This is a genomic window from Streptomyces sp. NPDC054975 (genome assembly GCF_053609105.1).
Genome location: NZ_JBSGWV010000001.1, coordinates 432,932 through 489,677, shown reverse-complemented (window position 1 = coordinate 489,677; position 56,746 = coordinate 432,932). Strand labels below are relative to the sequence as shown.

General features: G+C 72.6%; 48 protein-coding genes and 2 tRNA genes (2 of these 50 cut by a window edge). 22 read left to right on the top strand and 28 right to left on the bottom strand.

Translation table 11 applies throughout. The features are described from left to right. A protein-coding gene (locus ACWF79_RS02245; protein WP_453726139.1) for an STM4015 family protein crosses the window boundary here: on the bottom strand, positions 1 to 208 show its 5' portion. The gene continues 755 nt to the left of window position 1, outside the view; only the first 208 of its 963 coding nucleotides appear in the window; it begins with the start codon at positions 206 to 208; its stop codon lies beyond the left edge, outside the window. Positions 209 to 373: 165 nt separating this feature from the next. On the opposite strand from ACWF79_RS02245, the gene ACWF79_RS02240 reads away from it, so the two are divergent. From ACWF79_RS02240 to ACWF79_RS02230, 3 genes are all read left to right on the top strand, one after another. After that, positions 374 to 700 carry a hypothetical protein gene (locus ACWF79_RS02240; RefSeq protein ID WP_453726138.1) on the top strand — a complete coding sequence of 109 codons (327 nt, stop codon included), beginning with the start codon at positions 374 to 376 and terminating at the stop codon, positions 698 to 700. Positions 701 to 713: 13 nt separating this feature from the next. Then, positions 714 to 1,811 carry a DUF6745 domain-containing protein gene (locus ACWF79_RS02235; protein ID WP_453726137.1) on the top strand — a complete coding sequence of 366 codons (1,098 nt, stop codon included), beginning with the start codon at positions 714 to 716 and terminating at the stop codon, positions 1,809 to 1,811. Positions 1,812 to 1,983: 172 nt separating this feature from the next. Continuing rightward, entirely contained in the window at positions 1,984 to 2,709 is a 726-nt protein-coding gene (locus ACWF79_RS02230) for an SIMPL domain-containing protein (RefSeq protein WP_453726136.1), read from the top strand. 28 nt (positions 2,710 to 2,737) lie between these two features. On the opposite strand, the gene ACWF79_RS02225 is transcribed toward ACWF79_RS02230, so the two are convergent. Continuing rightward, entirely contained in the window at positions 2,738 to 3,364 is a 627-nt protein-coding gene (locus ACWF79_RS02225) for a TetR/AcrR family transcriptional regulator (RefSeq protein WP_453726135.1), read from the bottom strand. 83 nt (positions 3,365 to 3,447) lie between these two features. Continuing rightward, positions 3,448 to 4,626 carry a Glu/Leu/Phe/Val dehydrogenase dimerization domain-containing protein gene (locus ACWF79_RS02220; protein ID WP_453726134.1) on the bottom strand — a complete coding sequence of 393 codons (1,179 nt, stop codon included), beginning with the start codon at positions 4,624 to 4,626 and terminating at the stop codon, positions 3,448 to 3,450. Between the two features lie 123 nt (positions 4,627 to 4,749). Here ACWF79_RS02220 and ACWF79_RS02215 point away from each other — a divergent pair, with 123 nt between their 5' ends. The 7 genes from ACWF79_RS02215 to ACWF79_RS02185 all read left to right on the top strand — a co-directional run bounded on the left by ACWF79_RS02215 (position 4,750) and on the right by ACWF79_RS02185 (position 11,122). Further along, positions 4,750 to 5,949, top strand: coding sequence for an MBL fold metallo-hydrolase (locus tag ACWF79_RS02215; RefSeq protein WP_453726133.1), 1,200 nt, complete (start codon positions 4,750 to 4,752; stop codon positions 5,947 to 5,949). A gap of 424 nt (positions 5,950 to 6,373) precedes the next feature. Continuing rightward, positions 6,374 to 6,886, top strand: a complete 513-nt coding sequence (locus ACWF79_RS02210) for a thermonuclease family protein (RefSeq protein ID WP_453726132.1) — start codon at positions 6,374 to 6,376, stop codon at positions 6,884 to 6,886. A 438-nt stretch (positions 6,887 to 7,324) separates the two neighbouring features. After that, the gene (locus ACWF79_RS02205; RefSeq protein ID WP_453726131.1) at positions 7,325 to 9,139 is read left to right on the top strand and encodes an ATP-binding protein; all 1,815 of its coding nucleotides are present in this window, start codon (positions 7,325 to 7,327) and stop codon (positions 9,137 to 9,139) included. 7 nt (positions 9,140 to 9,146) lie between these two features. Continuing rightward, positions 9,147 to 9,581, top strand: coding sequence for a roadblock/LC7 domain-containing protein (locus ACWF79_RS02200; RefSeq protein WP_453726130.1), 435 nt, complete (start codon positions 9,147 to 9,149; stop codon positions 9,579 to 9,581). A 2-nt stretch (positions 9,582 to 9,583) separates the two neighbouring features. Beyond that, positions 9,584 to 9,955, top strand: a complete 372-nt coding sequence (locus tag ACWF79_RS02195; protein ID WP_453726129.1) for a DUF742 domain-containing protein — start codon at positions 9,584 to 9,586, stop codon at positions 9,953 to 9,955. Beyond that, positions 9,933 to 10,556: a GTP-binding protein gene (locus ACWF79_RS02190; protein WP_453726128.1), complete on the top strand. Its 624-nt coding sequence runs from the start codon at positions 9,933 to 9,935 to the stop codon at positions 10,554 to 10,556. Before ACWF79_RS02195 ends, ACWF79_RS02190 begins: the two co-directional genes overlap by 23 nt. Further along, positions 10,553 to 11,122: a GAF domain-containing protein gene (locus tag ACWF79_RS02185; RefSeq protein WP_453726127.1), complete on the top strand. Its 570-nt coding sequence runs from the start codon at positions 10,553 to 10,555 to the stop codon at positions 11,120 to 11,122. Before ACWF79_RS02190 ends, ACWF79_RS02185 begins: the two co-directional genes overlap by 4 nt. Positions 11,123 to 11,203: 81 nt before the next feature. Here the strand turns inward: ACWF79_RS02185 and ACWF79_RS02180 are convergent, their stop codons facing one another. Beyond that, positions 11,204 to 12,403 (bottom strand): acyl-CoA dehydrogenase family protein, encoded by a 1,200-nt coding sequence (locus ACWF79_RS02180; protein ID WP_453726126.1) that lies wholly within the window; start codon positions 12,401 to 12,403, stop codon positions 11,204 to 11,206. A gap of 524 nt (positions 12,404 to 12,927) precedes the next feature. Between ACWF79_RS02180 and ACWF79_RS02175 the strand changes: the two genes are divergently transcribed. Then, positions 12,928 to 13,001 (top strand) — tRNA-Pro (locus ACWF79_RS02175). Between the two features lie 86 nt (positions 13,002 to 13,087). Here ACWF79_RS02175 and ACWF79_RS02170 read toward each other — a convergent pair. The 8 genes from ACWF79_RS02170 to ACWF79_RS02135 all read right to left on the bottom strand — a co-directional run bounded on the left by ACWF79_RS02170 (position 13,088) and on the right by ACWF79_RS02135 (position 23,099). After that, the gene (locus ACWF79_RS02170; protein ID WP_453726125.1) at positions 13,088 to 14,566 is read right to left on the bottom strand and encodes a glutamate--cysteine ligase; all 1,479 of its coding nucleotides are present in this window, start codon (positions 14,564 to 14,566) and stop codon (positions 13,088 to 13,090) included. Positions 14,567 to 14,666: 100 nt separating this feature from the next. After that, positions 14,667 to 15,590, bottom strand: a complete 924-nt coding sequence (locus tag ACWF79_RS02165) for an RNA polymerase sigma-70 factor (RefSeq protein WP_453726124.1) — start codon at positions 15,588 to 15,590, stop codon at positions 14,667 to 14,669. 42 nt (positions 15,591 to 15,632) lie between these two features. Beyond that, positions 15,633 to 16,106 carry a carboxymuconolactone decarboxylase family protein gene (locus tag ACWF79_RS02160; protein ID WP_453726123.1) on the bottom strand — a complete coding sequence of 158 codons (474 nt, stop codon included), beginning with the start codon at positions 16,104 to 16,106 and terminating at the stop codon, positions 15,633 to 15,635. Between the two features lie 102 nt (positions 16,107 to 16,208). Beyond that, positions 16,209 to 17,207: a methylmalonyl Co-A mutase-associated GTPase MeaB gene (meaB, locus tag ACWF79_RS02155; RefSeq protein WP_453726122.1), complete on the bottom strand. Its 999-nt coding sequence runs from the start codon at positions 17,205 to 17,207 to the stop codon at positions 16,209 to 16,211. After that, the gene (scpA, locus tag ACWF79_RS02150; protein ID WP_453726121.1) at positions 17,204 to 19,378 is read right to left on the bottom strand and encodes a methylmalonyl-CoA mutase; all 2,175 of its coding nucleotides are present in this window, start codon (positions 19,376 to 19,378) and stop codon (positions 17,204 to 17,206) included. Before scpA ends, meaB begins: the two co-directional genes overlap by 4 nt. Further along, complete coding sequence (locus ACWF79_RS02145; RefSeq protein ID WP_453726120.1) at positions 19,378 to 21,186, bottom strand: methylmalonyl-CoA mutase family protein; 1,809 nt, start codon at positions 21,184 to 21,186, stop codon at positions 19,378 to 19,380. Before ACWF79_RS02145 ends, scpA begins: the two co-directional genes overlap by 1 nt. 183 nt (positions 21,187 to 21,369) lie before the next feature. After that, positions 21,370 to 22,623 carry a cation:proton antiporter gene (locus tag ACWF79_RS02140; RefSeq protein WP_453726119.1) on the bottom strand — a complete coding sequence of 418 codons (1,254 nt, stop codon included), beginning with the start codon at positions 22,621 to 22,623 and terminating at the stop codon, positions 21,370 to 21,372. A gap of 5 nt (positions 22,624 to 22,628) precedes the next feature. Next, positions 22,629 to 23,099 carry a cation:proton antiporter regulatory subunit gene (locus tag ACWF79_RS02135; RefSeq protein ID WP_453726118.1) on the bottom strand — a complete coding sequence of 157 codons (471 nt, stop codon included), beginning with the start codon at positions 23,097 to 23,099 and terminating at the stop codon, positions 22,629 to 22,631. Positions 23,100 to 23,316: 217 nt separating this feature from the next. Between ACWF79_RS02135 and ACWF79_RS02130 the strand changes: the two genes are divergently transcribed. Next, the gene (locus tag ACWF79_RS02130) at positions 23,317 to 23,721 is read left to right on the top strand and encodes a nuclear transport factor 2 family protein (protein WP_453726117.1); all 405 of its coding nucleotides are present in this window, start codon (positions 23,317 to 23,319) and stop codon (positions 23,719 to 23,721) included. Positions 23,722 to 23,724: 3 nt separating this feature from the next. Here the strand turns inward: ACWF79_RS02130 and ACWF79_RS02125 are convergent, their stop codons facing one another. The 5 genes from ACWF79_RS02125 to ACWF79_RS02105 form a co-directional block, all read right to left on the bottom strand. Continuing rightward, on the bottom strand, positions 23,725 to 24,681 hold the full coding sequence (locus tag ACWF79_RS02125) for a LysR family transcriptional regulator (RefSeq protein ID WP_453726116.1): 957 nt from the start codon (positions 24,679 to 24,681) through the stop codon (positions 23,725 to 23,727). A 51-nt stretch (positions 24,682 to 24,732) separates the two neighbouring features. Next, entirely contained in the window at positions 24,733 to 25,428 is a 696-nt protein-coding gene (locus ACWF79_RS02120) for a type 1 glutamine amidotransferase domain-containing protein (RefSeq protein ID WP_453726115.1), read from the bottom strand. 230 nt (positions 25,429 to 25,658) lie between these two features. Further along, positions 25,659 to 26,729 (bottom strand): trypsin-like serine peptidase, encoded by a 1,071-nt coding sequence (locus tag ACWF79_RS02115; protein ID WP_453726114.1) that lies wholly within the window; start codon positions 26,727 to 26,729, stop codon positions 25,659 to 25,661. 55 nt (positions 26,730 to 26,784) lie between these two features. Continuing rightward, positions 26,785 to 32,193 carry a trypsin-like peptidase domain-containing protein gene (locus ACWF79_RS02110; protein WP_453726113.1) on the bottom strand — a complete coding sequence of 1,803 codons (5,409 nt, stop codon included), beginning with the start codon at positions 32,191 to 32,193 and terminating at the stop codon, positions 26,785 to 26,787. 124 nt (positions 32,194 to 32,317) lie between these two features. Beyond that, complete coding sequence (locus ACWF79_RS02105; protein ID WP_453726112.1) at positions 32,318 to 33,214, bottom strand: DNA/RNA non-specific endonuclease; 897 nt, start codon at positions 33,212 to 33,214, stop codon at positions 32,318 to 32,320. Positions 33,215 to 33,319: 105 nt separating this feature from the next. Between ACWF79_RS02105 and ACWF79_RS02100 the strand changes: the two genes are divergently transcribed. Further along, a complete protein-coding gene (locus tag ACWF79_RS02100) occupies positions 33,320 to 34,132 on the top strand; it encodes a caspase family protein (RefSeq protein ID WP_453726111.1) in 813 nt (270 codons plus the stop codon). Between the two features lie 40 nt (positions 34,133 to 34,172). Here the strand turns inward: ACWF79_RS02100 and ACWF79_RS02095 are convergent, their stop codons facing one another. The 8 genes from ACWF79_RS02095 to ACWF79_RS02060 form a co-directional block, all read right to left on the bottom strand. Next, the gene (locus ACWF79_RS02095; protein ID WP_453726171.1) at positions 34,173 to 37,010 is read right to left on the bottom strand and encodes an AAA family ATPase; all 2,838 of its coding nucleotides are present in this window, start codon (positions 37,008 to 37,010) and stop codon (positions 34,173 to 34,175) included. A 251-nt stretch (positions 37,011 to 37,261) separates the two neighbouring features. After that, positions 37,262 to 38,959, bottom strand: coding sequence for a S8 family peptidase (locus tag ACWF79_RS02090; RefSeq protein ID WP_453726170.1), 1,698 nt, complete (start codon positions 38,957 to 38,959; stop codon positions 37,262 to 37,264). A 595-nt stretch (positions 38,960 to 39,554) separates the two neighbouring features. Continuing rightward, on the bottom strand, positions 39,555 to 40,466 hold the full coding sequence (locus ACWF79_RS02085) for a GNAT family N-acetyltransferase (RefSeq protein ID WP_453726110.1): 912 nt from the start codon (positions 40,464 to 40,466) through the stop codon (positions 39,555 to 39,557). A 239-nt stretch (positions 40,467 to 40,705) separates the two neighbouring features. Next, positions 40,706 to 41,614 (bottom strand): hypothetical protein, encoded by a 909-nt coding sequence (locus ACWF79_RS02080; RefSeq protein ID WP_453726109.1) that lies wholly within the window; start codon positions 41,612 to 41,614, stop codon positions 40,706 to 40,708. Then, positions 41,611 to 42,618, bottom strand: a complete 1,008-nt coding sequence (locus ACWF79_RS02075; protein WP_453726108.1) for an SPFH domain-containing protein — start codon at positions 42,616 to 42,618, stop codon at positions 41,611 to 41,613. The genes ACWF79_RS02080 and ACWF79_RS02075 overlap by 4 nt, the downstream gene beginning before the upstream one ends. Positions 42,619 to 42,670: 52 nt before the next feature. Then, positions 42,671 to 43,330, bottom strand: a complete 660-nt coding sequence (locus tag ACWF79_RS02070; RefSeq protein ID WP_453726107.1) for a MerR family transcriptional regulator — start codon at positions 43,328 to 43,330, stop codon at positions 42,671 to 42,673. Between the two features lie 117 nt (positions 43,331 to 43,447). Beyond that, a complete protein-coding gene (locus ACWF79_RS02065) occupies positions 43,448 to 44,515 on the bottom strand; it encodes a DMT family transporter (protein ID WP_453726106.1) in 1,068 nt (355 codons plus the stop codon). Beyond that, the gene (locus ACWF79_RS02060; RefSeq protein ID WP_453726105.1) at positions 44,512 to 45,318 is read right to left on the bottom strand and encodes a phosphatase PAP2 family protein; all 807 of its coding nucleotides are present in this window, start codon (positions 45,316 to 45,318) and stop codon (positions 44,512 to 44,514) included. Before ACWF79_RS02060 ends, ACWF79_RS02065 begins: the two co-directional genes overlap by 4 nt. A 146-nt stretch (positions 45,319 to 45,464) precedes the next feature. Between ACWF79_RS02060 and ACWF79_RS02055 the strand changes: the two genes are divergently transcribed. From ACWF79_RS02055 to ACWF79_RS02045, 3 genes are all read left to right on the top strand, one after another. Continuing rightward, positions 45,465 to 46,082: a TetR/AcrR family transcriptional regulator gene (locus tag ACWF79_RS02055; protein WP_453726104.1), complete on the top strand. Its 618-nt coding sequence runs from the start codon at positions 45,465 to 45,467 to the stop codon at positions 46,080 to 46,082. A gap of 29 nt (positions 46,083 to 46,111) precedes the next feature. Then, entirely contained in the window at positions 46,112 to 46,498 is a 387-nt protein-coding gene (locus tag ACWF79_RS02050; RefSeq protein WP_453726103.1) for a DUF488 domain-containing protein, read from the top strand. A 118-nt stretch (positions 46,499 to 46,616) separates the two neighbouring features. Next, on the top strand, positions 46,617 to 47,960 hold the full coding sequence (locus tag ACWF79_RS02045) for a cytochrome P450 (RefSeq protein ID WP_453726102.1): 1,344 nt from the start codon (positions 46,617 to 46,619) through the stop codon (positions 47,958 to 47,960). A 76-nt stretch (positions 47,961 to 48,036) separates the two neighbouring features. Here the strand turns inward: ACWF79_RS02045 and ACWF79_RS02040 are convergent, their stop codons facing one another. Continuing rightward, the gene (locus ACWF79_RS02040) at positions 48,037 to 48,498 is read right to left on the bottom strand and encodes a DUF309 domain-containing protein (RefSeq protein ID WP_453726169.1); all 462 of its coding nucleotides are present in this window, start codon (positions 48,496 to 48,498) and stop codon (positions 48,037 to 48,039) included. Between the two features lie 148 nt (positions 48,499 to 48,646). On the opposite strand from ACWF79_RS02040, the gene ACWF79_RS02035 reads away from it, so the two are divergent. Next, positions 48,647 to 48,720: transfer RNA gene (locus ACWF79_RS02035), tRNA-Pro, on the top strand. A gap of 106 nt (positions 48,721 to 48,826) precedes the next feature. On the opposite strand, the gene ACWF79_RS02030 is transcribed toward ACWF79_RS02035, so the two are convergent. Next, the gene (locus ACWF79_RS02030; protein WP_453726101.1) at positions 48,827 to 50,173 is read right to left on the bottom strand and encodes a pyridoxal phosphate-dependent decarboxylase family protein; all 1,347 of its coding nucleotides are present in this window, start codon (positions 50,171 to 50,173) and stop codon (positions 48,827 to 48,829) included. Between the two features lie 280 nt (positions 50,174 to 50,453). Here ACWF79_RS02030 and ACWF79_RS02025 point away from each other — a divergent pair, with 280 nt between their 5' ends. Together ACWF79_RS02025 and ACWF79_RS02020 are read left to right on the top strand one after the other, a co-directional pair. After that, on the top strand, positions 50,454 to 51,197 hold the full coding sequence (locus tag ACWF79_RS02025) for an aspartate/glutamate racemase family protein (protein WP_453726100.1): 744 nt from the start codon (positions 50,454 to 50,456) through the stop codon (positions 51,195 to 51,197). 69 nt (positions 51,198 to 51,266) lie between these two features. Continuing rightward, positions 51,267 to 52,952, top strand: a complete 1,686-nt coding sequence (locus tag ACWF79_RS02020) for a PucR family transcriptional regulator (RefSeq protein ID WP_453726099.1) — start codon at positions 51,267 to 51,269, stop codon at positions 52,950 to 52,952. Positions 52,953 to 52,964: 12 nt separating this feature from the next. On the opposite strand, the gene ACWF79_RS02015 is transcribed toward ACWF79_RS02020, so the two are convergent. After that, positions 52,965 to 53,552, bottom strand: coding sequence for an isochorismatase family protein (locus ACWF79_RS02015; protein ID WP_453726098.1), 588 nt, complete (start codon positions 53,550 to 53,552; stop codon positions 52,965 to 52,967). Positions 53,553 to 53,747: 195 nt separating this feature from the next. Here ACWF79_RS02015 and ACWF79_RS02010 point away from each other — a divergent pair, with 195 nt between their 5' ends. The 3 genes in view from ACWF79_RS02010 to ACWF79_RS02000 are tightly spaced (at most 21 nt apart) and all read left to right on the top strand, a layout consistent with a single transcriptional unit that may run on beyond the window. Continuing rightward, positions 53,748 to 55,073 carry a serine hydrolase domain-containing protein gene (locus ACWF79_RS02010; RefSeq protein WP_453726097.1) on the top strand — a complete coding sequence of 442 codons (1,326 nt, stop codon included), beginning with the start codon at positions 53,748 to 53,750 and terminating at the stop codon, positions 55,071 to 55,073. A gap of 21 nt (positions 55,074 to 55,094) precedes the next feature. Next, positions 55,095 to 56,054: a serine hydrolase gene (locus ACWF79_RS02005; protein WP_453726096.1), complete on the top strand. Its 960-nt coding sequence runs from the start codon at positions 55,095 to 55,097 to the stop codon at positions 56,052 to 56,054. After that, on the top strand, positions 56,051 to 56,746 hold the 5' portion of the coding sequence (locus ACWF79_RS02000; RefSeq protein WP_453726095.1) for a serine hydrolase. It continues 222 nt past the right edge of the window; 696 of the gene's 918 nt are visible here — the first part of the coding sequence; it begins with the start codon at positions 56,051 to 56,053; the stop codon falls past the right edge of the window. Before ACWF79_RS02005 ends, ACWF79_RS02000 begins: the two co-directional genes overlap by 4 nt.

Here is a 56,746-nt window from a genome sequence, read left to right as displayed (position 1 = left end):
CGAGCGCGCGGACCCGACGGGTGTCGACGCCCGAGAGGAACCGGGCGAAGACCTGCTCCCACTGCTCGTCGTCCGGTCCGCAGTACGTCGGGCCGGAGACCCGCCAGGCCACGGAGGCCGGGTCCGGCAGTTCGACGACGGCGTCCGGGTCCGGGAAGTCGAACACGGGCAGGCCGTGGAACTCCTGCATATCTCCCGAGATGGTCATGAGTGCTCCAGACACCGGACGGCGTTGATCGGCTGACGCGAGAAGTTGTACCAAGCCGCACCGACAACGCCGTGCGCCGGGGCGGTCGGAGGCCGTTGTCAGTGGCTGCCTCTAGCGTCGAATACGTGGTCGACACAGACCGTGCCCACCACGGAGGGGAGAGCCATGTACCGGCAGGGAGACGTGCTGATCGTGCCCGTCACGGAGACGGCGGTGCCCGCGCACGCCAAGGACGCGGAGGGGGAGCCGAGGGATGCGCGGGGCCGGCTGGTCCTCGCGCTCGGCGAGGTCACCGGGCACGCCCACGCGATCCCGGGGCCGGGGCGACTGGTGCGCGAGCCCGGGCCGTTCGGGCCGTTCCTGCTCGAACTGCCCACGGGCGGACGCGTGGTGCACGAGGAGCACGCCCCGATCCCGCTGCCGAAGGGCTGGTACCGCGTGGTGCGGCAGCGGGAGTACACACCGGGCGCGTACCGGATCGTCGCGGACTGACAGGGGGAGAGACATGAACGGGACAGTGATGACCATGGACAGATGGCGGGCCGTCGCGGCCGCCACCGGGGCGGCCGACCGAGCGGCGGCGGAGGCGGGAGTACGGCTCGCCTACGCCACGGCCGGGCTCGCGGCGCCGGAGCGGATCGTCTGGGCGGCCTCACCCCGGGCGGCGGTCGGGCTCGTGCGGGAGCTGACCGATGCGGGACGTTCGGTACGGGACGAGGTCCGCACCCGACCCTGGGCGGAGGAGCGCCGCCGGGTCCATGACGAGTTGGGCCCCCAGGGCTGGACGGCGCTGTGGTCGAGCACCGGGGCGCCGCTCTGGGACACCACGCGGGCGCTCGCCGACCGGATACGGGCCGCCGTCGTCACCGACCTCGCACCGGCGCCGGCCGTCGCATCGGCCGTGGCATCCGCCGGGACTTCGGCCGAGGCACCCGAGGGCGCGCCCGCCGACGTGCCGGACGCGGCCCGGGAGGAGGCCGCCGCCGTGCGCCTGATCCTGCTCGACGCGGTCCTCGGCCAGCACGACGCGGCCTGGCTCGCGGCCTTCGACGGCCGGGGCGAGCGCCTCGCCGGGCTCGCGGCGGTCGCCGAGAACGCGGGCTGGTGGTGGCCGTACGAAAAGGTCGCCGTCGTGTGCGAACGACCCGTCGAGCTGCACCGGGACGAGGCCGGCCGCCTGGACCGGGGCGACGGCCCGGCGCTCGCCTACGGCGACGGCTTCGCGCTGCACGCCTGGCGGGGCATGGCCGTGCCGGCGGAGTTCCTCGCCGAGCTCGGCGGGCTCACCCCGGAGCGCATACGCGCCGAGGAGAACGCCGAACTGCGCCGCGTGATGCTGGAGTTCTACGGCTACGACCGCTATCTCGCCGAGTCCGGCGCACAGCCGGTGGCCCGGGACGAGACGGGCGTGCTCTGGCGGATCGAGCTCGTGGACGACGAGGACGTGGTCATGGTCGAGGTGGTCAACGCGACCCCGGAGCCGGACGGGACCTTCCGTACGTACTGGCTGCGCGTGCCGCCCCGGACCAGGACCGCGCGCGAGGGCGTCGCGTGGACCTTCGGGCTCGCGGAGGCGGCCTACGAGCCCCTCGTGCAGACCTGAGCGGGTGACCGGGCGGTCGTGGCGCCCGGGCGGGCGCGCGGGGCGGTGCTGGGATGAGCACGGCCGGGATCCCACCCGGCACCATCCCCCTTCGAAGGGACCGCTTGTGACGACCCGTCGCCAAACCTCCCGCACCCGTGTCCATCTCCGTGTCCTCCGTCGCGCGACGGTCGTGGGCGCTGTGCTCGGCGCCGTCACGCTCGCGGGTGGCGCGTCACCCGCGCTCGCGAGCGCGACCGCGAGCGCGCCCGCGGCAGGGCCTGCCGCTGTCCGGTCCGCGGCGGCGACCATCTCCGTGACCGGGACCGGCCGGGCCTCCGCGGCGCCCGACCTCGCGGTGCTCTCGGTCTCGGTCGAGGCGAACGGCAAGACCGCGAAGGAGGCGATGGAGGGGCAGAACCAGGCGGCGAAGAAGCTCCTCGAAGCCCTGCGGAAGCAGTCCGTCGAGGACCGGGACATCCGCACGGACAGCCTCTCCCTCTCCCAGGTCTACACCCAGACCGCCGACGGAGAGAGCAAGGCGAGCGGCTACACGGCCTCCCAGAGCTTCTCCGTGAAGGTCCGGAACGTCGACAGGGCGGGGCAGGTCATCGGAGCCGTCACCGAGGCGACGGGGAACGCGGGCCGGGTCCACGGTGTGAGCTTCGACGTCGCGAACCGGAAGGCGCTGCGGACCAAGGCCCGCGAGGCCGCCTACAAGGACGCGTACGAAAAGGCCTCCGAGCACGCCCGGCTGAGCGGACACGTGCTCGGGCGGCTGGTCTCCCTGTCCGAGACCGACGGCGGTTCGGGCACCGGAGCCGTACCGGAGATGCCCTCCGACGCTCCGGGCGTGCCGCTGGTCCCCGGCGAGGTCGAGGAGCAGGTGACGCTCACGGCCGTGTACGAGTTGCTCTGACGGCCGGGCCGGACTTCCCGGACACGTTCTAGGCCCTCGGGCGGGGCTCCGGCGCTTCCAGGGACGGCAGGCCGAGCTCGCGGGCCAGGGCGGCGTCGGCCCACTCCAGCATGGCGGCGCGGGAGAGGGACCCGGCGTAGGAGGTCATCTGCACCGCGAGCCCGTCCAGGAAGGCGGTCAGCCGCCAGGCCGCGCCCGCGGGGTCGGCGCACGGGAACTCGCCGGCCTCCGCACCTTCGGCGATCACCCGGGTGAGAGCCGCCTTCCACTGCTGGTCGAGCGCTCCGGCGACCTCGCGCAGCGCCGGTTCCCGCAGGCAGGCGGCCCAGCCCTCGATCCAGAGCCGCCACCCCTTGGCCTGCCCGGTCGGCGCGTACCAGCGGACGGCCGTGCGCAGGCGGCGCAGGGCCGTGGTCCGTCGCCCGAGGAGGCGGCGCAGGTGCGCGAGGTCGGCCTCGGCGGCGTACGCGAACGCCTCGGCGACGAGCTTCTCCTTGGTGGAGAAGTGGTAGAGCACCAGTGCGTTGCTGACCCCGAGGGCCGAGGCGACATCGGCGATCCGGACGGCCGCCACTCCTCGTTCCTCGATCTGCTCGACGGCGGCACGGAGCAGCTCTTCCCGCCGTTCCGCCACGCTCAACCGCACTCTCGCCACGCCGGTCAGCCTACACAGACCATGCCACGGGCAAGATCATCTTTTCCGTGGCTCGGAAGGGCCGGCGGGCCGCCGGGCAGGGCTCAGTACCAGCCGTACCGCCGCGCGATCTCCGGCAGACGCTCCTCGACCAGCGCGTGGGCCGCGACGCGCGGGGCGGTACCGTCCGCCTCCGCCCGGTCCAGCATCCGGCCGACCAGGGTGCGCATGGCCGCGCGGATGTGGGCGAAGGCCTCGTCCGGGTCGGCGGTGATGTCGCCGAAGAGGGTCCACCACCACCAGGCGTTGGTGGCGGAGTTGACGACGACGTCGGGCAGGACCGTGATCCCGCGCGCGGCGAGGAGTTCCTCCGCGTCGGGAAGGACGGGCATGTTGGCGGCCTCGACGATCCAGCGGGCCGTGATCCTCGCCTGGTTCCCGCTGTCGATCGCGTAGGAGACGGCGGCCGGGACGAGCACCTCCGCGTCGGCCGCGAGCCATGCGTCGCCGGGCTCCTCGCGGTCCCCGGGCCGCAGGGCGGAGCGGTCCACGGTTCCGTGGGCGTCGCGCGCCGCCAGGAGCGCCTCGACGTCCAGCCCGTCCGCGTTGCTGATGGTGCCCCGGACGTCGGCCACCGCCACGACGGCGAGTCCGGCCCGGGCCAGGAAGCGCGCCGTGGCCCCTCCCATGGTCCCGAAGCCCTGCACGGAGACACGGGTGCCGGCGTACGGCCGGCCCGCCCGCTCCAGCGCCACCAGGACCGATTCGGCGACCCCGCAGCCGCCCGCCAGCTCGTCCAGACCGATCCCGTCCACCTCCGTCCCGAACGCGTCCGCGAGCCTGCGCCGGGCCCGCGCCTCGTCGTCAAGCAGGGGGTAGACGGCCTGGATCGAGGAGACGAGGCCGGCCTCGGCCGCCGCCCTGTCCACCAGGTCCTGGGTCAGACCGAGGTCCTCGCCCGTGGTCCAGAAGCGTTCGATGTACGGGCGCATCGCCCGCAGATAGCGGACCAGGACGCCGTACGCCTCGGGCGAGCGGGGATCGCAGTCGATACCGCCCTTGGCGCCGCCCAGCGGGACGTACCGGCTGTTCGGGTCGTAGTGCAGGGCCTCCTTCATGGTCATCCCACGTGCCAGCCCGGCCACCTCCGCCGCCGTACAGCCCTCCCGCATCCGCAGTCCACCGCTGCACACACCGCGCACCAGCCGGTCGATCACCAGGTGCCCCTGCCGACCGGTGACGGGATCCGACCAGGTCAGCGAGATCAGCGGGGCGGTGCTCATGGGGGTTCTCCGAGAGGGCGGGGCGTAGGTGCTACTGAATGGGCGTTCAGTATCGCTGATCGTCCCGGCCGGAAGGCGCGCGGGCCGACCATAATGGAACGACCCCGACCATCAGGAGGTCCCGTGACCGGCACCGGCTCTGCCCCTTCGCTGCGTGCCAGGCTGCGCGCCCTGCGGCCCGAGGCGTTCGGCGCCGATCCCGCGGGGGAGCGCCTGGAGCGGATCCACCGCTCGCCGAACTTCGCGGACGGTGTCTTCCAGAACCCCGTGGCCGCCCGGCACAGGCCCTCCGGCTCCACCGTCGAGTTCGCGAAGGTCTACTTCCAGAAGGAGGCCCGGGCCCGCCGGGCCCCCAGCGGCACGATCCCCGTGCACGCCACGACGCTGGCCGACCTCGCCAAGCCCCCGGTCTCGGGCCTCCGGCTGACCTGGATGGGGCACTCCAGCGTCCTCGCGGAGATCGACGGCCGCCGCGTCCTGTTCGACCCGGTCTGGGGCGACCGCTGCTCGCCCTTCGCCTTCGCCGGGCCCAAGCGCCTGCACCCGGTGCCGGTGCCGCTCGCCGCGCTCGGCCCCGTCGACGTCGTCGTGATCTCCCACGACCACTACGACCACCTCGACCTGCCCACGATCAAGGCGCTGGCGTCCACGGAGACCCTCTTCGCCGTACCGCTGGGCGTGGGCGCCCACCTGGAGCGCTGGGGTGTGCCGGCCTCGCGGCTGCGCGAGCTGGACTGGAACGAGTCCACCGAGGTCGGCGACCTCCGGCTGACCGCCACCCCCGCCCGCCACTTCTGCGGCCGGGGCCTGCGCAACACCCAGCACACCCTCTGGGCGTCCTGGGTCGTCACCGGCCCCACGCACCGGATCTACCACAGCGGCGACACCGGCTACTTCCCCGGCTTCGCGGAGATCGGCGCCGAACACGGCCCCTTCGACGCGACGATGATCCAGATCGGCGCGTACAGCGAGTACTGGCCCGACATCCACATGACGCCGGCCGAAGGCGCCCAGGCCCACGTCGACCTCCAGGGCGGCCGCCCGCACGGAGTGCTCCTGCCGATCCACTGGGGCACCTTCAACCTGGCCCCGCACGCATGGGCGGAGCCGGGGGAGTGGACGGGCGACGCGGCCGAGGAGGCCGGCCAGGCGGTGGCGTTCCCCCGCCCCGGCGAGCCGTTCGAGCCAGGGGGGAAGCTGCCGGCCGGGCCATGGTGGCGCGAGGTGTCCCATCCGATGGCGCACCCGTGGCGGCGGGCGCGGGGTGCTGAGAACGTGGCCGAGCCGAGCAGGGGCGATCTGGACCTCGCGAGCGAGCGATGACGGGGGTTCGTGCCCTCGCAGCCGGCGGCCCCAGGTCGTACCGGCCGGGAGCAGCCTGACGCGGACGGGTGACCGCCGGACGCTCGTCCGTGTCCCTGCCGCGGCGGCCCATGCGCCCTGACGATCCATGACGGTCACCGGGTGCTTGCCCAGGCCGCCGTCGCGGCAGGCGAACCGTCCGGTCCGGCGGGTGCACCGCCCAGGGATCATGGTGCGGAAGCGGAGTTCTCGGTCGTGGCCGGGGCGCGGCCCGTCTCGGGCAGGTACTCGGTCGTCACCGCACCTCCGCAGCCTCACGGAGGCCGGCGGTGCGGGGCCGGTTGGCTGCCCGGGCTTACGACCCGCGGGCCCTCTCAGCCCAGTCGCACGACCACCCCCGCAGTGCTCTACTGAAGGTGGGAACTCTCGCTGAGAGGGGGACGACATGCACGCTTCCTCCCGCAGGCGGACCACCGTTCTGGCCTCGGCCACGGCTCTGCTGAGCCTCGGCGTGCTGGTACCCGCCGCCCCGTCGCAGGCCGCCCCGTCCGGACCGGTCGTGCTCCGTGTCATCGACGGTGACACGCTCGAGGTGCGAGGTACCGGCAGGGTCGTCGCCGACGGCGCCGTTGCCCGCGTACGTCTGCTGGAGATCGACACCCCCGAGCGCGGCGCCTGCTACAGCCGCCAGGCCACGGCCCGGACCGCCGAGCTGTTGCCGGTAGGCAGCAAGCTGCGGACGGAGATCGATGTCGACCTCAAGGACCGCTACGGTCGCTACCTGCTCTACGTGTGGAACGAACAGGGCGTCTTCGTCAACGAGTCGCTGGTGCGCAGCGGTCACGCCAAGAGTGTGCTGTACGAGCCCAACGACAAGTACTGGAAGACGATGACCGCGGCCCAGGCCGCCGCCCGCCAGGCCGGCGCGGGTCTGTGGTCCGCCTGCCCCACCAACTGAGAGGGCCGGGCGCGCAGCACCGGACGGGGACGTCGATGCGAACGCGAACGCGAAGGTGAACGGCGGAGCGGAGGTATCGGGCCGTCCGCGAGCCTCCCGCGCGGCGCGGAAGTGGGTCGTCCGTTCCCTGGGCGAGACCGTGAGGTTCGATTCCGGTCAAGGCCGAATTCCGCCGAGAGTGGAGGCGTACGGACGACTCCATCCTCTTCCGTTCCGTCTCGCCACAGCCCCCGACGATATCCGGCCATTCCTTCTCGGCCTGTCGTGCGAAGGCTGATACCAGAGTGGGTCGCCTGTACGGGTAAGTTTGCCAACTGCGCACCACACATGAACGGTTGACGTCTACAGTGGGTGGTTGGTGATCATCGGCAGTCTCGACAGACCCACGTAGGACACCCCCGTAGTACGCCCCAACCTGGGCACGTACCAAGGACACTCATGTCTCAACTTCGCGCACCCGCCACACGGTCCGAACGCCGTGAGGGCGGGCGGCACGGCCGGTCAGGCGCCCGTTCCGCTTCCGGCGCGGGGGCTCCCCACCCCGCGCAGCACACCGCGCCGCTCCCGACGGAAGCCCGCATACGACCCCAACTCCTGCGCACCTCCGTGCTTCCCGCCGTCGCGGTCGCACTCGGTGGCGCCGCCGCTGTTCTCTTCACCCTCCGCTCCACCGGAGCCAGCCCCACCCCCGGCCTCTGGGCCGCGCTGACGGGTGCCGCGGCCCTCACCGTCGCTTCCGTGACCGCGGCCGCGCTGGGCGCCGACCGGGCGGCCAGGTCCGTCCTCGACCGCTGCAACGCCCTGCGCCGCTCCAGCGCGCGCGGACAGAACGAACTGCGTACGGTCGTCGAACAGTTGCGCAGGGGCGAAGGTGCCCCGGACCGGCCGGTCACTCCGCCGACCGCCCCGTCCGGAGACGAGTTCGACCTGCTCGCGCAGGAGCTGAACCGCTCGCACGAGGCCGCCGTGGCCGCCGTCGTGCAGGCCTCCCGGCTCTCCAGCAGCGTCGGCAACGAGCAGAAGGTCGAGGTGTTCGTGAACCTCGCCCGTCGTCTCCAGTCGCTGGTGCACCGCGAGATCCAGCTGCTCGACGAGCTGGAGAACGAGGTCGAGGACCCCGAACTGCTCAAGGGTCTGTTCCACGTCGACCACCTGGCCACGCGCATCCGACGCCACGCGGAGAACCTCGCCGTGCTCGGTGGCGCCATCTCCCGCCGCCAGTGGTCGAATCCCGTCACGATGACCGAGGTGCTGCGCTCCTCCATCGCCGAGGTCGAGCAGTACCCGCGCGTGAAGCTCGTACCGCCGATCGACGGTACGCTGCGGGGCCATGCCGTGGCGGACGTCATCCACCTGCTCGCCGAACTCGTGGAGAACGCGACGCTCTTCTCCGCGCCGCACACCACGGTGCTGCTGCGCGCCCAGTACGTCACCGCAGGCCTCGCCATCGAGGTCGAGGACCGCGGCCTGGGCATGCCGGTCACCGAGCAGAACAAGATGAACGCGCTGCTCGCCGACCCCGACCAGGTCAACGTGGCCCACCTGCTCCAGGACGGCCGCATCGGACTCTTCGTCGTCTCCGCGCTCGCCCGGCGCCACGGCATCGCGGTACGGCTCCAGTCCAACATCTACGGCGGTGTCCAGGCCGTTCTGGTGCTGCCCCAGGGCCTCCTCGGCGCCGACCCCGAGGGGCTCGCGCGGAACGAGAACCAGACGGCCCGCATCCAGCAGGTCCCGCAGCAGCCCCAGATGCCACAGATCCCCCAGGGATCCCCGGGGCGGCAGATGCCGCAACCGATGCCTCAGGCCGCCCAAGGGGCCCCCGCCACCCCGGCCCCGGGCGCCCCGGCCCCCACCCCCCAACAGGCGCCCGGGCACACCCCCGTACGACCGCCCGCGCACAGCCCCGTACAGGCGCCAGGGCACGCCCCCGTGCAGACGCCCGGACCGCCCCCCGTGCCCGCGTCCGCCGAACCCGCGTACCGGCCGCCGGCGTACACCCCCTCCGCCGGGATCCCCCTCCAGCAGGAGGAGACCACCGAGCAAGCCCAGGGCCGCCCCCTCCTCCCCAAGCGGCGCGCCCAGGAGCACCTCGTCCCGCAGCTGCGCGACGAGCCGGTGGCCCGCAGGACCGAGGAGCACGCTCTGCACGACCCGGGTCTGATGGCCGCGTTCCAGCGCGGTATCGGGCTCGCCGAATCCCAGCCGTCCCCCCAAGAACCGCTGCGTCCCGGTGACGCGCACAAGGAGTAGATGCACCATGGCGAGCAATGTGCCGAACGGCCATTCCTCGGATCTCGACTGGCTGCTGAGCGGTCTGGTCCAGCGGGTCCCGTACACGCGGAACGCGGTACTGCTCTCCTCCGACGGCCTGGTCAAGTCGGTCCACGGCCTCGACCCCGACGCAGCCGACCACATGGCCGCGCTGGCCTCCGGGCTGTACTCGCTGGGCCGCAGCGCCGGTGCGCGGTTCGGCGACGGCGGCGAGGTGCGGCAGGTGGTCGTCGAGCTGGACTCCACCCTGCTGTTCGTCTCGACCGCCGGTTCCGGCACGTGCCTGGCCGTCCTCGCCGGGCGTGAGGCGGACGCCGCCGTCCTCGGGTACGAGATGGCGATGCTGGTCAAGAGCGTGCGGCCGTATCTCGTCACTCCCGCCCGACAGGCGGCGGGCGCGGCGCGCAGCGCGGGACAGTGAGCGTGGTGTCCCACCAGGAGGGGCCCTGGCTCGACGACGCGGCGGGCCGGCTCATCCGTCCGTACACCGTCATCGGTGGCCGGACCCAGCCGACCACCGCGCTCGACCTCCTCTCCATGGTGATGGCGACGGGGTCCGCCCCGCAGCCACATATGGGCCCCGAACACAGCCTGGCTCTCGGGCTGTGCGACGGGCCCACCTCGGTGGCGGAGATCGCGGCGCACTTACGGTTGCCGGCCGTCGTCACCAAGGTCCTGCTCTCCGATCTCGTGGACTGCGGGGCACTGACGGCCCGCGCGCCCCGCTTCCACGCCAATCCAACCGACCGTTCCTTGCTGGAGGCAGTGCTCGATGGCCTACGACAACGGCTCTGAGCGCCACGAGAGTTTCGCGACCGACCCGTTCCCCACCGCGCTCAAGATCCTGGTGGCGGGCGGCTTCGGCGTGGGCAAGACCACCTTCGTGGGCGCGGTCAGCGAGATCGAACCGCTGAGTACCGAAGAGCTGCTGACCCAGGTCAGCGCCGCCACCGACAGCCTCGAGGGCGTGGAGTCCAAGACCACGACCACGGTCGCGATGGACTTCGGGCGCATCACCCTCGACGACAGGAACGTGCTGTACCTGTTCGGCACCCCGGGTCAGGAACGGTTCTGGTTCATGTGGGACGAGCTCTCCGAGGGCGCCCTCGGGGCGGTCGTCCTCGCCGACACCCGCCGCCTCCAGGACTGCTTCTCGGCCGTCGACTTCTTCGAGCGCCGGGGCATCGGCTTCGTGGTCGCGGTCAACGAGTTCGACGGTGCCCACCGCTACGAGCCCGACGAGGTCAGAGCCGCGCTCGACCTCAAGCCCGAGGTGCCGGTGGTGCTCTGCGACGCGCGGATCTCCAGCGCGGGCATCCGGACCCTCCTCACCCTCGTCCAGCATCTGCTCACCACGACCCCGGCCGCCGTGCCGAGCTACGGAGCACCGTCATGACCTACGACCCGACCGGTCATCTGCTGCTGACCCCCGTCGACCGGGAGGCGCCCGCCCGCGTGCGGCGGCTGCGGGAGCTGGGTCTCGGCGAGCGGCCGGAGCCCGCGTTCGACGAGTTCGCCCACCGGCTCGCCGACGTGACCGGCGCCCCGTACTCGATGGTCAACTTCATCGACGAGAACCGCCAGTTCTTCGCCGGACTGCACACCCCGGCGGGCACGCACACCGGCAGCGACCTCGGCGCGGCGGCGGCCGGCGGGAACGTCGGCCGGTACATGGCCCGGGACCACGGCTACTGCCCGCACGTGGTGGTGCGCCGCAAGGCGCTCGTCCTGGAGGACGTCTGCGACTACCCGCGGTTCGCGGGGAACCCGGTCGTGGACGAGATCGGCATCCGCTCGTACATGGGCGCGCCGCTGATCGACCGTACGGGGACGGCGCTGGGCACGATCTGCGTCGTCGACACGGACGTACGGCGCTGGGGCCGGGCCGGTCTGGAGACCATCAAGTCGCTCGCGGCGGAGCTGGTGGAGCAGATCCACCGCCGTGAGGAAGGCCTGATCTGACCTCTTGCGCACGCGCGGACGGGGCGCCCCGGGACGGCCTTCACAGGAGCCGTGCCGGGGCGCGTCCGTGTCCGTGGGCGGTCATGCGTGGACGGTCTCCAGCCTGAGCAGGTCCGCGAGCCTCTCGGACCAACTGCCCTTCTCCTGGCCGAGGGCCACCTCGGCGAGCCGCAGCAGCTGGATGTCGGAGGTGCCGGCGGGGGCGAAGATGTGGTGCGCGTCGCGGAGATAGCGCTCGATCGGCCGGTCGGTGAAGAGCCCGGCGGCCGCGTGGATCTCCATGGCGTTGCGACCGGAGTCGAGGGCCGACTCCACGTTCACCAGCTTCGCGTTCATCAACTCGGCGTCGCAGGACATCCCTTGGTCGAGCAGATGGACGGCGTGGTACGCGGCGAGCCGGGCGGTCATCAGCCGCGACTGCATCTGGCCGAGCTTCAGCTTGACGGTGGGCAGGTGGTGCAGCGGCTTGCCGTAGCGGTGGCGTTCGGCGCAGAAGCGGGTCGTCTCCTCCAGGATCGCCTGGTGGATGCCGAGCGAGACGGCGGTGAGGTTGGCGCGGCCGTACAGCACGCTGGAGGAGTACGCGACGGACAGGCCGTCGCCCTCGTCGCCGAGCCGGTTGGCCGCCGGCACGCGGCAGTTCTCGAAGACGAGTTCGCCGAAGCTGAAGCCGTGCAGGCCCATGGCGGGCTGCTGGGGACCGGTCCGGAACCCGGGGCGATCGGATTCGACCAGGAAGGCCGTCAGGCCCTTCGATCCGGGTCCGGTCCTGACCACGACACCGTGCAGATCGCCGACGTGGCTGTTGCCCACGTACACCTTGCTGCCGTTGAGGATGTAGTCGTCGCCGTCGCGGACCGCGCTCGCGGTCATCCCGAGGACGTGCCCGCCCGAGTCGGGCTCGGTGACCGCGATGGTCGGCAGGCACTCGCCGGCGGCGATGGCCGGAAGCCAGGTCTTGCGCTGGTCGTCGCTGCCGAAGTGAACGATCTTCGCGGTGCCGAGCTGCGAGGCCTGCACCATGGCGCCCATCGCGCCGCTGACGCGGGAGAGCTCCTCGATGATGATGGTCTTGGCCAGGTGTCCGGCGCCCATCCCGCCGTACTCCTGGCCGATCGTCGCGCCCAGCCAGCCCTGCTCGCAGATCAGCCGGGAGAGGTCGTGGTGCACGGACCGGGACGCCTCCATCTCGGCTATTCGCGGCCGGACCTCACGCTCCGCGAAGTCCCTTACCGTTGCCCTGAGTTGATGATGAAGTCGACTGCTGAAGTAGCTGTCCACGCGAGTCCCTCCCCTGCGAATAGCCCACTCGATAAAGTGTTCGAGCGAGTCATGCATCGGCAGTGGTCCCGTCCCGAACAGGCCGACACTTCATGGTGTTGATCTTTCTGGGGCGGAGCAATATCGCCACCGACTTTGTCTGAAACCGGAGTGGTTGACGCCAGCAACTGTCTGTGTTTCGAGTGGAGTTGCCTGTTCCGGTGGGCTCCCGGGGGATTCCTGGTGGGCGTCTTTCTGCCACATGCCATGGGCAAACGATGTGATGGCATATGGCGGCGGGGTGTCGGTGTCGGTCTGGCGTCGTACGGTCGAGAAGCTCGCCCGGGGCATGCCCACCTTCCGCGCGGGCCCGGGCGGCAAGATCTTCATCCGTGAGGGCCACCACGACGGCTACGCCTGGGTTCGTCCAGCGGTACCCGGAGGTGGGGGCGCTCCCGGAGCAAAGCGGTTCGTGACCACCCGGGGAAGTGCGGTATTGTTCTCATGCGCGTTCGGCCGGGGGAAACCCCAGGTCAGACGGGCACCGGGACGTGGCGCAGCTTGGTAGCGCACTTGACTGGGGGTCAAGGGGTCGCAGGTTCAAATCCTGTCGTCCCGACTTGTGAAAGTCGGAGGTCAGGGGCCGTTTCAGAGAAATCTGAAACGGCCCCTTGATCGTTGTCGGGGCCTGGCAGCGGGTGCGCGTCAGTCGACCGGCCAGGTGTGCGCCGGGGCGTTCAGGTGCATGTACTCGATGTACTGCTGGGTCATCCGCCGCAGGGCGTGGTGCCGGTCCACATGGTCGATGTCCTGGATGTGGTGGAATGTCTCCGCCTGCCATACCGCTCCGTTACGGCCGCTCACGCACCGTTGCTCGATGATCCCGAGGAGCGGTTCCCGCCGGGCCGCGTCCAGGCCCATGCGCTCCAGGCCGCGGTCCGCCAGCGGGAGCAGGCGGCGCAGGACCAGCTCGGTCACGGGGACCTCGCCCATCCCCGGCCAGTACAGCTGCGCGTCGATGCCATGCCGGGCCGCGGCGTGCAGATTGTCCTCGGCGGCCGAGAACGACATCCGCGACCAGACGGGCCGGTCCTCGTCGACCAGGGCGCGGACCAACCCGTAGTAGAAGGCTCCGTTGGCCACGATGTCCGCCACGGTGGGGCCCGCCGGGAGCACGCGGTTCTCCACGCGCAGATGCGGCACGCCGTCGACGACGGCGTAGACGGGGCGGTTCCAGCGGTAGACCGTTCCGTTGTGGAGGGTCAGCTCGGACAGCTCGGGGATCCCGCCCTGGGCGAGCGTCTCGTGCGGGTCCTCGTCGTCGCACAGGGGCAGCAGCGCGGGGAAGTACCGCGCGTTCTCCTCGAAGAGGTCGAAGACGCTGGTGATCCACCGTTCGCCGAACCAGACCCGGGGGCGGACCCCCTGCACCTTGATCTCCTCCGACCGCGTGTCGGTGGCCTGCTCGAACAGCGGGATGCGCGTCTCTCGCCACAGCTCCTTGGAGAAGAGGAACGGGGAGTTCGCCGCCAGCGCCACCTGCACCCCCGCGATGGCCTGGGCGGCGTTCCAGTACTCCGCGAATTCGTCCGGCGAGACCTGGAGGTGGAACTGGGTGCTGGTGCAGGCCGCCTCCGGCGTGATGGTGTCCGCGTAGGTGCGCAGCCTCTCCACCCCGTCCACGGAGATCAACAGGTCCTCGCCCCGTGCGGAGAAGATCTGCTCGTTCAGGAGGTGGTACCGCGGGTTCTCCGACAGCGCCGCCGGCCCCGCGTCCTTCAGCTCCAGCGTCGGCAGGATGCCGATCATGACCAGGTGCGCACCGATCTCCGCGGCCTTCTGCTCGGCGTGGTTGAGCGCGTCCCGGATCTCCTGCTCCCAGGAGCCGTGGCCGCCCTCGGCGAGCCGGCGCGGCGCGATGTTGATCTCCAGGTTGAACTGGCCCAGCTCCGTCGCCCAGGCCGGGTCCGCGATCGCCTCCAGCACGTCCGTACTGCGCATGGCGGGCTCGCCGGTCGGGTCCACGAGGTTCAGTTCGATCTCCAGACCGACCTGCGGCCGCTCGAAGTCGAAGCGCGACTCCCGCAGCATCTGGGCGAACACGTCGAGGCACGTGTGCACCTTGTTCCGGAACTGGCGACGGTCGTCACGGGTGAACACCAGCGCCGGGACGTCACGTCCCATTCGGCCCTCCCGAGACTCGCCGGTACGGACCCTCTCCACCAGCGTCCCACTCCTCGGCCGACCCAACCACCGGTCCGGGGCGGGCGGCGGCCGGTGACCGTCAGTGCGGCTGCCTGCGGGCCCCTCGCAGCTCGCGGTCGAGGGCCCAGACGTCGGCGAGGGGGCCGACGTGGGCCAGCTTGTCGGGGTTGATCACCGAGCGGATGGTCCGGATCCGGCCGTCGAGGACGTCCAGCGCCATGACGTGGAGCACCTTGCCCTCCCGGTCGCGGAAGATCGCGCCGGGCCACCCGTTGATCTCGCGGGGCTCGAACGTCACGTCCAGGCGTGCCATCCGCGGGAAGGTGGCGGTGATCAGGCGGGCCACCTTCATGGCGCCCGTGACGACACTGGCCAGCTGCGGGGCCTTGCCGCCGCCGTCGCCGACAAGCTGGACGTCGGCGGCCAGGACCTGACGCAGGGAGTCCACGTCGCCGTCCTTCAGAGCGGCGAAGAAGCGGGCCGCCAGCTCCTGTCGTTCCTGGCGGTCCGCCTCGAAGCGCGGCCGGTCGGACCGCATGTGCCGCCGTGCCCGTACCAGCAGCTGCCGGCAGGCCGCCTCCGAACGTCCCACCGCCTCCGCCACCTCGTCGAACCCGAAGGCGAACACCTCTCGCAGCACGAACACCGACCGTTCGAGCGGGCTGAGCCGCTCCAGCAGGAGCAGCGCCGCCATCGACACCGAGTCGGCCAGCTCCGCCGCACGGGCCGGGTCCTCGTACGGATCTTCGAGCAGCGGCTCGGGCAGCCACGGACCGACGTACTCCTCCCGCCGGACCCGCGCGGACCGCAGCACGTCGATCGAGATCCGCGTCACCGTGGTGGACAGGAACGCCTTGGCCGACGTGGGCAAGGTCGCCGAGCCGTCGTAGCGCAGCCATGTCTCCTGCACGGCGTCCTCGGCCTCGCCCACGGACCCCAGGATCCGGTAGGCGAGGGAGAACAGCAGCGGCCGCAGCTCCTGGAACTCCTCGATCTTGCTCACGTCGACTCCCCGAGGGCCTTCAGCGGATGCGGACGAGCGGGCTCAGTGGAACTGTCCGACCTCGTACTCCCCGGCCGGCTGCTGCGTGATGATGTTCAGCCGGTTCACCAGGTTCATGAAGGAGACCGTGAGGACCAGGGCGGAGAGCTGCTCCTCGTCGTAGTGCCTGGCGGCGCGCGCCCACACCTCGTCGGCGACCCCGCCGGCGGCGTCCGCGACCCGCGTCCCCTCCTCCGCCAGCTCCAGGGCGGCCCGCTCGGCCTCGGTGAAGACCGTGGCCTCCCGCCACGCCGCCACCAGATTCAGCCGTACGGCGGTCTCACCGGCGGCCGCGGCGTCCTTGGTGTGCATGTCGATGCAGACGGCGCAGCCGTTGATCTGGCTGATGCGCAGCGCCACCAGTTCCTGCGTCGACGTGGGCAGCGGCGCGTCCTTGAGCAGCTGGCCCGCCGCCATGACGTGCTTGAAGACCTTGCCGGCGGTCGGGCTGGTGAAGAGGTTCAGTCGCGCGTCCATGGGGTGTGCTCCTCCGTCGTCGTGAGTGGCTACACCCCCTTGGACGAGACAGCCCACCGGCCTGTGACACGGGTCCGTGTGACCCGTGCCACGTCTCCGCGCTCACCCGCCGGGCGTCGTGTCCGTAGGCTTCTCGAACGCCTGGAGCAGACGCTCGGCGGCCATGGTCGCCGTCAACTCGCCGTCCCTGAGCTGCTGTTCGACGTCGGGCGTCATCGCGCGTACGGCGGGGTGGGCGTGCAGGCGCCCCAGCAGTTCGTCGCGGACCATCGTCCAGGTCCAGTCGACCTGCTGGTCCCGGCGGCGGGCGGTGAGACGGCCGGTCGAGTCGACCAGCGTGCGGTGCTGTTCGAGCCGTTCCCAGACCGTGTCGAGCCCGGTCGACTCGCGGGCGCTGCAGTGGAGCACGGGCGGCGTCCACGCGGCATCGGCGCCGTGCATCAGTCGGAGGGCGCCCGAGAGTTCACGGGCGGCCGCGCGGGCGTCGCGCTCGTGCGGCCCGTCCGCCTTGTTGACGGCGATCACGTCCGCCAGCTCCAGGACGCCCTTCTTGATGCCCTGGAGCTGGTCACCGGTCCGCGCCAGCGTGAGCAGCAGGAACGAGTCGACCATCTCGGCCACGGCGGTCTCGGACTGACCGACGCCGACGGTCTCGACGAGGACCACGTCGTAGCCCGCGGCCTCCATCACGATGATCGACTCGCGTGTCGCCTTGGCGACGCCGCCCAGCGTCCCTGCCGTCGGCGAGGGCCGGACGAAGGCCGCCGGGTCGACGGCCAGCCGCTCCATCCGCGTCTTGTCGCCGAGGATCGAGCCGCCCGTCCGGCTCGACGACGGGTCGACGGCGAGCACCGCGACCCGGTGACCCAGGCCGGTCAGCATCGTCCCGAAGGCGTCGATGAACGTCGACTTGCCCACGCCCGGCACGCCACTGATCCCGATCCGCCGCGCCGTGCCGCTGTGCGGCAGCAGCTCGGTCAACAACTGCTGGGCCAGGGCCCGGTGTTGGGGGCGGGTGGACTCGACGAGAGTGATCGCGCGCGCGACGATCGCCCGCTTCCCGTCGAGTACCCCCTTCACATACGCGTCGAGGTCGATCACAGCTCGTGCCCGAGGCCGTCCGACAGTCGCCGTACCAGGTCGTGGGCCGCGTCCGGGATGACCGTGCCGGGCGGGAACACGGCGGCCGCGCCCATCTCCAGGAGGGTCGGCACGTCCTGCGGCGGAATCACCCCGCCGACCACGATCATGATGTCCTCGCGGCCCTCCGCCGCCAGTTCCTCCCGCAGCGCCGGTACGAGCGTGAGGTGGCCGGCGGCCAGCGAGGACACCCCGACGATGTGCACGTCCGCCTCGACGGCCTGCCGCGCGACCTCGCCCGGGGTCTGGAACAGCGGGCCGACGTCCACGTCGAAGCCCAGGTCGGCGAAGGCGGTGGCGATCACCTTCTGGCCGCGGTCGTGGCCGTCCTGGCCCATCTTGGCGACCAGGATGCGCGGACGGCGGCCCTCGGCCTCCGCGAAGGCGTCGACCAGGGTGCGCGTGCGTTCGACGGACGGGGACTGCCCGGCTTCGGTTCGGTACACACCGGAGATCGTACGGATCTGGCTCGCGTGCCGCCCGTACACCTTCTCCAGGGCGTCGGAGATCTCACCGACGGTCGCCTTGGCGCGCGCCGCCCGCACGGCCAGCTCCAGCAGGTTGCCCTCGCCGCCCGCCGCCCGGGTGAGCGCGTCCAGCGCGTCCCGGCAGGCGGTCTCGTCCCGCTCCTCGCGCAGCCGCCGCAGCTTGGCGATCTGCTGGGCGCGTACGGAGGAGTTGTCGACCTTGAGGACGTCGATCTGCTCGTCGGAGTCCACGCGGTACTTGTTGACGCCGATCACCGGCTGGCGCCCGGAGTCGATGCGCGCCTGGGTCCGGGCGGCGGCCTCCTCGACCCGCAGCTTGGGGATGCCGGCGTCGATGGCCTGCGCCATGCCGCCCGCGCGCTCGACCTCCTGGATGTGCTTCCAGGCGCGGCGCGCCAGGTCGTACGTCAGCTTCTCCACGTACGCGCTGCCGCCCCACGGGTCGATGACCCGGGTCGTACCGGACTCCTGCTGGATGAGCAGCTGGGTGTTGCGGGCGATCCGCGCCGAGAAGTCGGTCGGCAGGGCGAGCGCCTCGTCGAGGGCGTTGGTGTGCAGCGACTGGGTGTGGCCCTGGGTCGCCGCCATCGCCTCGACACACGTCCGCGTCACGTTGTTGAACACGTCCTGGGCGGTCAGCGACCAGCCCGAGGTCTGCGAATGGGTACGCAGGGAGAGCGACTTGGCGTTCTGCGGCTCGAACTGCTTCACGAGCTTGGCCCAGAGCAGGCGGGCCGCCCGCATCTTGGCGATCTCCATGAAGAAGTTCATGCCGATGGCCCAGAAGAACGAGAGCCGGGGCGCGAACGCGTCCACGTCCAGGCCTGCTTCCCGCCCGGCCCGGATGTACTCGACGCCGTCGGCGAGGGTGTAGGCCAGCTCCAGGTCGGCCGTCGCGCCGGCCTCCTGGATGTGATAGCCCGAGATGGAGATCGAGTTGTAGCGCGGCATCCGCTGCGAGGTGAAGGCGAAGATGTCGGAGATGATCCGCATCGACGGCTTCGGCGGATAGATGTAGGTGTTGCGGACCATGAACTCCTTGAGGATGTCGTTCTGGATGGTCCCGGCCAACTTCTCGGGCGGTACGCCCTGTTCCTCCGCCGCGACGATGTACAGCGCGAGGACCGGCAGCACCGCGCCGTTCATCGTCATCGACACCGTCATCCTGTCCAGCGGGATGCCGTCGAAGAGCTGGCGCATGTCGTAGATCGAGTCGATCGCCACACCCGCCATGCCGACGTCACCGGTCACCCGCGGGTGGTCGCTGTCGTACCCGCGGTGCGTGGGCAGGTCGAAGGCGACCGACAGACCCTTCTGACCGGCCGCCAGATTGCGCCGGTAGAACGCGTTGGACTCCTCGGCCGTGGAGAAACCGGCGTACTGACGGATCGTCCAGGGCTGGTTGACGTACATCGTCGGGTACGGGCCGCGCAGGTACGGCGCCATCCCCGGGTACGTCCCCAGGAAGTCGAGGCCCTCCAGGTCCTGCCCGGTGTACAGGGGCTTGACCGCGATGCCCTCCGGGGTCTCCCAGAGCAGGTCGTCACCGCCGGCGGCCTTCTTCACCGCCGTACGCCATTCGTCGGTGCTTCCGTCGGCGGCCGGGGTACCCAGCTCGATCCCGGAGAAGTCGGGGACGGACATCAGGACACTCCCATCCGGTCAAGGGTGGCGGCGAGCACGGCGACCGCGTCGCAGCCCGCGAAGACATAGGTGTCGACACCCGCGTACGGTGCGGGCCGGCCCGCGAGGAACACATGTCCCGCGCCCTCGGCCCGCAGCTCCCGCGCGCGTTCCTCCGCCCGCTCCTCGTAGAGCGCGTCGCTGGAGCAGAGGCACGCCTCGCTCGCCCCGCTCTCCTCGAAGGTGCCCTCGGTGACGGCCTCGATGCCGCCGGCCTGGAAGAGGTTGGCGGCGAACGTGGCCCGTGCCGTGTGCGCGGCGGCGGGGCCGAGCGTGGCCAGGAAGATCCGCGGGCGCGTGCCGGTCGCGGCGAGGTGTGCGTCGGAACGGGCCCGCAGCGCCTCGAACGCGTCGTCGCGACGGACCCGGGGGAGCCCGCCGGACGGCGGCTCGGGCGCCGGCTCGCGGACGACGGGGTTCTCGGCGAGGTTCGGGAACTCGCTCACACCGGTGACGGGTTCGCGCCGCTTGGCGAGCTTCGCGCTGCGGGCCGCCCAGGTCTCGGCGAGCCGCTCGCCGACCAGCCCGGAGCGCAGCGCGGCGGCCTGGCCGCCCGCGCTCTCGATGGTCTGGAAGAACTCCCAGCCCGCATGGGCGAGTTCGTCGGTGAGGCGTTCCACGTACCAGGAGCCGCCCGCCGGGTCGATGACCCGCGCGAGGTGCGACTCCTCGATGAGGATGGTGGAGGTGTTCCGGGCGATGCGCCGCGCGAAGGCGTCCGGCAGGCCGAGCGCGTGGTCGAACGGCAGCACGGTGACGGAGTCGGCGCCGCCGACGCCCGCGGCCAGGGTGGCCACGGTGGTGCGGAGCATGTTCACCCAGGGGTCCCGGCGGGACATCATGACGGGTGAGGTGACCGCGTGTTGGAGCTGTGCGCCCGCGCCGCTCGCCCCGCTGACCTCGGCCACCCGGGCCCAGAGTCGGCGCGCGGCACGGAACTTGGCGATCGTGAGGAACTGGTCGGCGGTGGCCGCGTACCGGAACTCCAGCTGCCCGAGGGCCTGTTCGACGCTCAGCCCCGCTTCCGTGAGCTCCCGCAGGTAGGCGACACCGGTCGCCAGCGCGCACCCCAGCTCCTGCGCGGCCGAGCCGCCGGCCTCGTGGTACGGCAGCGCGTCCACGGTCAGCGCCCGCAGGCCCGGGTACTCCTCGGCGCAGCGCCGCGCGAGCCCGACGGCGGGGGAGACGTCGTACGAGCGGCCCGTACGGGCCTCCAGACCGAGGGGATCGGCCCCCAGGTTGCCGCGCGCCGCCTCGGCGGCGACGCCCCGCTCGGCGTACAGACGCAGCAACTCCCGCGCGGCCTCCTCCACGTCCTGGCCCGCGTCGAGGACGACGGGCGCGAGGTCGAGGTAGACGCCCTCCAGGACCTGGGCCAGGCGGTCGACCGGGATGCCGCCCTCGCCGACGGCCAGCCAGAGCGAGGTGACGCCGTTCTCCAGGTCGGCGAGGACGGTGCCGGCGTCGGCGGCCGTGTGCCGCTGGCGTACGTCCCAGCCTCCGACGGTGTTGCCCTCGGCGCGGCCGGAGCGTACGAAGGGGGCGAAGCCGGGGAGCCCGGGTTCGGGGGCGGTGTCCTCGGCGGCGTAGAGGGGGCGGACGCGGAGCGCGTCCTCGAGGGCGGTGGACAGGGCGTCCTCGGCTGCCGGGCCCTCGACGTCCTTGCCCGACTTGCGCAGCACACCGGCCACCAGGTGCTGCCACTGTTCACGGGATGCGTCGGGGAATTCGGCGGCTAGAGCGAGCCCGTCGTCGGGAAGGACAGTCATGCTCGGATGTTATGGCAGCTCAACAAAGGCGCAGCAGTCCACACCGCTGTGACCTTGCCCATTCCGGGAAGGTCTTGAAGCGCCGACGGAATCCGTTCTAGGAAGGAAGCCGCAGGTGATCACCCGTGCGACGGCGGGATGTAACGGGGAGTCCAGCGATGCCCCCACGGCAGGCCCTGGGGCTCACGCCCTCCCGGGCGTGCCGTCGTCCACCGGTTCCAGGGTCTCCTCCGGCGGTGCCTGGACGGGCAGCGCCGTGGTGGCCGTCGAGGCCTTGCGGAGACGGCCGGTGAGCGCGGTGGCGACCGGCTCGGTGTAGCGGGCGGTGAGCGGGCCGAGGACGACGAGGACGAGGACGTAGGCCGTCGCGAGCGGGCCGAGGGCCGGTTCGACGCCGGCGGTGACGGCGAGGCCGGCGATGACGATGGAGAACTCGCCCCGGGCGACCAGGGTGCCGCCGGCCCGCCAGCGGCCCTTGACGGAGATCCCGGCCCGTCGGGCGGCCCAGTACCCGGTGGCGATCTTCGTCGCCGCCGTGACCACGGCGAGGGCGAGCGCCGGCAGGATCACCGGCGGGATGCTGGCCGGGTCGGTGTGCAGACCGAAGAAGACGAAGAACACCGCGGCGAACAGGTCCCGCAGCGGGCTGAGCAGGTTGTGCGCGCCCTCGGCGACCTCGCCCGAGAGGGCGATGCCGACGAGGAAGGCGCCGACGGCGGCGGAGACCTGGAGCTGCTGGGCGATGCCCGCGACCAGCAGGGTCAGCCCCAGCACGACCAGGAGGAGCTTCTCCGGGTCGTCGCTGGAGACGAAGCGCGAGATGACGCGTCCGTGGCGGACGGCGACGAAGAGGACCGTGCCCGCGACACCGAGGGCGATGGCGAGCGTGAGGCTCCCGGCGGCCAGACTCACCCCGGCGAGCAGGGCGGTGACGATCGGCAGGTAGACCGCCATGGCGAGGTCTTCCAGGACCAGGATGCTCAGGATGGCCGGGGTCTCCCGGTTGCCGAGCCGTCCGAGGTCGCCCATCACCTTGGCGATGACGCCGGAGGAGGATATCCAGGTGACACCGGCCAGGACCACGGCGGCGACCGGACCCCACCCGAGGAGCAGCGCCATCCCGGCGCCGGGAAGGGCGTTGAGGGTGAAGTCGACGATTCCCGCCGGGTACTGGGTCTTGAGGTTGGTCACCAGGTCACTGGCGGTGTACTCGAGCCCCAGCATCAACAGCAGGAGTATCACGCCGATTTCGGCGCCGATCGCGACGAACTCCTCGCTGGTGCCCAGCGGGAGGAGGCCGCCCTCGCCGAACGCGAGTCCCGCCAGCAGGTAGAGGGGGATCGGGGAGAACTGGAAGCGTCCGGCGAGACGGCCCAGCAGGCCCAGCGCGAGGATGATCGCGCCGAACTCGATCAGGAAGACGGCGGAGGAGTGCACGGCGCTCACTCCCGGCCGAGGATCGTGGCGGCCGCCTCGACGCCCTCGCGGGTGCCGATCACGATGAGGGTGTCCCCGCCCGCCAGCCGGAAGTCCGGGGCGGGCGACGGGATCGCGCCGGCCCGTCGCAGGACGGCGACGATGGAGACGCCCGTCTCGGTACGGGTCCGGGTCTCGCCCAGTACCCGGCCGTTCCAGTGCGAGTGCGCGGACAGCTCGATCCGCTCGGCGACAAGCCCCAGGTCCGTGGTGGAGAGCAGGTTGGGGCTGTGGTGCGAGGGCATCAGCGCGTCGATCAGCGCCTCCGCCTCCTTGGCGGTGAGCCTCGCCGACAGCGCGCACTCGTCGGGGTCGTCCCTGCGGTAGGCGTTCAGGGTCCGGCTGCCGTCGCGGTGGGCGATCACCGACAGGCGCCGGTCCTCACGGGTCGTCAGGTCGTAACGGACGCCTATGCCGGGGAGCGGCGTGTTGCTCATGCGTGGAACGGGCACGGGAACCCCCTGTGCGTGCTGTTTCCGGATGAAGATACGAACGCGCCCCCGGCGGCACAGCTTATCGACATGTCTACCGGCCGAGCATCGTGACCTCGTTCTCGATCGACGCGGCTCTCACCGGGCCGCGGGCTGGACAGCGCCCCGGCCCGGCCATAGCCTCCTCTCCACCTATTCAATTAATTGAGTATTGAGAGGGCGTATGCACCCGTTCCGCAAGGCCGTCGAGAACCGCGACGCGGCCGCCATCGAGGCCCTGCTCGCCGAGGACGTCGTCTTCACCAGCCCCGTGGCCTTCAAGCCGTACGCCGGCAAGGCGATCACCGCCGCCATCCTGCGGGGCGTCATGCGCGTCTTCGAGGACTTCGCCTACGAGCGCGAGATCGCCAACCCCGACGGCCGCGACCACGCCCTCGTCTTCACCGCGACCGTGAACGGGCGCCGGATCCAGGGCTGCGACTTCCTCCACTTCGACGACGAAGGGCGGATCGACGACTTCACCGTCATGGTCCGGCCGCTGTCCGCCGCCCAGGCGCTCGCCGAGGCGATGGGCGCGCAGTTCGACCGCATCGCCCGGGAGGCGGCGGGGGAGGAGCCTGCCGCCTAGGCGCTACCAGCTCGGCCCCAGGGCCAGGAGGTGGTCCCGGACCAGGGTCACGTGCGGGTGGGTGGCCGTGCCCGGGCGCTGCGCCAGATAGGCCGTGTTGATCGGCGGATCGTCCGTCTCGTGGAGGGGTACGAGGGCGCCGGAGGCGAGTTCGCCCTGGCAGAGGTAGCGCGGGAGGACCGTGAAGCCGGCCCCGGCGGTGACCGCCGCGAGGACCCCGCGCAGGTCCGGCACGGTGACGGCGGCCCGCCTGCCGAGGCGCTGGTCGAAGACGTGGCGCCAGTAGCGGCGGGCGATGGGCAGGTCCTCGGCGTAGGTGATCAGGGGCACCCCGTGCAGCGCCTCCGGCCCCTCGGTCGTGACCCGGTCGCCGAGGCGGTCCGCCCACTGCGGCGCGGCGACCAGCACGAACTCCTCGTCCAGCAGCGGTACGGCGGTCACGGTGCGGCCGCGCGGGCGCGAGGTGGCGATGACCAGGTCGTGCCGCCCGGCCCGCAACTCGTCCAGGAGAGGGTCCGTCAGGCCGGTCGTCACGCGCAGCTGCACGCCGTCCACGACGAGCGGCGCGAGCGCGGGCAGCACGCGCGTGCAGAGCAGCTCGGCCGGTCCGGCCAGATGGACGGGGGCGGCGGGAGCCTCCTCCGCCGGGGCGTGCCCGGCGGCCGCGAGCAGGGCGTCGAGCGGGCCCGCGATCCGCGCGGCCAGGTCCTGGGCGTACGGCGTGGGGGCGACTCCGCGCGGCAGCCGGGCGAACAGCTCGCGCCCCGACTGCCGCTCCAGGGCCTTCACCTGCGTCGTCACCGTGGGCTGGGAGATGCCGAGTATCTGGGCGGCGGAGGTGAAGGAGCCGGAGCGGTACACGGCGAGGAACGTGCGGACGAGGTTCAGGTCGAGCGCGGCCGCCGTAGGCGGCTCGCGGTGCCGAGGCCCGTCCCGGTCATGCGATTCCCTATGCCTCATACGGCGAAGCATAGCCATCACAATGTCTGTGGCGCGGGGACGGCCCTGGCGTCAGGACAGCTTCTTCACCAGCTCGGCGGCGAGCGGGGCGGAGGAGGCCGGGTTCTGGCCGGTGTGGAGGTTGCGGTCGACGACCACGTTCGGCGCCCACGGCTCACCGGTCCGGACGTCGACGCCCGCCTCGGTCAGCCGGGTCTCCAGGAGCCACTTCGCCCTGTCGGCGAAGCCCGCCTGGGTCTCCTCGGCGTTGGTGAACGCGGCGACCTTGTACCCGGCGAAGGCGTTCGTACCGTCCTCCTTCGTGGCGGCCAGCATCGCGGCCGGACCGTGGCACACGACGGCGAGCGGCCGTCCCGAGGCGAGGGCGTCGACCAGGATCCGGCCCGAGACCGGGTCGACGGCGAGGTCCTCCATCGGGCCGTGACCGCCGGGGTAGAAGACGGCGGCGTAGTCGTCGAGGCGCACGTCCTCCAGGCGGATCGGGTGCTGGAGCTCGGTGATCGACGCGAGGGTGGCGGCGACCCTGTCGGCGCCCTCCTGGCCCCCGTTGACCTCGGGCGCGAGGCTGCCCCGGTCGACCGTCGGGACGACCCCGCCCGGGGTCGCGACCACGATCTCGTGACCGGCGGCCTTGAACGCCTCGTACGGGGCGACGGCCTCCTCGGCCCAGAAACCGGTGGGGTGCTTGCTGCCGTCGGCGAGGGTCCAGTGGTCGGCGCCGGTCATCACGAAAAGGATCTTGGCCATGGTGTGTGCTCCGAGGGTGTCGCGGGCGTGGCTGAAGGTCTGGAACCGACGCTAGGCCTGCCACGAACAGGTTTCCAATGCGGAATCCAATGGCTGGGATCGGAACACCGATGGATCGCCGGGGAATAGCGGCGGACCCGGACGCGGACCCGGTCGGCCGCTGTCCGCCGTCCGGAGCAGCGGCCTTCGCGAGGGCCGCCGACCGCCCCTTCGGCAGGCCCACGCGGCGCTCAGACCCAATTGACCTCCGCCTGCGCGAGCAGCGGATCGTCGATCAGCTCCCATAGGGGTACGGCGAAATTGCCGAGCCGGTAGCGGCCGCCGAAATGCAGACCGAGGACCCGGTGGTCCGTGAGGTCGAAGACGGGGGAGCCGCTGTTGCCGCCGAGGGTCGAGCAGTCGTGCTTCATCACCAGCCCGCCGGGGGCGAACTCGGTCGCCGTACCCGGCTGGAGACGCTTGACGTTGTAGACGTCCATGAAGATCCGCCGCATCGACTCCGGCTCGTTGCGCCGCCCGTCCCAGGCCGGGTACCCGACCACGTACACCGGCCGACCGGGCACGTCGGCGGGCGCGTCGGCGGCCACCGCGAGCGGGGTGGGCAGCGCGCCTCCGTCGGACGGGGCGATCCGGAGCAGCGCCATGTCGACGTCCGGATGGATGCCGATGACCTCGGTCACCTCGTACGGGGGCGGGCCCGCCGCCGCCCCGACGGGAGCCGTGGCCAGCTCCTCGCCCGGGTCGACCCGCGCGGACATGCCCTGCTGGAAGGACCAGCCCGCCTCCTCGGCGCGGCTGAACTCCACCGCCACGTGCCGGTTCGTCATCACCGTCCGCGGGCCCACGAGGAAGGCCGTGCCGACCCAGTCGAGGCTGGGGTGGCCGGTCACCTCGACCCGGCCCACGCGCGCGATCGACTCGCGGATCGCGGCCCGCCCGGCCTCCAGGACGGACCAGTCGCCGTCCTGCGCGGCGAAGTCCTGGCCCTGGACGAGGATCGCCGGCCGGCCCTCCAGGAGGACGATCGCCTCCACTCCGAAGTACTCGTCCTCGTCGATCTCGTCCGCGCGGTGCGCGGCCAGCTTCTCGAGCCCGGCGACCCCGGCCTCCAGGACCCGGGCCCGTTCCTCCTGCGCGAAGCGGGAGATCTGGCCGGCCGGTGCCTGGTCCGACGGCAGCTCCTCCACCGACTCGGCGATCTCCGCCTCCAGGTGCCCGCGCACCCGCGCGGCGACGGCCGCCAGGTCGTCGAAGACCCGCTCGGGACCGGTCGCGACCGGTGATCCGTACCGTGGCTCCATCTCCCGCCACCTCCGCCTCTGAGTTCTTCTTCTCCGCACGCGTTCGGGCCACCGTTCACGCGGCCCACATGTGGGTCTCCGGAACCGGCGACGACTGCGCGGCCGTGATCTCCTCGTACAACTCCGGTGCCTTCTCCCGCAGATGGGCGAGAATTCGGCTCACTTGCGTGCCGACGTTCACGAACGCCGTCGTCCTGCCCTGGTAGTGGACCTCCTCGACCCGGCGGGTGCCGCGATGGAGCGCCACCACGGTCCAGTCGTCCGTGAAGACCGGCGACCCGGACGAGCCGCTGCGGGTGTCGGTGAAGTACCGCAGGTCCCGCTCGTCCGCCTCGAAGACGAGGTTGTTGCGCAGGGCCACCCGCTTGGGCTGCCCGCCGGGGTGCTGGATGATGTTCACCGCCACTGGTTCGGACCCGGACAGGAGCAGCGGCGCGGTCGCCACCCGGAGCACCGGGCGTGGCGGCAGCCCGGGCGAGAGCCGCATCAGCGCGAAGTCGAGGGCCTCGTCCCAGGCGACGAGGGCGCCCGCCGTGGCCTCCACCGTCTCCGCCTCGTCGGCGCCGTAGTCGAACCGCGAGCGGGAGTGGCGCACCTGGAGCTGGAGGTCGTCGTCGGCGACCCGGAGCCGTACACCGGGCGAGCGCGTACGGGCGTTCACCACATGGTGGTTGGTGATCATCAGCCCCGGGGCGATGAGCCAGCCGGTGCCCGCGTGCGGATAGGCGGGCTGGAGCGGTCGGCCCGACTCGAACGGCGGGACCTTCAGCCGGGCCACCGAGGCGCCCGCGAGGACGCCACCGTGCAGGAACTCGAACGGCACGGTGTCGTCCCGGAAGATGATCTCCTCCTTGGTCTCGGCGGGCAGCGGCCCGGCGGGCATGTCCGGCTCCCCGGCGGCGTCCCGGGCGACGTCGTCCAAGGCGCGCTGGAGCACCGTGAGCGGAGCCGCGTCGACGGTCTGGGCGATCGCGTTGTGCAGCCAGACCTCCAGCGGAACCGTGCCGTCGATCAACCGCTCCACCTGGTTCATCACGTCCAGGTCGGAGTGCATCTGGCGCAGCGGGGTGTCCATCGTCGGCAGGCTGGCCCGGAAGTGCGCGGTCGTGCCCGCGAACAGCAGCTGCCGCACACCGCTCTCGGCGAGCCCCGCGTCCAGGGCCGCGTTACGGACCCGTACGAGCTCCTCGGCGGAGAGGTACGGCACGCCGCGGACCGCGCCCTCGGCCGCGTCGGGCGGCGGCTGCGACCACATGCCCCTGCCGTCCCCGCCGGTCATGGGCTGCGTGGCGGGGCCGCGCGCCGGGGTGCCCGCGTCCATGGCGGCGGCGACCCCCTCGACCAGGTCACCGCTGCGGTCGCGGAGCATGAGCGCGCGCCAGGCGACGCTGTCCAGCGTCCCGCGCCCGTGTGCCTCGCGCAGCGCCCGCTCCACCTCCGCCCGTGTCATCCGGGCCGCCGTGTGCGGTACCGCATGGCCGCCCGTCGACGTCCTCGTCGCCGCGGACGTCGCGGTCCCCAGGACGGGAGTGGCCCCCGAGGCGGGAGTCGTCGCCGGGGGTGCGCCGGCGGCCGATTGCAGGATCCGGGTCAGGGGTTCGCGCAGCTGCGGTTCGTCGGTCATCGCCGTGTCGATCCAGCGGGCGAGGGCGTCGACGACCGCCTCGTCGTCCGCCGGCAGCCCCACGAGACGCAGGGTGTGCTCCAGAAGTTCGGGATCCACCCGGGAGGCCGTGGCGGCCGCCGCCCGCGCCAGGGCGGGCTGCCGGGCCAGCTCCTCGTCCGGCATGCCGCGCAGCGTACGGGCGAGGCGCCCGTCCATCTCGGCCGAGCCCTCGTCCGAGAGCGCCGCCAGGCGCGAGCGGGCCACCAGGACCCCCATCGACTCGTGCGCCAGGCCGAGCCCGGCGGCGACGTCCTCCGCCTCCTGGAGGTCGTGGTCGGCGTCGTCGAGGTCACCCTCGTCCTGGGCCAGCCGGGCGGAGAGCTGGAGCAGCTCCAGACGGGTCTTCGCACACCCCGCCTCGGCCGCCAGGTCCACGGCCCGCTCGGCGGTCTCCCGCGCCTCCGTGACCCGCCCGGACCGTGCCAGGGTCTCCACCAGCAGCGCGTGCAGCCTGCTGCACGGCGTCCAGGGCCGGCGCTCGGCAAGCCGCTCCACGGCGGCCTCCACGTACCCCTGGGTCAGCAGGTCCTCGACCTCGCGCGCGGCGATCCGCTCCCAGTCCTCCTGGTCGGCCTCGGCCATGATCCGGTCGGGTACGTGTCCGCCGAGCTTCCCCAGCAGGAAGGCGGCCGAACGGGGTGGCATGTCGCGGTCCGCGCCGGTCAGGTAGGGGGCCACACCGGGCTGCCAACGCCGCTCCACCGCACGGGGGTTCTGGCCCAGCCGCAGCCGGTGGTAGATCTCCTCGGCACGCGCGGCGGAGCCGTCGCGCGCGGCGTAGAACTCGATCGCGCGATGGCCGACGGCCTGCATCAGGTCCGTCCGCGCGCTGTCGGAGAGCCGCAGCATGATCGAGCGCAGATCGGCCCTGTGCCGTACGGCCTGCGGACCCGCCGACTCCATCAGGTCGAGCCGCGAGACCAGCCGGCCGAAGAGCGTACGGGCCTCCTGCGCCGAACCGATGTCCAGACCGGCCGGTTCCGCGAGGACCTCCTGCACCAGCTCCGGGGTGATCACCCGCAGCGCCAGACCCGCCTGCACGAGGGCGCGGACGGCGTCGTCCGCGATGTGCTTGAGGATCCGGTCGTACAGCGTGCCCTGGATGAGCATCTGGTCGACCTGGTGGTGGAAGTACCGGCGCCGGGAGGGCAGGCTGCGCAGCAGGTCGCCGAGCGACGCGGAACCGGCGCCCAGCAGGACGGTGGTCCGTGCCGCGAGTTTGAGGCTGAGCGGGTGACCGCCGATCCGGTCGAGGAGGTCCCGGGCGACCGCCTCGTCCTCGACCCCGCAGGACATCAGCAGGTCCACGGACGCCTGCGGGTCCAGCTCGCCCAGCTCCATGGTGCGCGGCGCGAGCACCTTCGCCGGGTGGTCGATGGGGGCGCGCCCGGAGACGAGGAACCGCAGCCGGGGGTACGCGGCGCGCAGCGCCGTCCAGATGGCCCACATCCGCGCGAGCACGGGGGAGCCCCGGTACTGCGCCTCCTCGAAGGAGTCGAAGGCGATCACCAGCGGCGGGGCGTCCTCGCCCGCCGGTGTGTCGACCGCCTCGGCGACCAACTCGGCGACCTGTCCGGCGAGTTCCTGCTCGCGGGCGCTGGCCCGCGAGTGGAACCCCGCCGAGTAGTCGCGGCTGAGGGTCGCGCGGGTTGCGGACAGCTGGGCCAGCTCGTCGATCTGCTTCCGTTCGCCTCGCTGGGAGGCCGCGGTCTCCTCGCACTCGTCGGCGAGGGCGTCGAACGCGGTACGGCGGGAGGGGTACTGGATGCCGAGCTGGCGGGCGATCTCGGCGAGCACGGTGGCCGGCTCGTGGATGGAGAGCGTCGGGCGCTCGAAGTCGATGAAGGCGAAGGGGAATCCGGCGCGGGAGTCGCGGAGGCTCTCGACCAGGAAGGCGGCGATGAGGGTGCTCTTGCCGATGCCGCCCATGCCGTGGATGAGGACGGGCGGCTCCGCCGGTTCGGAGGGCAGCGCGATGTACGCGCGCAGGGCGTCGATCTCGCGCTGCCGCCCGTGGACCGGGCCCTCGATCAGCCGCTCCAGCGGTTCGAGCAACCGTGCCCGCTCCAGACGGTGTTGAAGGTCGTCGACGTCCGGCAGGCCCGCCACCCCGGGGATCCGGCGCAGCCACAGCACGGCCCGCAGGGTGTCGCAGAGCCCTTCGACACTCAGTGCGTCGAGGTCGGCCGGGACGCCGGACAGCAGGGCAAGCGCGACACGTTCGGTGCCGGGACCGTCGCGCCCGTGACCGCCGGGCACGGATCCCTCGGCACCCTCGCCACCTTCGGCACGCTCGGCGTCTGTGGCGCCGGCGGTGCCTTCCGCGCCCTCGGAGCCTTCGGTGCCGGGGCCGGTGGGGACGATGCCGATGGTCGCCTCCAGAGCGCGCCGGGCGGCCTCCGGCCCCGCGAACGCGCTCAGCGTCTCCTCCCGGACCTCCGGCTTCAGGGCCCAGGTCAGCCTGGGGTGCGCGGCGACCGCGATGCAGTCGTCGACGAGGGCCAGCGAGGCGCGCCCGGTGGCGACGCTCTCGCCGGGCAGCCGCAGCCGGACCGGGTCGAACTCGTCGAGGAGGCAGGCGGCCTCCCGGTACGCCCTGCGCAGCTCCGGCAGCGTGGGGGCGGTCGGCGGCGGCTGGGCCGCCGTGCTCCGCATGGCGAGTTCGAGCTGCTCGGGGGCGTCGTCGCCAGGGGCGAGGAGGCGGGAGAGCCGTACCGTGTCCTCGACCGCCGTGCAGACCCTGCGCATGTAACTGTCCGTGGAATCGGCCCTGTCGACAGCGTGCAGCACTCCGGTGACCGCCACGTCCACCAGACGCGCGCGCGTCATGGGGTCCGGCGAGGGCCCCTCTTGGGCGAAGAACTCCCGGAAGAACGCGTGCAGATCGTCCTCGGTCACCACCCGCGCCGTGTCGCGGCACTCGTTCTTCCTTATGTCGTACGGAAGTTGACGCATCGTGGGGGAGTAGCCCAGCAGGACGAGCCGGGGGACGGCGTCCGCACGTACCGGTGTCTGCTCGTAGACGGCGAGGGCGAGCTTGCCGACGCAGTCCCAGACGTCCGAGGTCGGGTCGAGCCTGTCGCACTCGTCGAGCACCAGCCAGAAGCGCTCCTCGGCGGCCGTCGCCCAGCTCACGATCCGGTGCACGGCGTCGTCGATCGAGGGCAGTGGATCGTTCAACTGTGTGGGATTCAACGGCGACCGGTCGGCTCCGGGTCCCGCCACGACGTCGGTGAGCCGCTCCACGAGACGCGCCGCCGTCGAGGTCCGCGACAGCGTGATCCGTACCGGACGGAACCCGCAGTGCTGCCCGAGATGGCGGATCAGCCGGTACGAGTACGAGCGCCCGCTGTCCGGCTCGCCGTCCACCACGAGCACCGTCTGCTCCGGATCGGCGACGAACCCCCGGAGCTTCTCGCGCAGCTCGGCCCGGTCGATGAACACCTCGGTGCCGTTCGCGAGCACCAGCGTGCCGAACGGGTCGCGCGCCGAGCGCAGCAAGTCCTCGTCCTCACGCAGCCGCCTGAGCAGGTTGCGCGCCTCGGCGTTCCCGGCCGCCGTGAGCGCGTCGAGCCCGGTCAGGGTGGAGAGCAGCGCCCGCTGATGGGCGATGTCCCTGCGCGCCGTACGCACCACGAGGCGGGCGTTCGCGTCGCGGTCCGGGGTGAGCACGAGATCCGCGACGAATTCCGGTGAGAGCCCGGCGCTCCGCAGCTGGGTGGCGGGATCCGGGGTGTCGAGAAGGTACTCACGCACCCAAGTGGTGACGAGTCCCCATTCCGTCTCGGTGAGCGGCATACCGCACCTGCCCGGCGGTCCCGGTCTTCCTTGACTGTCATCGTTTCACCGGGCACGGGTGGTGGCAAACGGGCGCGGGACGGGCCGACGGCGCGAACGACAGGCGCGGCGGCCCGCTCCCGGTTCAGCCCTGCAGGACGATGTCGTCGAACGACTCGAGGCGCCGCCAGCGATCCTCCGGCGCCCGGAACGGCGGCATCAGGTCGACGTCCGGCAGCGGCCCGAACTCCAGCTCGGTGAGCTCCGCGACGTCCGAGACAGGCACCTGGAACGTCCGGAACGGGCCGAGCGGTGGCGGCGCGCCCGCCTTCGCCCCGGCGAGCGCCCGCTCCGCCTCACGGGTCAGATCGGGGCTCTGGTCGAGGATGTACGCGGTCGAGGCCAGCGCCCCGTCCTGCATGAACGCGGCCACCTTCCAGAAACGCAACGGCACCTGGATACCCCGGTAGGGCGGGTCGGACTCGTGCAGCACCGGGCCCGTGAGCACCGTCAGACGCCGGTCGAACTCGGCCGCGTGGTCCAGGAGATGGTTCTCCAGACCCTGCCAGAGCTGCTTGCCCTGGTTGAACACGTCCGACTGCGGCGCCGCGTTCGTGTAGTGGAAGGTGTCGGTGTTGGCCCGGCTCGCGACCGCCGCCGTCCCCCACACCGGGTCGAGCCGGCGCACCAGATGGCCCCGGTCCAGGCTGTTGTTGCGGTAGACGTCGTTGCCCGCCTGCTGCTCCTCGGGCAGTCGCGGGTCGAACTCCCAGACGTCGTCCCGGGGTACGTCCTCGGCGAGCTGACCGCCCTCGATGCAGACGGCGGTCGAGGCGGCGAGCCGCCGGTCGGGGCGGAAGACCACGGTGAAATGGGTGTACGGCAGGATCACCGTCTCCACCGCGGCGCGCACGGGCAGCGGCAGCGGCACGGTCGGACCCAGGAAGTCCTCGTCGTAGCCGGTGCGGTCGGCGAAGGAGTCATGGCGCTGGCCGCCCGCGCGCGGATGCGGCGGAGAAGGCGGGGGATCGGTCGGTTCCATACGATGTAAGTACCGCGCATGAAGGGTCGCGCTCGGCACCGGGCCCAGAGGCCACTCGATCAGCCGCCCCGGTGCATTCCTCCCCACCTTCCAAGGAGGCACCCCATGCCCGCCGGACTCTCCGTCCACGTCGGACTGAACACGGTCGACCCCGGCCGTTACGAGGGCTGGGACGGCGCCCTCCTGGCCTGCGAGAACGACGCACGGGACATGGCCGCCCTGGCCCGCGCCGCAGGCTTCTCCGACACCGTCCTGCTGACCCCCGACTGCACCGTCGACCAGGTCACCGCCGCGCTCCGCGAAGCCGCCGGGAGACTCGAGCCCGGCGACATCCTGCTCTTCACCTATTCGGGCCACGGAGGCCAGGTGCCGGACGTGACGGGCGACGACGAGGAGCCGGACGCCCTCGACGAGACGCTCGTGCTCTACGACCGCCAGTTCCTCGACGACGAACTGAACCGCGAGTTGCGGGGCTTCGCCGACGGCGTCAGGATCTTCGCACTCCTCGACTGCTGCCACAGCGGCACGGCCATCGAGATCCCCGGCCTGCCCCTGCCCGAGGCGGGCGTCCGCCTGATGCCCGTCTACCGACAGCAGGAGATCTACGCGCGCGACCAGGCCTTCTTCGAAGAGCTCCAGCGCTCCCTGGAGAAGGACGCCCCGGACGGGGAGGCGGCCGAGCCGACCGCGCTCCTGATCTCGGGTTGCCAGGACAACCAGTTCTCCATGGACGGCGACAAGAACGGCGCCTTCACCGGAGCCCTCCTGGAGGTCTGGGACCGGGGCGCCTTCCGCGGCGACCACCGCTCCTTCCACCGCTCCATCCAGAACAGGCTGCCGGCCACGCAGAGCCCGAACTTCTACACGACGGGCAACCCGTCGTCCGAGTTCCTCGGGCAGCGGCCCTTCACCGTGTGAGCGGTGCGAGCCCGTCCAGGGCCCGCACCCGCCAGAGGCTTCAGCCGCGCAGGGCCGTCGCCAGCTGGGCCCGCGAGCGGACGTCCAGCTTCTGGTAGATCCGGGTGAGACGCGCCTCGACCGTCTTCACGCTCAGATACAGCTTGGCCGCCGCCTCCTGGTTGCTGGCGCCCTGCCCCACCAGATGGGCCAGCCGCAGCTCCGCGTCGGTCAGCGACGAGAGCGCCGGCTGGGAGTCCTCCCCGGCGGGGGTCTCACGCGTCAGGTCGAGCCAGGGTGCCGCCCCGGCCCGCTCGAACACCGTGGCCGCCGCCTGCAGCGCGCTCTGCGCCGCCGAGCGGCGTCTGCGTCTGCGCTCCACTCGGGCCAGCGAGAACAGCGCCCGCCCGTGCTCCAGGGGCAGCCCGGCCTCCGCGAACCGCTCGGCCGTGGCGGTGAGCAGCTCCGCCGCCTCGTCCGTCCGCCCGCACCCGGCGAGGTACAGGGCGTACGCCCGGTCGCAACCCAGGAGCACGGTCGTACGGCCCAGGCTCTCGGCCACCGGACGCACCTCGGCGAGCAGGTCCACCGCCTCCTGCGCGGCGTCGTTGGCGAGCAGGGCCTCCGCCAGCTCCTCGTGCCAGCGCAGCATCGAGGGGTCGACCGTCGACTGCGCCCGCTCGTTCGCCTGCACCCGGCGCAAGGTCTCCAGGGCCGAGGCCACGTCCCCGTTGACCAGCTGCACCCGTCCCAGGGCGTAGAGGCTGCGGGAGAGGAAGACCCGGTCGCCCTCCTCCTCCGACGCCTGGACGCTGCGCCGGGCGTAGCTCGCGGCCCGGGCGAAGCTGCCGCCCGCGGTCTCCGCGAGCGCCAGCGTGTACCAGGCGGGACCGGGGGAGAGACCCGCCTCCAGGGTCAGGGCGAGCGACTGGCCCGCGTGCACGAGCGCCGCGGGACAGGCCCCGATCCGGGCCTCGATCGCGGCGAGCGTGGAGAACAGCTCGATCGTGTCCTCCACCGAACCCCGTCGCTGGACCAGCGGCAGCAGGGCGTTCACCTGGTCGCGGGCGTCGGCGAGCCGGTCGTCGAAGAGGGCGTGACGAATCGTCAGGATCTGGGCAGCGTTACGGATTCCGAGCGGACGCTCGGCCATCTCCAGCCCCCGCGCCTGCGCCAGGACCGACTCCGCGTCCAAGGCCCCGAGCGCCCGGTCCATCCGCGCCTGTACGGTCAGGGCCTGCGCCGCCGTGCGGGGATCGCCCACCGAGGCGGCCAGCGCGGCCGATTCGACGGCGGCGGCCCGTGACCGCAGCGGATCGCCGTCGGCCAGCACGTACTTGACGGCCAGTCGCAGGAGCACCCCCGCCCGCAGCGCGGTGTCGCCCTCGGAGTCCTCCATGGCGTGCACATACATCTCGTCCAGACCGGTCAGCCCCTGACCCGCCGTGTCCAGGACGGCGAGCCGGGCCCGTACCCGGTCCGACGGGGCCGCGTCGCGGGCCAGCAGGTCGGTCGCGGCGCGCATCGCGAGGTCCGCCCGTGCGGCCCGGGCGGCCTCCTCGGCCGCGTCCACGAGCCGCGTGATCCGCTGCTCCGCGTGCTGGACGGGCGTCGACTCGGCGGCGAGCAGGGCCAGTTCGGCGGCGAGCGCGCTGTTGCCCCGCCGCCGGGCGAGGTCGGCCGCCGCGGCGACCTCGGCCGCCAGCGCCTCGTCGGGGATGTCGGTGGCCAGGGCCCGGTGCCGTACCGCCTCGACCGAGTCGTCCACGACCTCGGCGAGCGCCGCGTGCCCGGCGCTGCGCTCCGCCCAGCAGGCGTCGTGGACCAGGGTGGAGGGGAGCAGGCCGGCGGTGAACGCGACCGTGCCGTCCTCGGCGAGCGACACGAGGTCGGCCCGCTCGGCGACCGCGAGGTCCGCCTCCGCGTTGGGCCGCCCGGCCCGCCGTATCAGCGCCGCCGTGGGACGCAGCGCGAGGGCGGCGAGCAGCAGCGTCTCCCGCACGGCGGGCGGCGCGGCGCCGAGGAGTTGGCGCGCCAGGTCGCGGGCCCGCCCGGACAGGGTCAGTGCCTCGGCGTGGTGGACGGGGGTGCGCGCGTCGGCCAGCGAGCGGCCCACGGCGAGCGCGAGGCGCGGGTTGCCGCCACTCGCCTTGTGGATACGGCCCGCCATCCGGGACGGCAGGCGGTGGTGGATCAGGAGTTCGGCGATCTCGTCGGCCTGCAGGGGCGGCACGAGCAGGATGTCGGCCTCCGACGGCACCCAGAGCCGGGTGTCGTGGCCGTCGTCGGAGCCGTACGCCTCGGGGGTCTCGACGGCGATGACACGCAGCGCGGTCGGGGCCAGGTGCAGGGCGAAGCGCAGCAGGTCGGCGCTGTCGGCGTCGATGTGCTGCACCCCGTCGACGACGAGCAGGGCGGGGCCGCGGGCGGTGAGGGCCCTAAGGATCTGCGCGAGGCCGAGGCGCAGCGCGATCGGGTCCCAGCCACCGTCGTGCAGCGGCGCCTCCCGGCAGAGCATCGCGACGGCGGTCCGCTGGGGCCCGGGCAGCGCGTCGAACACCCCGGACGCCAGGTCGGCACGCGGCGCTGCGGCGGACGCCGCCTTCGCGGGGGTCGGGCCTGTCGTCTCCGCGGTGGCCGGCCAGGTCACGGTGGCCGCCGCCGAGGCGACGAGGGCGGCCGCGGCGGCGCCCGGTATCTCGCGGTCGGCGGGCAGGGTCGGGAGCCAGAGGACCGTTTCGCCGCGGGCCTCCGCCCGGGCCGCCTCCGCGAGCGCCACCTCGGTCTTGCCGACGCCCGCCGTTCCCGTGAGGAAGGCCCGGCCCCGGGAGTGCAGGACGCGTTCGAGCCGGGAGAGCAGCTCCTCGCGGCCCACCGGCGAGGGGGAGGATCCGGCCACGCCCGTGGGGCGCAGGGAGACATGTGGCGCCGGCGTCGTCGTCACCTGCGCACCCCCTCCTCCGGCACTCGGGCCCGGCCCGTGAGCCCCGTTGGGCAGAGAATACGGAGCGTACCGGCGCAGTCCAGGCCCTTTGTCCGGCATACGGACAGGGCGCCGCGGCCCCCACGCCAGGACGCGCCCGTGGTGTAGACCACGAGCGCGTCGCTGACCAGCAATAATGCTGTTGTGGGGGGTGGTTCAGGTGGGGCTCAGAAGGTCAGGCTCCACGAGTCGATGTAGCCGGTGTCACCCGAGGCCACATCGCGGACCTGCAGCTTCCAGGCGCCGTTGGCGACCTCGCTCGACGCGTCGACCGTGTACGTGGTCACGACGTTGTCGGCGCTGTCCGAGCCGGAGGAGGCCTTGAGGTTGCGCACCGTGCCGTCGGGGGCGATCAGGTCGATGACCAGGTCCCCGCGCCAGGTGTGCTTGATGTCCACGCCGACCTTGAGGGCGGCGGGGGCGTTGCCGGTGCGGCCGGTGACGGAGATCGTGGACGACACGGTGGTGTTGTCGGCGATGGTGACGTCGGTCGCGTTGGTGAAGACGGTGCCCGTGGGCGGCGTCGTGGTGGTGACGGCGTTCACGGTCTTGGTGGCGTCGGCGATGCCGGTTCCGCAGCCGCCGGTGCAGGTGCCGGGCAGCGGGCGGGCGTTGGACTTGATCGCGGTCTCGATCTCGGCCGGGGTGAGGCTCGTCTTCGCCGACTTGAGCAGCGCGGCCAGGCCGGCGATGTGCGGCGCGGCCATCGAGGTGCCCTGGTAGGGCGCGTAGTTCTCAGCCGACTGGGTCGTCGTGCCCGCGTTCAGCGTGGAGTAGATGCCGTTCTGCGGGGTGGTGACGGTGCCCGGCGTGTCGGTCCCGCGGCGGGTCTCGCCGCCCGGGGCGGCCACGTCCACGATGGTGCCGTAGTTCGAGTAGAACGAACGGTTGCCCTCGCGGCTGGTCGACGCCACGGTGATGACGTTCGCGCAGTTCGCCGGGGTGAAGCCGGAGGTGTTGGCGTTGCTGTTGCCCGCGGCGACGACGACGGTGGTACCGCGCTGGACGGCGCCGTTGATCGCGGTCTGGTAGACGCTCGGGCAGGTGGAGCTGGCGCCGCCCAGGCTCAGGTTGATGACCTTCGCCGGGGTCGCGTTGGCGGCGACGCCGGGCACGGAGCCGCCGGACGCCCAAGTGATGGCGTCGGCGATGTCGGCGGAGGAACCGCCGCACTTGCCGAGCACACGCACGGGCTGGATCTTCGCGTTGTACGCGATGCCCGCGATGCCCTTGGTGTTGTTGGTGACCGCGCCGATGGTGCCGGCCACGTGGGTGCCGTGCCAGGAGGAGTTGGAGGCCTTGGAGCCGAGCCCGCACTCGTTGTCGGTGGCGTTCCAGTCGCCCTCGTCCTTGGCGTTCGCGTCACGGCCGTTGCCGTCGCGGGCGTCCGCGGAGTCGGAGATGAAGTCGTAACCGTTGACGACGTTGGTCGCCAGGTCGGTGTGGGCCGCGTAGCCGGTGTCGATCACGGCCACGGTGACGCCGGAGCCGGTCGTCTTGTCCCAGGCGGTGGGGACGTTCATGCCGCCGGTGGCCTCGAAGAGGTCCCACTGCTTGGCGTAGTCGGTGTCGTTCGGGGTGACCGCCATCGCGTAGGCGCGGATGTCGGGCTCCACCGAGGCGACCTGCGGGTCGGCGCGGAACGCGTCCATGACCTCGGTGACGTCCTGCTTGGTGGCGCTGCCACCCAGGTCGACCAGCGCGGCACCGCCGGCGAGGCGGCGCTCGAAGGCGAGGCTCTCGCCGGTCGCGGCGCCCTTGGCGGCCGCGTCGCTCTTGGCGGCGGCGTTGGAGCCGGCCTCGGCGGTCTTGGCCTTGTAGGTGACGATGACCTTCTCGACGGGGGCGCTGGGCAGCGCGGTCATCGCCTGTGCGGCCGGAGCCGGCTTCGGGGTGACAGCGGCCGGGGCGGCGGCGAACGCCCCGGTGGACGTGGCAGCGGCGCCGATGATCGCGGCGCTCGCGACCACGACGGATATGACTCTCCGCCTGGAACTGTTCAAGGTGTTCCCTTTCAAGCACGACGTAGGTGCGGAGCAGTGGCGGCGGCGCGGGAGCCACGGGGCGAAGTGGGGTCGCGGTCCGTCGTTCCCTTGGGCTTGGGGGGCCCGTGCGCCGCCACCGGCGACGCGACGGCCCGGGTCAAGGCCGCCACCGGCGGAGACACTACCTACCGCTCCACATGGACCTGACAGGCGGGTGGCTCGGAGGGAGGGGATCTGCCGGTGCGGCAGACAGTAGGGAAAGACGAGATGAACCCGATACGGGGAAAACCCTTGTCACCCCCCGAGGGGGGTGGGGGAGGGCCGGCGACTTCGGGTGAGGGGCCGGGGGAGGGTGGGGCCGGGCCAAGGACGGGCGAGGCCGTGTCGATCGGGACGGACGCCGCTACGTTCGGGGGGTTTGCCCGGTTTCTGATACTCCCTCGGCCGGTTCAGGAGGTGACCGGGGAGGCCGGCGTCAGCCCAGTTCGAGGGTCGTGACGCCGAAGACGCGCTCCTGCGCGATCGGCCTGACCGGCCCCGTGTACATCCGAGCCGTCTCGAACGTCGGCTCAAGGCCCCGGTCGAGCGCGAGGCGGGCCGCCGCCGGATTGGCCTCCGGCATGTCGATCGCGATCCGCTCCGAGCCGAACGCCCGCGCCTCGGCGGTGAGGGCGTCGAGGAGGGCGGCCGCGTCGGCCGGCGTGTCGGCGAACAGCGGCCCCACACGCGCCTCGTCCTCGGCCGGCCGCACCACGCCGTACCCCGTCAGGCGCCCGTCGACGACCCGGGCCAGGGCCCGGTGGCCGGGGGTGGCCAGCCACGCGGCGAGGAAACGGGGCCGCTCGGCGGGGTGGCAGGCACTGTCGTACGCGGCGAGGGCGACCGGGTCGACGGCGTGGGCCGGGACGACGTGCGGGTCGGTCGCGGAGTGCGGGGCGCCAGTGACGACGTGCGGGTCGGTCGCGGCGCCGCGCGGGGCGGCAGGCTCGCCGACGTACCGTGCCGTGCGGTGGACGGAGGAGAAGCCGGAGCGGCGGTAGTTGTCCTGCTGGTCGGGCACCCCGTCGAGCCCGACGGTCCGGTCGCCGGCATGGGCGAGGGCGGCGCGCCAGGTGGCGAGCCCGTGGCCGAGGCCGCGCCGGTCGGGGCGGACGAGGTAGAAGCCGAGGAAGGCGTACCGGTCGCTGTAGTTGACCACCGAGATCGCCGAGACGGGCTCCCCGTCGACCCGCCCGAGGAAGAACCCCTCCGGGTCCTGCGCGAAGAAGGCGTCCGCGTCCGCCACTCCCGGGTTCCACCCCTCGGCGACGGCCCATCGCCTGACGACGGCCCAGTCCTGGAGCGTCGCGGGGGAGACCTGGAGGGGGCCGGTGGAGGGGAGCGTCATGAGGTTCCTTCGACGGCCGAGGGAGTTTCAGAAACCGGTCAAAGCGCCCCGATCATAGCGACGCCCGCACGGCCCGATTCCCACGGCGACGGTTTCCGGCCGCAGCCCCCAGGCAGCGGCCCCGGGCGCGTCGCCCCTCCGGTCATACCCACCTGAGCGGCCCCCCGGCCCGGCCCCACCCTGAGCGGGGGTCGCTCCCCGGCCTGACCGCCGCCCAGGCGGAGCTTCGCCTTCGGCCCTCACCCCACCAGCCGCAACCTCGTGTCGGCCACGCCCACGCGGATCGTCTGGCCCCACGTCAGGTTCAAGGTGTCCGATTCCATGCCGTCGCCGAAGGCGACCAGGCGGTCCGACTCCACCGTGAGGCGGAGGGAGGTGCCCGGGGTCAGGGCGCCCTCCACGCGCGTCGTGCCCGTCGTCGGCGAGGGCCAGGCCTCGCGGACGAACCAGGCGAGGCGGCGGGCCGTCGGGCCGGGGAGCGTCAGCGAGCTGGAGCGCTCCAGCCAGAGGGAACGCAGCCAGCCCGTCGCGCCTGTGCCCGTACCGACCAGGACGCCCGAGGACGCCTGGGATTCCGGCGCCGGCTCCGAACCGCCCTCGACCGCGAGGGCGTAGCGCGCGGTCTGGTGGCTCGGCGGGCCGAGGTAGATCTCGTTCAGGGCGAGCAGCCGCTGCGCGTCGTCCGTCACGGCCTCCACCATCGTGAGCTCGTCCACCCCGGTCGGTGCCGCCGACGCGACCACCGACCTCAGCAGCGCCCCCGCGTCCGCCGCCCGGTGCCGGACGAGGACGCCCGGGTTCCGGCCGGGGTCGGTGTCGACGCCGACGACCGGCTGGCCGGACAGGTACTTGGCGGCGTTGGCCACCAGACCGTCCTGCCCGACGACGACCACGACGTCCTCGGGGCCGAAGAGGAACCGGTCCAGATCCGCCCGCTCCACCCGCGCCTGCCGCCATGTCAGCGGCACGGCCGCCGCCACCTCCGCGAGCCCCCGCCGGTTCCGCTCGTGCCTCCGCCGTACGTCCTCGATGCTCCGGCCCCGGCTGGACAGGAAGAACGCCGCCTGCCCGTGCGTACCGTGCCGCGCGAGCAACTCCTCGTACTCCGTCGTGCGGTGCACGAGCACCGCGCGCGGTGCCAGGCTCACGACGCCGTCCCGCCGCCGCCCAGCCTGCCGAGCAGCGCGGTCAAAACGTCCGGGGACACCGTCACGCTCTCGATCCGCGGCAGGTTCTCCGCCGCCCGGGTCGCCGCCAGCGCGTGCAGCGTGCCCGCGTCGACCTCCCCGTGCACCCGGAGCCACGCCGCCTGGGCCTCGGCCCGTGCCTCGCCGACCTCGCGCGCCGCCTCGGCCTCGGCCCGCGCGAGCCGGACCTTCCGTACCGCCTCGGCCTCCGCGCGTACGGAGTCGGCGGCGGCGCTCTCCTCCGCCTCGCGCCGCGCGTTGGTGCCGCGCTGGTCGACGAGCCGCTCCTCCTGCCGGGCGAGTTCGATCTTGCTGGCGAGCTCGTTCTCGGCGATGGTCCGCTCGCGTTCGACCGCCACGGCGCGGCGCTCGTACGTGGCCCGGTCGGCCTCCTGCTGGATCTGCTCGCGCGCCGGGGTGCGCAGCGCCCGTTCGACCTCCGGCTCCGGGCGGATGGCCACCACCCGTACCGCCACCACCTCGATCCCGGTGGCGGGCAGCCGCGGCTCGGCCGCGAGCCCGTCCGCGATCCGGTCCCGTACCGCCGCCACCCCGTCGACGAGTGCCGCCGCCAGCGGGGTGCGGGCCAGCACGTCGAGCGCGTGCTGCTGGGCCGTCTCGGTCAGCAGCGTCGCGATCTGCTCCAGCGGGGCGCCGCGCCAGGCGCCGGTGTCCGGGTCGATGGAGAAGTCGAGGCGGGTGGCGGCCGCGTCGGGCTCACCGATCCGGTACGTGACGGTGGACTGCACGCTCACGTCCTGGAAGTCGGCCGTGCGGGCGTGGAACGCCATCGCCAGTTCCCGGTCGTTCACCGGGACTTCGGAGAGCGCGGCGGACAGTGAGCGGTACCAGAAGCTGAGCCCCGTGCCGTCGTGGACGAGGCGTCCGCGCCGGTGGTGGCGGATGTGCGCGGTCGGTGCGGACCGCAGGTGGCGCCAGCCGGCGCGGCGAGTGATGTCGGCCATGGGAACTCCCCCTTGTCGTCGCATTGACGATATCGGGGTCGCGCTCTTTTCGTCAAGATGACGAAATAGGGGGCTCCGGAGGCGGCGGGATCTTGTACAGGTGGGCCGAGACGTCCTCGTGCGCCAGGCGGCGCAGGGCCAGAATGATGGGTTCGTACAGCACCGTGTACGCGACGGCTGCCTCGATCGCCTCCTCCAGGACCGGGTAGTCCTCCATCACGGCGTACTCCTCGGTGGCGATCGGGTGCATCACCTCGGCGTACCGCCGGATGTCATCGGCGCCACCCCGGTAGCCCAGCGCGCGGAGCGTCAGAACCGCGCGGGTCAGCGCTGCCAGTGCGGGAGCCTCGTCGTACACCCGCCATCCCAGCTCGGTGAGGACCCCGCGCATCTCGGCGAAGACCTCGTCCCAGCGGGCGCGTTCGGGATCGGACCCGTCGGGCGGGGAGATCTGCGGGCCCAGCATGTACTGGGCGATGCCGATGCGCTCGTGGCGGCCGAAGGCGGGGTCGTCCGCGACCGCCAGGACGTCCCGTGCCTGCTGGATGGTCATCCCGCCGACCGTGAGGAGCGCCCGGACCAGGCGGAGTCTGCGCAGGTGCTCCTCGCCGTACTCCGACTGCCGAGCCGTGACGGGCCTTCCGGGGGCGAGGAGCCCCTCGCGCAGGTAGTACTTCACGGTGGCCACGGACACGCCGCCGCGGTCGCTCAACTCGGAGAGGCGCAAAAGGGTTTCACCGTTCCTGTCGTCTCGACGCGATCACGGGGAGTTCTACTCTTCCCTTCAAGGATAGTTCAGCTATCCAGTACGAAAAGGGGGCGGCGCCGGTCAGCCGGCGACCGCGGGGGCGGGGGTTGTGTCGCCCGCGCCGGTACGGGGAGAGGGGGCCGGGCGCTCCGAGGCGGCGACCTGGGTCCGGGGCGGGGGTACGGAGTCGGCGACCGGGGTCGAGGGTGCGAGGGTGGCGAGCCGTGACCGAGTCGGAGAGGCGGCGACCGGGGGCCCCGCGTGGGGTACGGGAGCCGTTCCCGGTCCGGCCGTCAGGAGCACCACCCCGCGTGCCGCCACCAGTGAGGCGGCGGCCGCGACCAGCCAGCCCCATACGCCCGCGCGGAACGTCTCGCCGAGCAGCGCCACGCCGATGACGGCGGCGGCGGCCGGGTTGGAGAGGTTGACGACGGCCAGCGGGGCGGCCAGGCCGCCCCGGTAGGCGGTCTGCGAGAGCAGCAGCCCGCCCACGGCGAAGGCGGAGATCAGGACGGCGACGAGAGCGGTCTGCCACCAGGCGGGCACCCCGCCCGGCAACTCCCGCGCGAGCGCGGCGGTGAGCGTCTGCGTCAGCGCGGAACCCACGCCGGAAGCAACGCCGGAAGCCGTGGCGTGCCCGAGCCCCCTGCCGCGCGGCCGCCCAGGACCCGGTCCGTACCGGCGGCGGCCGCCCGACGTCAGGGCCGCGATCAGCAGGGCGGTCGCCGCCGCCACGATCAGGGCCTCGCGGAGGGTCAGGGCGTCGCCGGGGCTCGCCGGGCCGGTGACCGATGTCAGGGCGACGAGGCCGGCCAGGGTCCAGAGCGCGCCGCGCCACTCCGCGCGGGCCACCCGGCGCCGTGCGCAGTACGCGCCGAGCGGCAGCGCCGCCACGAGCGTGAGGGCGCCCAGCGGCTGAACGAGAGTCAGCGGGCCGTGGTGGAGCGCCGCCACGTGCGCGAGCGCGCCGGCCGCGTTGAGGCCGACCGCCCACCACCACTGGCCGCGCGCGAGCAGTGCGCGGAGCGCGCCTCGGCCGCCGTCGGAGGCCGACGCCAGCCGGGACTGGGCGACCGCCGCGAGGGCGTACCCGGCGGCGGAGACCAGGGAGAGCAGCACGGCGAGGACGGTGCCGTCGAGGCCGTTCATCGCAGCGCCTCCGCCGGGCGGGGCGCCCTGGCGCGAGGTGTGCCGCCCGGGGCGGCGGGATCGGCGCCCGGAGGCCGTACGACCGCGAGCGCCACGCCGAGCAGGGCTGCCGCCGCGAGCGCGTCGAACCAGTAGTGGTTGGCCGTGCCGACGATGACCAGCAGGGTCAGTGCCGGATGCAGCAGCCACAGCCACCGAAGCCGCGCGCGACTCGCCGCGATCAGGCCGATCGCGACCATCAGCGCCCAACCGAAGTGGAGCGAGGGCATCGCGGCGAACTGGTTCGCCATCGAGTCCGTCTCGGGCGTCGCGCCGTACACCGACGGCCCGTACACCCGCGCGGTGTCGACGAGCCCCGCCGCCGTCAGCATCCGGGGCGGCGCCAGCGGCATCAGCAGATGCAACGCGAGCGCGGCGGCGGTGAGCAGCGCGAGGACCCGGCGGGACCAGAGGTAGTGGGCGGGCCGGCGCCGGTAGAGCCAGACGAGGAAGGCGACGGTGGCCGGGAAGTGCACGGCCGCGTAGTAGATGTTGGCGGCCCGGACGAGTTGGTCGCCGTGCATCAGGAGCGCCTGGACCGACCCCTCGCCGGGCAGGTGGAAGGCCCGCTCGATGTCCCAGATCCGGTCGGCGTTGTGGAAGGCGCGCAGCTCGTGGCCGTTCGCGAAGAGCCGGCCGCACTTGTAGACGAGGAAGAGCGCGGTGACGAGCAACAGCTCACGCAGCAGCGGCGGTCTCGGGGTGACGCTCGGCTCCGGTCCGGCGGGACGTGTCCCTCGTGTCCCGCGTATCCCGGCAGCCATGGCGCGGCCCCTTTATCAGTCAAATCGGCAGCAAACGGAGGAAGCGTAGATCCGAATTCATCGAGACGCAAGCGTCTCGATACGTTTGCGTCTCGATTGTGCACCCCCTACTCTCGTATGTGCAGAGAGCTGTCCGGGAGGAAGCCATGTCCACGCAGGCCGCGACCGCCGCCGCCCGCCGCAGCAAGATCACCCCCGAGCGGGAGACCGAGCTGTACGAGGCCGTGCTCTGCCTGCTCCGGGAGGGCGGCTACGACGCGGTGACCATGGAGGGTGTCGCGGCCCGCACCAAGTGCGGCAAGGCGACGCTCTACCGCCAGTGGGGGACCAAGCCCCAGCTCGTCACCGCCGCCCTCGCCAAGCAGCTATGCACGTTCTTCGCCGGCATCGACACCGGCACCCTCGCCGGCGACCTCCGCGAGGCCGCACATGTCGCCGCGACCCGCCGCGACCGCGACGCCGAACTCATGGAGGCCGTCAGCCAGGCGTACATCCAGCACCCCGATCTGCGCGCGGCGCTCCGCGAGACCGTCATCAGCCCCGAAGTCGCGGCGCTCGACGAGATGCTCCGCCGGGCCGTCGACCGCGGCGAGATCGACGGGGACAACCCGGCCGTCGGCTTCGTGGCCCCCTGCTTCCTCGGCATGCTCCGCATCGAGCGGCTCTTCGAGGAGCGGTTCGCCGACGCCTCGACCATGCGTGTCTTCGTCGACTCGGTCCTGCTCCCCGCCCTGATGCCGGCGGGGCGTGTCGCCGAGATGTGAGCGCCCGGTGCCTCCGGCACGCTGGACCCATGCCGTCCTCCACCCCTGACGTCCGCGTCCGACGGGTCTACGACCCCCCGTCCTCCGACGACGGCGTCCGCGTCCTCGTCGACCGCCTCTGGCCGCGCGGCCTGGCCAAGGCCGACGCCCACGTCGACGAATGGCCCAAGGCCCTCACCCCTTCCACCGAACTGCGCCGCTGGTACCACGGTGCGCAGGGCGAGAGCGAGGGCGCGTACGAGGAGTTCTGTCGACGGTACGAGGACGAGCTCGCCGAACCCGCCGCCGCCGAGGCCCTCGACCAGCTGCGGAGCCTCGCCGACCAGGGCCGCGTCACCCTCCTCACCGCCGCCAAGGACCCCTCCGTCAGCCACACCTCCGTACTGGAGCGCGCGCTGAACGCCACCAGGCCGTAGCCAGCCGCACGTGCCGCGGGTCACCATGGGCGCGGGCCACCCGGCCGCGAACCGGCGCACACCGCCAACACGCCGTACCGGCCCGAGTTCCGCACCTTCCCCGGACCGGAGGCGCCGCGTGGACCCGAAGACGGACATGACGCCGGACAAGACGCCGGACCTGACACCAGACCCGAGCACACCAGACCCGAGCCTCTCCCCGCCGCCGGACTCGGCGACGTACGCACCCCGCGAGCACGAGCTGCTCGACGCGTTGCAGCGCGACCCGTACCCGCTCTACGCCCGGGCGCGACAGACCGACGGACTGACCTTCGTCCCCGAACTCGACGCCTGGCTCGTCGCCCGCGACGCCGACGTCCGCGAGGTGCTGCTGCGGCCCGACGACTTCTCCTCGGCCCATTCCTTACGGCCCGACGTCATGCCGTCGCCCGCCGCCTTCGGCGTCCTCGCCCGCGGCTTCGCCCCCCGGCCGACCGTCGTCTCCACCGACGGGGCCGCCCACCGGCGCCACCGCGCCCCGATCAACCGGGGCCTCTCCACCGCGCGGGTCGCCGCCCTCACGCCGTACGCCGCCGAGGTGGCGGCCGCTCTCGTCGACGGCTTCGCCGCCGACGGCCACACCGAACTGATGGCGTCCTACGCGGGACGGCTGCCCGGCGCCGTGATCGGCCGGCTCCTCGGCCTGTCACCTGAGGACGTGCCCGCCGCCGTGCACGGCGGCCACCGCGCGGAGCAACTCCTCTTCCGCCCCCTGACGGAGGACGAACAGCTCGCCGCCGCCGAGGACGTGGTCGCCCTCCACCACCTCCTCGACCGCTACGCCCGCGACCGGTACGCCCACCCACGCGACGACCTCTGCTCGGCGATGGTCGCGGCCCTGGCCCCGCCCGCACCCACGGCTCCCGGCCCCCGGGAGCTCACCCTGGACCAGCGCGCCGAACTCGTCTCCACCCTGCAGAACTTCCTCATCGCCGGCCACCTCACCACCACAGCCCTCATCGGCACGACGGTTCTCCACCTCCTCCGCCACCGCGACCAGTGGGAGCTGCTCTGCGCCCGGCCGGACCTCATACCCGGGGCGGTGGAGGAAGCGATCCGCTACGACACCGCCGTCCAGGGATTCCGCCGTACGACCACCCGGCCCGTCGAGCTGGCCGGCACCGAACTGCCCGCGGGCACCACCGTCTTCGTCGCGTACGGCTCCGCCAACCGTGACGAGACACGCCACCGGGACGCCGACACCTTCGACATCACGCGGCCCGCCAGTCCCACCCGCCACATCGGCTTCGGCCACGGTGCCCACGGCTGCCCCGGCTCCCAGCTCGCCCGCACCCAACTCCGGCTCACCCTGGAGCTGTTCACCCGCCACTTCCCCGGACTGCGGCTGCGCGAGGACCGGAAGGTCGTGATGCGCCCGACCCTGATCCACCGCTCGCCCCTGGAGCTACCGCTCGTCTGGTGACCCGCACGTCCCGGGGCGCCGCGTCACCCCTGGAGCTGCCGCTCGTCTGGTGACCCGCACGTCCCGGGGCCCCGCGTCACCCCCCGAGCAGGCGCGGCGCCTCGGCGGCCGCGTCCGTCACCTCGTCCGCCCGGTCCGCCAACGCACGCGCCCACCGGACGAGTCCGCCGACGTCGATTCCGTACGGGTCGCTCTGCCCGGAGATCCGCGCGGCACCGCGCCGCAGCAGCCGTGCGCCCCCCGCCGCGTTGCCCCGGGCGGCATGCGTGAGCCCCACCGCCAGCTGGGCGAGCCCCTGCCACAGGTCGCGTTCCCCGTCGGGCCCGCTCTTCCAGGCGTCCTCGAAGACCTCGTGGGCGTGGAACGGCATCCCCGCGTCGAGCAGCCGCTGCGCCTCCCGCACGGTCTCGGCCGGCGCGCGTACGACCCCCTCGGGCTGTCTCGGCACGCCCTCGGCCCCGTACGGCAGCGGCCGCCCCAGCCCGTCCCGGGGCCGCCCACTACGCGCCCGCCCCTCGGTGTCCCGGTCCCTCGGCATCCTGTCCACGCCCCCATTCTCTCCCCGAGCCGTCCGGCCTGCGCGAATGCCTCCGGCCACGCGCCCGGGGGTGCGTCCCACCGTCGCACGGAGTGAGGTAATGTTCTCTTGCACGCCGCCACCGGGGACAAACCGGGGGCACGGGCATCGGGACGTGGCGCAGCTTGGTAGCGCACTTGACTGGGGGTCAAGGGGTCGCAGGTTCAAATCCTGTCGTCCCGACTTTTCGAAGTCGCAGGTCGAGGGGCCGCTTCAGAGGCATCTGAAGCGGCCCCTCGATCGTTTTCGAGAGCCCGGTGGGACCGGCGCCGCACCCAACGACCCGGCTTCACGCCATGGTGCCCACGATCTCCTCGACCAGCTGCATGCTGGTCTCCGGGTGCAGGAAAGCAAACCGGGCGACCGTCTCGCCCTCCCAGCCGGTCGGTGCGACGAACGCGGTCTGGCCGGCGAGCAAGCGGGTGGACCATTCCGTGTAGTCCTCGGCGGTCCAGCCGATGCGGCGGAACAGTACGGCGGACAGGTCCGGTTCGCGGATGAGTTCGAGGTACGGGGTGGTGCGGATGAGCGCGGCGGTGGCGCGGGTCAAGGTGAGGGCCTTCTCCATGGCCTCGCTGTAGGCGCGGGTGCCGTGGACGGCGAGGGAGAACCACAGGGGGAGGCCGCGAGCGCGGCGGCTCAGGTGGTGGGCGTAGTCGCTGGGGCTCCAGTGGATGTCGTCGTCGGTGTGCAGGGCGTCGAGATAGGAGGCGTCCTGGGTGTGGGCCGCCCTGGCCAGGCGCGGGTCGCGGTAGAGGAGAGCGGCGCAGTCGAAGGGGGCGAACAGCCACTTGTGGGGGTCGATGACCAGGGAGTCGGCGTGCTCGATGCCCCGGTAGCGGTGCCGGACGCTCGGGGCGAGGAGGCCGGCGCCGCCGTACGCGCCGTCGACGTGGAGCCAGAGGTCGAACTCCCGGGCCGCGGAGGCGATTCCGGCGAGGTCGTCGATGATTCCGGCGTTGGTCGTGCCGGCGGTGGCCGCCACCCCGATGACGTCGGACGGGTCGGCGTCGGCGCGGAGGGCGGCACGGAGGGCAGGGCCGGTCAGGCGGTGGTCCGTTGTCGGCACCACGAAGGGCTCGGCACCGATGATCCGCAGGGTGTTGCCGATGGAGGAGTGGGCCTGGTCGGACACGGCGAACCGGACGCGGTCGTACGGGCCGAGGCCCCGGCGGCGCCGGGCCGTGTCGCGCGCGGTGACCAGGGCGGAGAGGTTCCCGGCCGAACCGCCCGAGACGAAGCACCCGCCGGCGTCGGCCGGCATTCCGGCGAGGTCCGCGAGCAGGCGCAGGACCTGGTTCTCGGCGGCGATCGGGCCGGAGGCGAGGAGCCAGGAGACGCCCTGGATCGACGAGCACGAGACGAGCATGTCGAAGAGGACGGCGGCCTGCGTCGGGGCGGCGGGGACGAAGGACAGGAAGCGGGGGCTGTCGACCGCGATCGCGGTGGGTGCCAGTTGCTCGGTCCACAGCCGCAGCACCTCCGCCGGATCGTTGCCCTCCGGCCCGATCAGCCCCGCCAGGACCCGGTCGAGCTTGTCCCCCTCTCCCGGGTGGTTGAGCGCGGGCCGGTTCAGGAGGCGGTCGCGCAGCGCGGCGACGACGAGGTCGGTGAGAGCAGGGTCGTACGTGTGCATGGTGGACCTTCGAGTTGACGATCAGCTGGCCGGGAGAGTGGGCCGGTGGTCAGTGAAACCGGCGGCCGGGTCGAGGAGTTCGGTCTGTGTGACAGCTCTGGGCTGTGCGTTTCGTCTCCGTGGCCGAATGGAGTCGCGAGGGAGGGGCGTCGCGGTGTGCCCGCACCAATCGCGGCGGGAGCTTTTGGAGCGGGCGACCAACATCCCGGGCGTCTCGCGGGACCACCATCACGGGAGACCCCGCAGGACGACGGCGGGAAGAGACGAAAGGCAGTCCGGCATGCGTCACACCACCCGCCCGGTCCTCGGCATCCTCGGCGGGATGGGGCCCCTCGCCACGGCCGACTTCTACCGCCGGCTCGTCGAGCGCACCCCGGCCGGCTCCGACCAGGCGCATCTGCCCGTCGTCATGTGGGCGGATCCCGCCGTCCCGGACCGGACCGCGGCGCTGATCGGTGAAGGGCCTTCGCCCGTTCCCGCCCTCGTGGAAGGCGCCCGGTGGCTTCAGCGCGCGGGAGCGAGCTGCATCGCCGTTCCCTGCAACACCGCGCACGCCTACGTCGAGCAACTGTCCAGGGCGACCGGCGTCGAGGTGCTCGACATGATCAGGGCCGCGCTCGAGGCGGCGGCCCGCCGCACGCCCGGGCTTGAGCGGGTGGGCGTCCTTGCGACCCGCGGAACGCGGCTGACCGGGCTGTACGAGCGGGCCGGCGCCCGGCTCGGGCTCGCCGTGGTCCAGGTGTCCGCCTCCCTGCAGGAGGAGTACGTCGACGCGGCGATCCGCGCGGTCAAGGGCGGCGCCGACCCCGCCGAGCCCGAGCGCTGGATCGCCACGGCCGCCGAGAGCCTCAAGGAACAGGGTGCCCAAGCGGCGATCGCCGCCTGCACCGAGATCCCGCTGGTCAGCGAGGCGGCCGCTCGCGTCCTCCCGCTGATCGACTCGACCGACGCCCTTGCCGAAGCCGCCGTCGCCCGCCTGTGGCAGCCCACCGAGCCTGTTCGTACGCTGGTACGAACAGGCTGACGTATCCTCGTCCACCCGCACCACGTCGCAGGGCCGCGCACGTCCTAACCTGCGGAGATGATCAGGCACATGTCGACGCACCCCGCCCGGAGCCTCAGCCGGGTGCTCGAGGACTTCGGCCACACCCTCCTGGACCTGCTGTACGGCGACCCCGAAGCGGCCGGGGAGATCGGCGGCGTCGGCATCCACGATCCGTACGACGAGCAGCACTACCCGGAGCACGCCATCGTGCTCGGCGTCGGCGTCCACGGTGCGGACGAGATCGGCCGGTTGCTGCGGTACCTCGCCGCGCTCGGCGCCACCGCGCTCGTCGTCCGAGGCCCCGTCGACGACGCCGACGAACTGGAACCGGTCGTCAACGAGACCGGCGTCGCGCTGCTCGTGCTGACCCGTGGCGCCTCCTGGGCCCAGCTCGCGGCGATGCTGCGCACCCTGCTCGCCGAAGGCGACGTGGGGGAGGTCGAGGAGCAGACGCTGGGCGGGGTGCCGTCGGGGGACCTCTTCGCGCTGGCCAATGCCATCGCCACCCTCCTCGACGCCCCCGTCACCATCGAGGACCGACGCTCCCGCATCCTCGCCTTCTCCGGACGGCAGGACGAGGCGGACGCCCCCCGCGTGGAGAGCATCCTCGCCCGCCAGGTGCCCGAGCGCTATCTGCGCCTCCACGAGGAGCACGGCGTCTTCAAGGAGCTGTACCGCAGCGAGGGCCTGGTGCACGTCCCCGCGCCGACCGTCGGCGACGAGATGGCGCTGCCGCGTGTGGCGGTGGCGGTCCGGGCCGGTGACGAGTTCCTGGGCTCCGTGTGGGCGGCGCTGCGCAAGCCCCTCCCCCCGGAGCGGGAGAAGGCGTTCCTGGAGGCGGCCAAGCTCGTGGCCCTCCACATGCTCCGTTTCCGGGCGGGCACGGACGCCGAGAACCGGCTGCGCGCCGACCTCGTCACCACCGCGCTCGAAGGCGGCGCCGGGGCGGTCGAGGCGCTCGGCCGGCTCGGGCTCGTCGACGAACCGACCCTGGTCATGGCCATGGGCCTAGCGCCAGAGCAGGGCGAGGACCACGCCCACGTCACGGCCGAGCGCCAGCGCCTGGTCGCCGCCCTGGCCGTCCACCTCACCGCCGTCCAGCCGCGTTCCGCCGTCGCCCTGCTCGGCGACGTGGCGTACGCGCTCTTCCCCGTTCCCGGCGACAGCGCTCACGCACGGGAGCGCGCCCTGCAGGTGGCGGCGAACTTCCTCCAGCGCACCGGCGACCGCACCGGCGCCGTGATCGGAATCGGCTCGGTTGCCGAGGAGCCCGCCGCGCTCCCGCGCTCACGGGCCAACGCCGACCGGGTACTGCGGGTGCTCTTCACCGCCCGTACCGGCAAGCGCGTCGCCTCGATCGCCGACGTGTACGTCGACGCCCTGCTGATCGAGATGCGGGACCTGGCCGTGGCCAACCGCGACGAGCTGTCGGGTCCGCTCGCCCGCCTCGTGGCGTACGACGCCAAGCACAACGCCCACCTGGTGGAGACGCTGCGGGCCTGGCTGGACGCCTTCGGGGACGTGATCACCGCCTCTGCCAGTGTGTTCGTCCACCCCAACACCTTCCGCTACCGGATCCGCCGGGTCGCCGAGGTCGGAGAGATCGACCTCCAGGACCCGTCGGCCCGGTTCGCCGCGATGCTGCAGCTGCGCCTGCTGGGGCCGGGGCAGACGCGGAACGGCGGCGGGACCGGGGCCCGAGGCCCGGGCTCCACCGCCGCCCGGCTCGATTGAGCGTCGGCTCGGTCAGAGCCGGACGCCCGGCGGGAGCGCCAGGGCCGCGTGCGTGTCGTGGAAGGCGTCCGCGTCCTGGATGGTGCGCAGCCAGTCGTAGAACAGCTCCTTGGTGGAGAGGGTCTCGATGCCCCGGCCCGCCAGGCGTCGCAGGCCCCGCTCGTGGGCTTGGCCAGGGGAGTAGGCGGCGTCGTCCACGACCACGACGCGCTTGCCGGCGTGGTGCAGCTGGATCGCCGAGTGCGCGACGCAGATGTCGGTCTCGATGCCGACCAGGATCATCGTCGTGCGTCCGGTGGCCTCGATCGCGGCGGCGATGCCGGGGTTGTCCCACACGGCGAAGGCGTTCTTCGGCAGGGTGACCGCCTTGGCCGGCAGCACCTCGCGGATCTTCGGCACAGTGTGGCCGCTGGCCGCCGGGTCCTCCTCGGTCACCACGACGGGGATCTCCAGGCGGTCCGCCACGGACGTGATCCAGGCGATGCGCCGCACCATGTCGTGCAACCGCTGCCGGTCCACGTCGAGCCGGTGGGGCGGGTAGAAATCGGTCTGCACATCGATGATCACCAGGGCACAGTCGTCGCGGTCGATCAGCGGCATCGTCGTCTCGTCTCCTCGTACGTCGGGTGCACGCCACCCTAGGAACGCCCACCGTCTTCGGAGTCGTCCGGCGGGACAAGCTGCGACCTGCACGTTCGTGTCCCCGTACGAACCATGCCGGTGCCTGCGTACGTACGCTTCCGGCCAAGCTCACCGAGCCGCAAGCAGACACATCGAGCCACCCGGAGGGCGAGCGTGAAGGCCGACATCGAGCATTGGACGAGCCGCCTCGCGGCGCTCGCCGCCGACTGCGAGGTGCCCGGCGCGAGCCTGGCGTTCTGGTACGGCGGCGAGCTGTACGCGTGCGCCGCGGGCGTCCTCAACAGCGCCACCCGGGCGCCCGTCCGCACCGACTCGCTGTTCCAGATCGGCTCGGTCACGAAGGTCTGGACCGCGACGCAACTGATGCTCCTGGTCGAACAAGGCCGCGTCACGGTGGACACCCCCGTCACGGAGATCCTGCCGGAGTTCCGGGTGGGCGACCCCCGTGCCACCGAGGCGATCACCTTGCGGCACCTGCTCACCCACACTTCGGGCATCGACGGTGATCTGTTCCTGGACACCGGCCGCGGCGACGACTGCCTGCGGCGGTACGTCGAGGCGTGCGCCGACCTGGAGCAGACCTTCCCGGTCGGGGACTCCCACTCGTACTGCAACTCCGGCTTCGTCGTCGCCGGCCGGGTCGTCGAGCAGCTCACCGGCAGGACCTGGGACCAGGCCCTGCGCGAGCAGATCTGCGAGCCGCTGGGCCTCTCCCACACCTGGACGCTGCCGGAGGACGTGCTGCGCTTCGGTGCCGCCGTCGGTCACGACGAGCACGGCGCCGTGGTGCCGCAGTGGGGACTGCCCCGGTCCGTCGGCCCCGCGGGACTGATCTGCGCGCGGGCCGCCGACGGGGTCGCCTTCGGCCGCGCCCACCTCACCCCCGGAGCGCTCCTCGCCGACCCCGCCGCCCTGCGGCAGCCGCAGGTCGATCTGCCCAATCCCCACATCGGCGGTCGGCAGTGGGGCATCGGCTGGTGCCTGGACGAGTGGAACGGCCACCGGGTCGTCGCCCACACCGGCGACACCATCGGCCAGCATGCCGCACTCTGGATCCTGCCCGAGCTGGGCACGGTCGTCACCGTACTGATCAACGGCGGCCGGAGCGTCGAGTTCCAGCACCGTCTCGCCACCGAACTCCTCGGGGACCTGCACGCGATCGACGTCCCCGCCCCCCTCACACCGCCCGAGCCGCCCGTCCACGTCGACGTCGAACCCTTCACCGGTGTGTACGAGCGGGCCGGCAGCAGGATCCACGTGACCGCGCACGAGGGCGGGCTGCGCCTGTGCACCGAACCCACGGGCATCCTCGTCGGCCTCGCCCGGTCCCGCACCCTCGACCTCGTCGCCGTCGACGCGACCACGTTCGTCGGCCGCGACGAAGGTGACTCGATCTGGGACGCGGTGGTGTTCGAGCGGCGCCCCGAGGGCCCCTCGTACCTCCACTACAGCGGCCGCGCCACCCCCAAGACCCAGTGACCTCCGCAGGATTGGATCCCCATGGCACCACCCTCCACCGCGGACGCGGCGACCTCGGCTCTCCGAACGATCTTCGACGAGGCGGGAGTCGAGGGCTTCGTCCACGCCCGGGACATCGACGGTGACGGCGAAGGGGAAGGCGAAGAGGGCGCCCGCGAGGTCGCCTTCCGCGCCGACGCCCCCGTCATCGTCGCCTCCATCCGCAAGATCGCCGTCGCGGTCGCCTACGCCCGCCAGGCGGCGGCCGGAGCCCTCGACCGGGCCGCCCGGCACACCATTACCGCCGCCAACCGCGAGGGCGGCGGCATCGGCACGGACAGCTGCCGGCACGACGTCACCATGAGCACCCGCGACCTCGCCTTCTTCATGCTCTCCATGAGCGACAACGCCGCCACCGACAAGCTCATGGAGATCCTCGGCACGGACCAGGTCCGCGCCGTCGCCGCCGAACTCGGCTGCCCGCGCCTGCCCGTCGGTCGTTACCGCGAGCTGTGGGACCCGGTCTGGGAGGAGCTCGGCCTCGACCCGGACGGCGACGTCGACGCCCAGCTCGACCAGGTGAGCGAGGACCGGATCAGGGGCCTCGCCATGCTCGACCCGACCCGTTCGGCATCCAGTACGCCCCGGGAGATCACCTCCATGCTGGCCGCGATCTGGCGAGACCGGGCCGGTCCTGCCGAAGCCTGCGCCGAGGTCCGTGAGCTCATGAGCCATCAGCTCTCCGTCCACCGCCTTGCCGCGGGCTTCGACGACGACGTCCGCGTCGCGGCCAAGAACGGCTCCCTGTGGGGCGCCCTCAACGAAGCCGCCGTCGTCGAGTACCCCGACGGCGGCCGCTACGCAGTCGCGGCCTTCCTGCGCACCCCCGCCCTCGGTGGCCGCAACCCCGCCGCCGACGCCGCGATCGGCCGTGCCGCACGGACCGCCGTCGACCACCTGCGCCGCCCGCCGGCCGCCACCCCGACCCAGGAGACGACATGACCACAGCCGCAGCGCAGTCGGCCAGGGCCGACCAGGTCCACACCGTGCTCTCGGCCGTCTTCACCGAAGCCGGCACCGAAGGCTCCGTGCACGTCCGCGACCTCGACACGGGAGCGGAGTTCGGCCATGGCGCCGATACCCGGGTCGTGCTCGCCTCCGTCTTCAAGATCCCCATCGCCCTCGAGTACGCCCGGCAGGCGGCGGCCGGGGAGCTCGACCCCGCCCGGCGCCACACGGTCACCGCCGCCTACCGGGCCGGCGGCAGCGGTACGGACGGCTGCACCTACGACGTCGAGATGAGCGCCCGCGACCTCGCCTTCATGATGATGACGATCAGCGACAACGCGGCCACCGACCTCCTGCTGGACGTTGTCGGACCCGACCGCGTCCGCGCGACCCTCGACGCCCTGGGTTTCCCCGGCTTCGGGTTCTCCTCCTCGGCCGCCCTGGACGACGACATCCGCGAGGAACTCGGCCTCGCGCCGGACCGCTCCCTCGACGACCAGCTCGCCGGCGTCCCGGACGAACGACTTCTCGCCCTCCGCGCCTGCGCCCCCGGCACCAGCCCGTCGAGCACCCCGCGCGAGGTGACCGCGCTGCTCTCCGCGATCTGGCGCGACGAAGCCGGTCCCGCGGACGCCTGTGCCGAGGTCCGGGACATCATGGGCCAACAGGTGTGGCAGCACCGCCTG

Coding starts and splice junctions, on each gene's coding strand:
- ACWF79_RS02240 (WP_453726138.1), top strand. CDS start 374: ATGTACCGGCAGGGAGACGTGCTGATCGTGCCCGTCACGGAGACGGCG.
- ACWF79_RS02235 (WP_453726137.1), top strand. CDS start 714: ATGAACGGGACAGTGATGACCATGGACAGATGGCGGGCCGTCGCGGCC.
- ACWF79_RS02220 (WP_453726134.1), bottom strand. CDS start 4,626: ATGAGCACCGCCCCGCTGATCTCGCTGACCTGGTCGGATCCCGTCACC.
- ACWF79_RS02210 (WP_453726132.1), top strand. CDS start 6,374: ATGCACGCTTCCTCCCGCAGGCGGACCACCGTTCTGGCCTCGGCCACG.
- ACWF79_RS02205 (WP_453726131.1), top strand. CDS start 7,325: ATGTCTCAACTTCGCGCACCCGCCACACGGTCCGAACGCCGTGAGGGC.
- ACWF79_RS02200 (WP_453726130.1), top strand. CDS start 9,147: ATGGCGAGCAATGTGCCGAACGGCCATTCCTCGGATCTCGACTGGCTG.
- ACWF79_RS02190 (WP_453726128.1), top strand. CDS start 9,933: ATGGCCTACGACAACGGCTCTGAGCGCCACGAGAGTTTCGCGACCGAC.
- ACWF79_RS02185 (WP_453726127.1), top strand. CDS start 10,553: ATGACCTACGACCCGACCGGTCATCTGCTGCTGACCCCCGTCGACCGG.
- ACWF79_RS02170 (WP_453726125.1), bottom strand. CDS start 14,566: ATGGGACGTGACGTCCCGGCGCTGGTGTTCACCCGTGACGACCGTCGC.
- ACWF79_RS02160 (WP_453726123.1), bottom strand. CDS start 16,106: ATGGACGCGCGACTGAACCTCTTCACCAGCCCGACCGCCGGCAAGGTC.
- scpA (WP_453726121.1), bottom strand. CDS start 19,378: ATGTCCGTCCCCGACTTCTCCGGGATCGAGCTGGGTACCCCGGCCGCC.
- ACWF79_RS02145 (WP_453726120.1), bottom strand. CDS start 21,186: ATGACTGTCCTTCCCGACGACGGGCTCGCTCTAGCCGCCGAATTCCCC.
- ACWF79_RS02135 (WP_453726118.1), bottom strand. CDS start 23,099: ATGAGCAACACGCCGCTCCCCGGCATAGGCGTCCGTTACGACCTGACG.
- ACWF79_RS02130 (WP_453726117.1), top strand. CDS start 23,317: ATGCACCCGTTCCGCAAGGCCGTCGAGAACCGCGACGCGGCCGCCATC.
- ACWF79_RS02125 (WP_453726116.1), bottom strand. CDS start 24,681: ATGAGGCATAGGGAATCGCATGACCGGGACGGGCCTCGGCACCGCGAG.
- ACWF79_RS02120 (WP_453726115.1), bottom strand. CDS start 25,428: ATGGCCAAGATCCTTTTCGTGATGACCGGCGCCGACCACTGGACCCTC.
- ACWF79_RS02115 (WP_453726114.1), bottom strand. CDS start 26,729: ATGGAGCCACGGTACGGATCACCGGTCGCGACCGGTCCCGAGCGGGTC.
- ACWF79_RS02110 (WP_453726113.1), bottom strand. CDS start 32,193: ATGCCGCTCACCGAGACGGAATGGGGACTCGTCACCACTTGGGTGCGT.
- ACWF79_RS02105 (WP_453726112.1), bottom strand. CDS start 33,214: ATGGAACCGACCGATCCCCCGCCTTCTCCGCCGCATCCGCGCGCGGGC.
- ACWF79_RS02100 (WP_453726111.1), top strand. CDS start 33,320: ATGCCCGCCGGACTCTCCGTCCACGTCGGACTGAACACGGTCGACCCC.
- ACWF79_RS02090 (WP_453726170.1), bottom strand. CDS start 38,959: ATGACCGCGCTGCCCAGCGCCCCCGTCGAGAAGGTCATCGTCACCTAC.
- ACWF79_RS02085 (WP_453726110.1), bottom strand. CDS start 40,466: ATGACGCTCCCCTCCACCGGCCCCCTCCAGGTCTCCCCCGCGACGCTC.
- ACWF79_RS02075 (WP_453726108.1), bottom strand. CDS start 42,618: ATGGCCGACATCACTCGCCGCGCCGGCTGGCGCCACCTGCGGTCCGCA.
- ACWF79_RS02065 (WP_453726106.1), bottom strand. CDS start 44,515: ATGAACGGCCTCGACGGCACCGTCCTCGCCGTGCTGCTCTCCCTGGTC.
- ACWF79_RS02060 (WP_453726105.1), bottom strand. CDS start 45,318: ATGGCTGCCGGGATACGCGGGACACGAGGGACACGTCCCGCCGGACCG.
- ACWF79_RS02055 (WP_453726104.1), top strand. CDS start 45,465: ATGTCCACGCAGGCCGCGACCGCCGCCGCCCGCCGCAGCAAGATCACC.
- ACWF79_RS02050 (WP_453726103.1), top strand. CDS start 46,112: ATGCCGTCCTCCACCCCTGACGTCCGCGTCCGACGGGTCTACGACCCC.
- ACWF79_RS02040 (WP_453726169.1), bottom strand. CDS start 48,498: ATGCCGAGGGACCGGGACACCGAGGGGCGGGCGCGTAGTGGGCGGCCC.
- ACWF79_RS02030 (WP_453726101.1), bottom strand. CDS start 50,173: ATGCACACGTACGACCCTGCTCTCACCGACCTCGTCGTCGCCGCGCTG.
- ACWF79_RS02025 (WP_453726100.1), top strand. CDS start 50,454: ATGCGTCACACCACCCGCCCGGTCCTCGGCATCCTCGGCGGGATGGGG.
- ACWF79_RS02020 (WP_453726099.1), top strand. CDS start 51,267: ATGTCGACGCACCCCGCCCGGAGCCTCAGCCGGGTGCTCGAGGACTTC.
- ACWF79_RS02015 (WP_453726098.1), bottom strand. CDS start 53,552: ATGCCGCTGATCGACCGCGACGACTGTGCCCTGGTGATCATCGATGTG.
- ACWF79_RS02005 (WP_453726096.1), top strand. CDS start 55,095: ATGGCACCACCCTCCACCGCGGACGCGGCGACCTCGGCTCTCCGAACG.